Below are 49,766 nucleotides of genomic sequence, written 5' to 3' on the forward strand. Positions count from 1 at the left end.
TGGTTGTAACCCGACTTCTGAACAATACCGTCACCGGCTGCCCAGATAGGCGTGCCAACAGGAGCTGCGTAGTCAGTGCCGCGGTGAGCTCGAACCTTACCGGTTACTGGGTGTCTCCTGGTAGGATTAAAGTTCGATGTTACGCGACGAAAATCAATTGGTGAGCGCAAGAACGCTTTCTTCATTGCTCGACCATTTTCATCGAAGTAGTTGCCGCTCTTATCATCCAATACCGCGGTAAATGAGTCGCCTTGGTTTTTGAATACGGCTGCCATGATCTTACCGCGACCAACCACTTCACCTTCAACCACTTTCTCTTGGTATAAGATTTTGAAGTTGTCGTTCTTACGAATATCTAACGCAAAGTCGATATCCCAACCGAAGATGCCCGCCAGTTCCATAATTTGGTTTGCGGTTAAACCTGCGCTTACGCCAGCGTTCCAGAAGTTAGAGGTGATGTTGGCCTCGGCATAATTGTATTGGTATGCCACTTCTTTTTTGTCGAAACTTGATGAGAAAGAATCGCCAGACTTAGTGATCTTGAAGCTTTCAAACGCACTAAGTTGTCGTTTTAACTGAATAAGGTCGTTGTTTTCATCAAAGCCGAACTGCAAGACATCACCAGGTCTTAGATTAGACAGCTGCTTCTTAATATCATTATTGGTATTGAGTAGCGTGATCAGCAGGCGGTATGAGAGGCCTATACGTTCAAATAAAACAGAGGTGCTTTCGCCAGAGCGAACGGTGTATTTCTCCCAATTGAGCACTGCCGTCGGTGGAGCGTCACTTGAGCTAATAAGCGCAGAGGCGTTGATAGTCAGTGGGTAATGTTTTCCCACAACTAAAGCGCCCGAATCGTCACGCAAACTGTTGACGTCGGGGAGTAAGAAAATCGCGACGAAAATTATGGCACTAAAAAATGCGATAAAAGCCCGGTGCAAAATAGGAAGGCGTGCAAAAATAGACAACATGTTCCGGTTCGTTCTGTAAATATTATGAAAATCGACGACGGAATAGTGTAACTGGTTTCAAAATACATCGCTATTCAAGTAAGATGTCTAATTAATGTATTTTTGCCAAATCTGTGGGAGTGAACAAGAATGGCGAGTATTGAAGCTGCACTAGCCGAGATCAAACGTGGCGTAGAAGAACTGATTCCAGAAGACGAACTGATTGCAAAACTAAAAGAAGGTCGTCCTTTACGCATTAAGCTGGGTGCCGATCCAACAGCTCCAGATATCCACCTAGGCCATACGGTTATCTTTAACAAGCTTCGTGCTTTCCAAGAGCTTGGTCATGAAGTGACATTCCTTATCGGTGATTTCACTGCAATGGTTGGTGACCCATCAGGTAAAAACTCAACACGTCCACCGCTAAGCCGCGAAGACGTATTGAAGAATGCTGAAACTTACAAAGAGCAAGTATTCAAGATTCTAGATCCTGCGAAAACGCAAATTCGTTTCAACTCTGAATGGTTATCTGAGCTTGGCGCTGAAGGCATGATTCGTCTTGCTTCTAACCAAACTGTTGCTCGTATGCTTGAGCGTGATGACTTCAAAAAGCGTTACGCTGGTGGTCAACCAATCGCAATCCACGAATTCATGTACCCACTTCTACAAGGTCACGACTCTGTTGCACTAGAGAGCGACGTTGAGCTTGGCGGTACTGACCAGAAGTTTAACCTTCTAATGGGTCGTGAACTGCAAAAAGCAGCAGGTCAAAAACCACAAGCGGTACTGATGATGCCACTACTTGTTGGTCTAGACGGCGTTAAGAAGATGTCTAAGTCTGCGCATAACTACATCGGTATTAGCGAAGCACCAAGCGAGATGTTTGGTAAGATCATGTCTATCTCTGACGATCTAATGTGGAGCTACTACGAGCTGCTGTCTTTCCGTCCTCTTGAAGAAGTTGCGGAACTGAAAGCTGGCGTTGATGCAGGTAAGAACCCGCGTGACGTTAAAGTGCTTCTTGCTAAAGAGATCATTGCTCGTTTCCACAGTGAAGCTGATGCTGAAGCGGCTGAGCAAGAGTTCATTAACCGTTTTGCTAAGAACCAAGTTCCTGATGAAATGCCAGAATTTGAATTCGAAGCAGGCCTGCCAATTGCGAACGTTCTAAAAGAAGCAGGTCTTGTAAACTCGACTTCTGATGCGATGCGTATGATCAAGCAAGGCGCGGCTAAGCTTGAAGGCGAGAAGATTGAAGACAGCAAATTCGTACCTGAAGCAGGTACTGCCGTTTACCAAGTAGGTAAGCGTAAGTTTGCTCGTATTACTATTAAGTAATAATGCACATCAATGATTGACCCAAAGGCATCCACGGATGCCTTTTTTATTGACTTAAAATTGACGAAACTTTGAAACGCCTATTGCTACACTATGCGCGCTGTCAAATTGACAGTAATTCTGGAGATTTTTATGAACAATACCGACCATCCTCCTAGTTTGAATGGAGAAGAATAACCTGTCTCGGTATTGATCTATTGTCCTGCCGTTCAGGTAGGGTATCTTTGTTTTCCCCCGCATTCTTTTCCACACACTAGATTCTAACAAGTAGACACATCAGTAGCTTTCAGCTCTTGGTGCGCTTAGCTGCACGCTCTTGGTGTATTAGCTATAGGCTATTTGTTTTGATGGTCGTTACCTTTGCCAATCGGGAGATTCGCCATGACGGTAATGAACAACACTTTTTTATCTATTGAAGCTCTGTACTCAGAGCAAGACATCCAAGCTGTATCGAATGCATTTCAACAGTACGGACGTGAACAACAAATTAACCTTTTGAACCGAATGCCGCTTGAAGATGCGGTGCTAGTGCTGGGGCAATGCTCTCTTAGTACGATTCAGACTTTACTTAGTGAGCTAGAAGAGCTGGGCTTTGAGAAGCGTTCTCGACATCTAGCTCACCAACTAGGGCTGATCTACTCAGAGGTAGAACCTCAGCAGGGCTACCTTTCTACTGGCGTCATGAGCCACGTTAGGCAGCGTATCGGTTGGATTATTGCGTTAGCACTATTGGGAATCGTCTCAGGGCTTATCATTGCTCAGTATGAAGACATTCTCAGTCAGTTGGTACTTTTGGCAATCTACATGCCGGTAATTGCTGCTGCTGGTGGTAACACCGGAACACAAGCCGCGACTTTGGTGATTAGAGCCTTAGCCACCGGTGAGTTGAAAAAACGCCAATGGGCTAACGTTCTGTGGAAAGAGTTTAGAGTTGCTATTTGTCTAGCTCTAGCGATTGCTGTAGTGATGATTGGACGTATTTTGCTATTCAGTGAAAACCAATCGACAGGTGGCTATGACATCAACATGATTGCGTTAGCGATTGCGGTCGCGCTGTTTATTCAGGTGACCATATCTACCGTACTCGGCGGAGGGTTACCGATAGTTGCTAGGCTATTTAAGCTTGATCCAGCGGTGTTAGTGAGCCCTGTGCTTGCTTCGATAGTGGATATCTCAGGAATGTGGATCTACTTCACTGTCGTGAACTCATTCCTAGGAATCGCTTAAAAGCTGATAAAAATAGCTAAATACATCTGAGAAACAAAAATGGCGCTGAAGATTGAGAGTCTTCAGCGCCATTTTTATTGTTTAAGTAGAAGTTTACACAGAGCTAAGCATTACTTAGATTTGCTTTGTGTTTGACTGAACTCGACCACATCTTTGTAGAAAGCACGCTCAAACTGGGTGATAGGTGCTTCTACTGGTTTGTTTGGATCTTGTTCTTCAGGGAAGTAATCACGGACAAATTGCACAAACAGAGAGTTTGGTTTTCCCGCTTTATCTAATCCGTATCCCGCCATGTTGTAACTGCCGTATAGAGAACCACTTTTGGCGATAATGTTGCCTTGAATCGGTGCTTTTCTCATGCTTTGACGGTATTTGAGCGTTCCATCAGTGCCAGATGTAGGCATAGCCTCAATCAGGTTGAGCTGTTGATCGTTTTCCCAGATATAACGAAGCACTTGAGCCATGGTCTGTGACCTCATTCGGTTATTTCTAGATAGCCCTGAACCATCGACGAGCTGCGCTTTACTGAGGTCAATATTAGCCTTGGTTAGCAATATCTGCTTTATCGCTTCAGTACCGTTATTGAAACTGCCTGGTTGAACATAAAATGTCGCTCCTAGCGTTTTAGTTAGATTATCTGCGATAAGGTTATCTGACTTCTTGAGCATGATATCGAGCAGTTCAGGAAGCTTTTCTGAGTTGTGACTAGCGACTAACGTGGTTTTGTCTGCTTTAGTTTTTTTACCAATAATCACATCACCTTTTACTTCGATTTTCAGTTCTTTGAGAAGCGATGTAACGACTTGATAGGTGTAAAGCTCAGGATTTTGAATCGCGAACTTGAGTGGCAGTGGCTTTTTACGTTCAACTAAGCAACCAGAGAGCTTGTAAGTGTTATCTGGTGTCGTGATGAGCTCCAAGTCGCATTGTGTTGCCTTCTGCCCAGAGCGAGTTACCGTGGAAGCGGTGGTCGTCACGTCTATCGGATAGTGAGCGGGAATATAAACGCGTGTCGCACCATTATCTTTTGTATAAATAGAGGCTTGTGCGCAGTTGCTGTCTAAGGTCATTGCACTAGAAGGCGCGCTGTAACAAACCCCTAGAATGTCCCAAGGCCAACCCACCGCTCGCTGATAGCCCGTAAAAGTCGAGTTATCTAGGTATAAGTTGCCTTTGATGGTTCTGGATTGAGATTTTGCGTATTGAGCTAAAAGACTTTTAAGCTGTTCTCGTTGCAGCGTTGGGTCGCCACTAAATGAAATGATTGAGTCATTCCCTGAACGAGCAATGCTGGTCGTGTAGTGAAAGTCATTCCCTAACTCCAACTTAGCCGCCAAAGCAGTCACCAGCTTTAAAGTACTAGCGGGTGGATAGAAGCCATCAATGTTGGAATTCATTTTGTTTGAATCGCCTTTCAGGGATTCCAAAATTACACTGGTGCTACTGCCATCAGGCAGTTTATCTAGAGGGGGGTAAGCGAAAGCGTTAACTGAGAAAGCGCTAATGGAAAAACTACATACAAGTAGTGTGGATAGAAGGCGCATAGAAGATTTCTTGGATGGCTGATGTTTTCAGTATACAGATATAAAAAACGCCCGCTAGATAGCGGGCGTTTTGATTCTAGATAACAAGGATACTTGTTAACAGATTAGAATGCGTATTTTAGACCTAGACGTAGAGTGTCTTCTGCGTCTTTAGCACCACTAGTGCTTTCGTCCATGTTGTTTAGCATGTAAGCAACGTAAGCATTTAGGTTTTTGTTAAATGCGTAATCACCAGTGACCTCGAAGAAATCACTTTTATCAATAGTTTGACCAATTACATCTTGCTCAGTTTTTTGGTATGCACCCATTAGAGTGAAGCCGTTACCAAAGCCGTAAGTCGCGGCAAATTCCATACCGTTGAAGTCAGAACTTGTCTTATCGTTTGTTTCACCTGTAGTGTATGTACCTGCTAGGTATAGAGAGTCAAGCGTGTAGTTCACACCAGCGATGATAGCGTTGCCAGAACCTGCACCAACAGTATCACCGTTATCACCAGCAGAGTAACCAAGACCGAAGCCTAGACCCATTGGCAGAGTGTAGATACCAGAAACACCGTAAGCGTCAGTATCTTTCTCTTCACCAGCAACGAAACTTGCTTTTACTGTTAGCGCGTCAAATTCGCCAGTGTAAAGGATGGTGTTGTTGATTTGCTCGTTACCAGCGTTGATGAATTCTTTTTGAGCACCAGTAAATGTCGTTACATCAGACATTTGAGAGATTTGTACTGCTGCTGTATCTTGGCGACCAAATGATACTGCACCGAAATCACCTTGAAGACCAGCAAACATGTAACGCTGTTTGAAGTCTTCATTAGCAGTGTTGTCGCTTGAAGAGTTCACTGTTTGCTCAGCTTCGTAGAAACCGAAGCCGCTTAGTGATTCGTTGATTTCTGTAGTACCGCCAACATTTAGACGGAAACGGCTGTTGTTAGCCATTGTACCTTCAATTTCGTCACCACCGTTACCAATGAAATCACCACGGAATTCCGCGCGACCACCAACGTTTAGTTCTGTGCCATCTTGGCTGTATACGTTTGCTGCATTTGCGCCAGCTGATACTGTTGCCGCTACTGCTAGAGCGATCAGAGTCTTGTTGTTCATGTTATTAATTCCTAATTACTGTCCATAGAAGTTTTATCAAGGATTTGAACCCTTTTGTGTATTGCCTGTATTAATCAGGCTTCATAATCATGATTAGAACAGAAGTCTGAAAAATGCCAGTGCAATCCATGGGTTACTTTTTACCTCTAAAGTTCCATAGTCAGTTAGTAAAATGATATAAAACTAAAAAATGAACACTGTTTTATTATATCTATTGTTGTTTAAGTGCATGTTTTAAATTGATTTTTATAAAAGTGTGATCTGTGTTTATTTTGTTTGTTTTTTGTTTTTTTAGGTATTTAACTCTCTACTTATTGATAGGGGAGTTATTATTCATTTTTGTGATATCTGTAATTTAGACCTAGATAAAGCTTTTATAACGCAAAGTGGAATAAAGGTGATTTAGCCATAAAGTTTGTTTACACTAAGCCAAATCGTTTTGTTTCTATCACCCAATAAATGCGTTGGGTGTATTTATGTTGGCCAAAGAAAGCTTTGGCATAGAGGTAAAAAATGGAAAAGGTTCCAATGACAGTACGTGGCGCTCAGCAGCTACGTGACGAATTAGATCGCCTACTTAAGCTACGCCCTGTTATCTCAGCAGCTATTGGTGAAGCACGTGAACTAGGTGACCTGAAAGAGAATGCTGAATACCACGCTGCTCGTGAAGAGCAGGGTATTTGTGAAGCTCAGATCCGTGATATTGAATATAAGCTATCACTGGCTCAGATCATCGATGTAACGCAAATGGATAATACGGGCAAGATTATCTTTGGTACGACAGTGACGCTGATTGATGTGGATACCGATGATGAGTTCCGCTACCAAATCGTTTCAGAAGACGAAGCAGACATCAAAACGGGTCGTATTTCTGTGAAATCGCCAATTGCTCGCGGCCTTATCGGTAAAATGGAAGGCGACGAAGTCATGATCTCTACCCCTGGTGGTGACAAAGACTTCGAAATTGACAAAGTAGAATATATCTAATTGAATTTTCTTTGTTTCTGATAAGTAAAAAGGTCGCTAAATGCGACCTTTTTCGTTTCTCACGCTACACTAAAAGATAAACGCTGTGGCTTCCTATAAGTGAAGTTAGCTTATATTAAGCTCGCTTATTTACGTGGAATCTCGATTTTACGTGCTTCTGACTGACGGAACAGTACTAGAACTTTACCGATAGTCTGTACTTTCTCAGCTTTAGTCTCACGTACAATTGCATCGATAATCAGTTGCTTAGTCTCACGGTCTTCTGATGCAACTTTAATCTTGATCAGTTCGTGGTGGTCTAGAGCTAATTCGATTTCCGCTAGAACAGCTTCAGTAAGTCCATTTGCGCCCATTAGCACAACAGGTTTTAAACTGTGAGCTAGGCCCTTTAGATGCTGCTTTTGTTTGGTACTTAGGTTCATTACGCGGCCAATTTTCTTTACTATTAGGGTTGAAAAAACCTATTTTAACGCCATCTAAAGCTGAAGACTATAATTTATTCAGCAATTAGTACTTTCCTCCAATTTAGGTATCCAATGAGCAAACAGAAACACTCGGCCAGTTCAGGCCGTTGGTTGAAGGAACACTTCGACGACAAGTACGCAAATGAAGCAAGAAAGAAAGGCTATCGTTCACGTGCTTATTTCAAAATGGAAGAGATTCAAACGAAAGATAAATTGCTGTCTCCTGGGATGACCATTGTGGATTTGGGTGCAGCACCTGGCGGTTGGTCTCAATATGCTGCTAAGATTGTTGGAGACAACGGACAAATCATTGCGTGTGACTTGTTACCAATGGACCCGATTGCTGGTGTTAGCTTTTTACAAGGCGATTTCCGCGAAGAAGCTGTGCTAGATGCCTTGTTGGAACGTATACAACCAAACATGGTTGATGTCGTGATGTCAGATATGGCACCTAATATAGCCGGCAACAATTCTGTGGATCAGCCAAGAGCTATGTATTTAGTTGAATTAGCTTTGGATATGTGTCGACAAGTTCTAGCTACCAATGGTAGTTTTGTTGTAAAAGTATTCCAAGGCGAAGGGTTTGACCAATACGTTAAGGACGTCCGCGAGATGTTTAAAACAGTAAAAGTTAGAAAACCCGACTCTTCTCGAGCTCGATCTCGTGAAGTGTTTATCGTAGCCACTGGTTACAAAGGTTAACGATTCTCTTTCAAGAGTGAGAGTTAACAACATGGCTACAGGTTACAAACTGTAGTACCCTACCTTTAATTACAATTAGTTATCGAGAGGCTTACACCTTGAGTGACATGGCAAAAAATTTAATTCTGTGGCTTGTTATCGCGGTAGTGTTGATGTCGGTATTCCAGAGCTTCGGCCCTGGGGAAAGTAACGGCAGAGCAGTAGATTACACCACGTTTGTACAGGAAGTTGGCCAAGGCCAGATTCAAGACGCACAGTTCAATAACAGCGAAATCACTTTCACACGTCGTGGTGGTGGTTCTAAGTATGTAACTTACATGCCTGTTTATGATCAAAAGCTTCTTGATGACTTAATTAATCAAAACGTAAAAGTTCAGGGTACACCACCTGAAGAGCAGAGCCTGCTTGGCACTATCTTCATCTCATGGTTCCCAATGATCTTACTGATTGGTGTGTGGATTTTCTTCATGCGTCAAATGCAAGGCGGCGGCGGCGGTAAAGGCGCGATGTCTTTCGGTAAGAGTAAAGCTCGAATGATGAGCGAAGAACAAATCAAAACGATGTTTGCTGATGTTGCTGGTTGTGACGAAGCAAAAGAAGACGTGAAAGAGCTTGTGGATTACCTTCGTGACCCAAGCCGCTTCCAAAAGCTAGGTGGTAAGATCCCGACAGGTATCCTGTTGGTTGGTCCTCCTGGTACCGGTAAAACATTGCTTGCAAAAGCGATTGCCGGTGAAGCGAAAGTACCGTTCTTTACTATCTCTGGTTCTGACTTCGTTGAAATGTTTGTTGGTGTTGGTGCATCTCGTGTGCGTGACATGTTCGAACAAGCGAAGAAAGCAGCACCTTGTATCATCTTTATCGATGAAATCGATGCTGTAGGTCGTCAACGTGGCGCGGGTGTTGGTGGTGGTCACGATGAACGTGAACAAACACTGAACCAAATGCTGGTTGAGATGGATGGTTTCGAAGGTAACGAAGGTATTATCGTTATCGCTGCGACTAACCGTCCAGACGTACTAGACCCTGCATTACTTCGTCCTGGTCGTTTTGACCGTCAAGTTGTGGTTGGTCTACCGGATGTACGTGGTCGTGAACAGATTCTTAAAGTACACATGCGTAAAGTGCCACTATCAGGTGATGTTGAACCATCACTGATTGCTCGTGGTACTCCAGGCTTCTCTGGTGCAGATCTTGCGAACCTTGTGAACGAAGCGGCGCTATTTGCTGCTCGTGGTAACAAGCGCAATGTATCTATGGTTGAGTTTGAACTTGCGAAAGACAAAATTATGATGGGTGCAGAGCGCCGTTCAATGGTTATGTCTGAAGAAGTAAAAGAGTCAACGGCTTACCACGAAGCGGGTCACGCAATTGTTGGTCGTTTGGTGCCGGAGCACGATCCAGTGTACAAGGTGTCAATCATTCCACGTGGTCGTGCGCTTGGTGTAACTATGTATCTACCTGAGCAAGACCGCGTAAGCATGTCTCGCCAACATCTAGAATCAATGATCTCTAGCTTGTACGGTGGTCGTCTTGCTGAAGAACTTATCTACGGTAAAGACAAAGTTTCGACTGGTGCGTCTAACGATATCGAACGTGCAACTGATATTGCTCGTAAGATGGTAACGCAGTGGGGCTTCTCTGAAAAACTGGGTCCTCTTCTATATGCTGAAGAAGAAGGCGAAGTTTTCCTAGGTCGCGGTATGAGCCAAGCGAAACATGTTTCTGACGATACGACTAAGCTGATCGATGAAGAAATTCGTATTCTAATCGACCGCAACTATGCTCGTGCGAAGCAAATTCTTGAAGAGAACATGGATATCATGCACTCGATGAAAGACGCGCTAATGAAGTTTGAAACGATTGATGCAGGTCAGATTGATGACTTGATGGAACGTAAAGACGACATTCGTGAGCCAGCTGGTTGGGGTGATCAGGCGAAAGCAGAACCTGCAAAGGAAGAAGCTAAACCTGAAGCGAAATCAGAAGAAGCAACAGCCGAACCAAAAGCTGAAGAGTCGAAAGTTGAAGAAGTTAAATCTGAAACAGATGATGCTCAAAACAAAGATTCTTAATTGCTAAGCTTTAAATTAAAACCCTGAGTACGCTCAGGGTTTTTCTGTTTCTAGCCCAAGATGTTTTTACCTTTAAGACCCGCCTTCCATGATATTAAAAGCACATAATAAAACGCTCGTTTTAGACCGCCCACATGTGATGGGTATCCTCAATGTTACGCCTGACTCTTTCTCTGATGGCGGAAAATTCAATTCATTAGATAATGCTTTACTGCAAGCAGAGCGAATGATTCAAGCTGGTGTTAGCATTATTGACATTGGTGGTGAATCAACTCGCCCGGGAGCGCCTGACGTTCCTTTAGAAGAAGAGCTCGCTCGCGTTATTCCTGCCATTAAAGCAATTCGCGCCAAGTTCGATGTGTGGATCTCTATTGATACCAGTAAAGCTGAAGTGATGCGCCAAGCCGTTGAAGCAGGGGCTGATTTGATCAATGATGTGCGCGCACTGCAAGAGCCCGGAGCTTTAGAGGCGGCGGCCGATGCTAATGTGCCAGTTTGCCTGATGCACATGAAAGGTCAGCCAAGAACTATGCAAGCCAACCCAAATTACGATGATGTTCTAACGGATGTTGAAGCGTTCTTAAAAGAAAGGGTGGAGGCCTGTGAGGCTGTTGGTATATCAAAAGAGCAGCTGATTCTGGATCCTGGCTTTGGTTTTGGTAAAACTATTGAGCATAATTACCACCTATTAGCGCACCTTGAAAAATTTCACAGTCTTGGATTGCCAGTCTTAGCGGGGATGTCGAGAAAGTCGATGATCTTTAAGCTACTAGACAAAGCCCCAGCAGATTGCATGGTAGCTAGCGTCACTTGCGCTACTATCGCTGCAATCAAAGGCGCACAAATTATTCGCGTTCACGATGTTGAAGATACATTGGAAGCGATGAAGATAATCGAAGTGATGAATAACAATCACTAATCATAATTAAGGGAAATCAATATGTCTGATAAGAGACGTTACTTCGGCACAGATGGTGTACGTGGCAAAGTTGGCCAGTACCCGATTACACCTGATTTTGTTCTGAAGCTTGGCTGGGCTGCGGGTCGTGTTCTTGCGAAGCAAGGCACAAAGAAAGTCATTATTGGTAAAGATACTCGTATCTCTGGCTACATGCTTGAGTCTGCGCTAGAAGCTGGCCTTGCTGCTGCAGGTCTTCAGGCTACGTTTACTGGCCCAATGCCAACACCTGCTGTTGCTTACCTAACTCAAACCTTCCGCGCTGAAGCGGGTATTGTTATCTCTGCATCGCACAACCCATACTACGATAACGGTATCAAGTTCTTCTCTTCTGAGGGAACAAAACTGCCGGACGATATCGAGTTGGCGATTGAAGCAGAATTGGATAAAGACATCGAATGTGTTGATTCCTTCGAGCTTGGTAAAGCAGTACGCTTGAACGATGCCGCTGGTCGTTACATCGAGTTCTGTAAAAGTACGTTCCCGCATAACATGACACTAGCTGGCATGAAGATCGTTATCGATTGTGCACATGGTGCGACTTACCACATTGCGCCTGCTGTATTTAAAGAGCTTGGTGCTGAGGTTGTTGCGATTGGTGTTGAGCCAAACGGTACTAACATTAACCACGAAGTCGGTGCGACGGATGTACGTGCTCTGCAAGCAAAAGTGGTTGAAGAGAAAGCGGCATTAGGCCTTGGCTTTGATGGTGATGGTGACCGTATCATCATGGTTGACGAGCTAGGCAACAAAGTGGATGGTGACCAAATTGCTTACATCATTGCTCGTGATGCACTACGTCGCGGTGAGTTGAAAGGCGGCGTTGTTGGTACACTAATGACCAACCTTGGTATGGAAAACGGCCTTAAGCAGTTAGGTATTCCGTTTGTTCGTGCTGCTGTTGGTGACCGTTACGTGATGGAGCAGCTTCTTGCTAAAGGCTGGAAGATCGGTGCTGAAAACTCGGGGCACGTTATCCTACTAGATAAAGTGACGACGGGTGATGCTATCGTTGCTGCTCTACAAGTGTTGGCTTCAGTTGTTGATAGTGAAATGACACTGAATGAGCTGTCTCAGGGCATGATGTTATACCCTCAAGTTCTAGAAAACGTTCGTTTCAGCGGAGATTCAAACCCATTGGAAGCCGAAGCGGTAAAAGCAGCGGTTGTTGAAGTAGAAGCTGAGCTTGGCGAGAAAGGTCGTGTGCTATTACGTAAGTCTGGTACCGAGCCACTACTGCGTGTCATGGTTGAAGGCGAAGATGCAGAGCTTGTTCAAGCGTCTGCGCTTAAGATTGCAGATGCAGTAAAAGCAAACTGCTAATTTAACCTTTTACTTAGCCGGCGCAACGAATAGCGCCTGTGATTAGAAGTGATTGAGTTATATCACGGTCAAAAGAGACGTAAATGAGTTTTGTGTCGCTTTTGACCTTTTTTTGACCATTCACTTGGTAAAGGCTTATTTTTTAGCAAATTCTCCTTGTCAGCCATCGTCGCATTCGCTAGTATTGCTCGGCCTTCAGTTAGGAGGTCGCTAGCCTTGTTCTTAAAAATAGTTTTTTGAACGGCGCTGGCTCAACAATTAGGAACATAGGTGGAAAAATGTTTACAGTTCTACTTGTGATTTACCTGTTGGCAGCGCTTGGTGTAATTGGCCTAGTGTTGATTCAACAAGGTAAAGGCGCAGATATGGGAGCCTCTTTCGGTGCTGGCGCTTCAAACACTGTGTTTGGTGCTGGTGGCTCAGGAAATTTCCTTACCCGAATGACTGCAATTTTTGCAACTACATTTTTTATCCTTAGCTTAGTGCTTGGTAATATGTCTACACATAAAACTGAGTCACAATGGATTGACCCGACCCAAGGTCAGGTAATTCAACAAGCTGATGATGCAGTGAGTGAAGTTCCGGCGCAAGGCGACGAAATTCCACAATAATCTGTAAAGATTTGATGCCGAGATGGTGAAATTGGTAGACACGCTAGCATGAGGTGCTAGTGCCTTAGGGTGTGAGGGTTCGAGTCCCTCTCTCGGCACCATGTTTACAAACTTGTAAAACATCTTGTTGGGCGTATAATGCTCGCAAGTCGGACGCGGGATGGAGCAGTTTGGTAGCTCGTCGGGCTCATAACCCGAAGGTCGTCGGTTCAAATCCGGCTCCCGCAACCACATTTCAATGCTATTATATAGCTTGTATTGGTAGCAAGTTTGCACAGTGTGAACCTCACTGTGAGTTAAGTGCGATATCGAATGTGATGGCACTTAACATATAAGGGTCCAGCAACAAAAACCCCGGCTTATACGGGGTTTTTTGTTATCTAAGCATTTGTAAATGTATTTAGATAATGTTTGCTTGGAATTTAAATTGGGCTTTGAGCCCTTTTTTTGTTTCTGGAGTGGTTAAATGACTGGTTTAGAAAGACAACTTACTGAAATGCTTGACGCTCCAGTAGCAGCATCAGGTTATGAGTTAGTTGGATTAGAATTTATTCGTGCTGGTGAGCACTCAACGCTACGTATTTACATCGATTCACCAAACGGTATCAATGTAGATGATTGCGCTGAAGTTAGTCACCAAGTAAGTGCCGTAATGGACGTTGAAGATCCAATTTCAGTGGCTTATAACCTTGAAGTGTCTTCACCAGGTTTAGAGAGACCACTGTTCAAAGCAGAGCATTACCAACAATTTATTGGTCACGAGGTAAGCATCGTTTTGAAAATGGCTGTCGGCAACCGTCGTAAATGGAAAGGTGATATCCAATCTATCGAAGGCGAGACAGTGAAAGTATTGGTTGAAGGACAAGAAGAAGAATTCGTCCTGAGCAATATTGCGAAAGCTAACCTGATCCCTAAATTTTAGTTCTCCTAGAGAGAAGAGCTTAAGAGGCTAGATTAATGAACAAAGAAATTTTGGCGGTAGTAGAAGCTGTTTCAAATGAGAAAGCAGTTCCTCGTGAGCGTATTTTTGAAGCGCTTGAAATCGCGCTTGCAACGGCAACAAAAAAGAAAAGCGAACTAGAAATTGAAGTTCGCGTTGAAATTGACCGTAAAACGGGTGATTTCGAAACTTTCCGTCGTTGGGAAGCTGTTGAGGAAGTTGAATTCCCAACAAAAGAAATCTCTATTGAAGCTGCAAAGTACGATGACCCAGAGATCGAACTTGGCGGTTTCATTGAAGATGATATCGAATCAGTAACGTTTGACCGTATTACGACTCAAACGGCTAAGCAAGTTATCGTACAGAAAGTACGTGAAGCTGAACGCGCTCAAATCGTTGAGCAGTTCATCGATAACGAAGGCGAGCTAGTAACTGGCGCAGTTAAGAAAGTTAACCGTGACACTATTATCCTAGACCTAGGTAACAACGCTGAAGCGGTAATCCTTCGTGATGACCAACTTCCTCGTGAAAACTTCCGTCCAGGTGACCGTGTTCGTGGTCTTCTTTACGCAGTTAAACCAGAAGCTCGTGGTTTCCAGCTTTTTGTTACTCGTTCGAAGCCAGAAATGCTAGCTGAACTATTCCGTGTTGAAGTGCCTGAGATTGGTGAAGAGCTAATTGAACTTAAAGGTGCTGCACGTGACGCTGGTTCTCGTGCTAAAATCGCTGTGAAAACAAACGACAAACGTATTGACCCAGTTGGTGCGTGTGTTGGTATGCGTGGCGCACGTGTACAAGCTGTTTCTAACGATCTTGGTGGTGAGCGTATTGATATCGTTCTTTGGGATGATAACCCGGCTCAATTCGTAATCAACGCAATGGCTCCTGCTGATGTTGCTTCAATCATCGTTGATGAAGACGCACACTCTATGGATATCGCTGTTGAAGCGGATAACCTAGCACAAGCGATTGGCCGTAGCGGTCAAAACGTACGTCTAGCTTCTCAACTTACTGGTTGGGAACTGAACGTAATGACTGTTGCTGATCTTGAGAAGAAGCACCAAGAAGAAGCAGTTGCTTCTATTGAAAACTTCATGAAGCACCTAGACATTGAAGAAGACTTTGCTCAAATGCTTGTTGAAGAAGGCTTCTCTACGCTTGAAGAAGTAGCATACGTTCCTGTGAACGAGCTTCTTGAAGTAGATGGTCTAGACGAAGGTATCGTTGAAGAACTACGTAACCGCGCAAAAGACGCACTGACTACTCTAGCGCTAGCGAAAGAAGAAACTTTCGACGGTGTTGAGCCTGCTGAAGACTTACTTGCACTTGAAGGTCTTGAGCGTGAAATGGCTTACAAGCTAGCAGCAAAAGGCGTTGCGACATTGGAAGACCTAGCTGACCAAGGCGTTGATGAACTAGAAGGCATCGAAGACCTAACTGCAGAGCGTGCAGGCGAGCTAATTATGGCTGCGCGTAACATCTGTTGGTTCGGCGACGAAGAATAATTCAGCAAGGAGAGAAAGCGGTATGACACAATTAACAGTTAAAGCACTGAGTGAAGAGATTGGTACGCCAGTTGACCGCTTAATTGAACAACTTGCTGATGCAGGCATGAAGAAAGCAGGGTCGGATCAAGTGACTGATTCAGAGAAGCAAACATTGCTAACGCACCTTAAAAAGGAGCACGGCGATACTTCAGGCGAAACAGAACCGACTCGTTTAACTCTTCAACGCAAGACCCGCAGCACGCTAAGTGTTGCCGCTGGAGGCGGTAAGAGTAAGGATGTTCAAGTAGAGGTACGTAAAAAGCGTACTTACGTGAAGCGCAGCACTATTGAAGATGAAGCGAAACGTGAAGCTGAGGAAGTAGCTAATCGTGAAGCGGAAGAGAAAGCACAACGCGATGCTGAAGAGCAAGCGAAACGTGATGCTGCAGAGAAAGCACAGCGCGAAGCCGAAGAAAAAGTAACACGTGAAGCGGATGCAAAACGTGAAGCTGAAGAGAAGGCTCAACGCGCACAAGCTGAAAAGGCTAAAAAAGACATGAATTCAAAAAATGCAGACGCTAACGCACAAGCGAAAAAAGAAGCGGATGAACTTAAAGCTCGTCAAGAGCTAGAAGCAACTCGTAAAGCAGAAGCTGAAGCAGCTAAGCTTGTTGAAGAAGCTCGTAAGTTAGCAGAAGAGAACCAAGAACGTTGGTCTGAAGAAGAGAAGAAGAAGAAAGAGCAAGAGAAATCTGCGGATTACCATGTGACTACTTCTACTTACGCTCGTGAAGCTGAAGATGCGGCAGATAAGAAAGATGAGAAAGCACCTCGTCGTCGCAAGAAGAAAGCAGCTCCTGCTAACCAACCTGCAAACAACCGTGGTGGTCGTAACCAACGTGGTCGTGGCGGTAAAGGTAAGCTTGCTAAACCAACTTCAATGCAGCAAGGCTTCGATAAGTCAGCGACTGTTGCTAAATCTGACGTTGCTATCGGCGAAACTATCGTTGTTTCTGAACTGGCTAGCAAAATGTCAGTTAAAGCAACTGAAGTTATCAAAGTAATGATGAAGATGGGCGCTATGGCGACTATCAACCAAGTGATCGACCAAGAAACAGCACAACTTGTTGCTGAAGAAATGGGTCACAAGGTAATCCTACGTAAAGAAAACGAACTTGAAGAAGCAGTACTAGCTGACCGTGATAGCGATGCTATCGCTGAAGGTCGTGCTCCTGTTGTTACTATCATGGGTCACGTTGACCACGGTAAAACTTCAACACTTGATTACATTCGTAAAGCACACGTTGCTTCTGGCGAAGCTGGCGGTATCACGCAGCACATTGGTGCTTACCACGTAGATACTGACAACGGCATGATCACTTTCCTTGATACTCCTGGACACGCGGCGTTTACAGCTATGCGTGCTCGTGGTGCTCAAGCGACAGATATCGTTGTACTTGTTGTTGCAGCAGACGATGGCGTAATGCCACAAACAATCGAAGCAATCCAGCACGCGAAAGCGGCAGGCGTTCCTCTGATTGTTGCTGTGAACAAGATCGATAAAGAGGGTGCAAACCCAGACAACGTTAAGAATGAGCTAGCTCAATACGACGTTATCCCTGAAGAATGGGGCGGTGAGAACATCTTCGTTCACATCTCTGCAAAACAGGGTACAAACATCGATGGTCTTCTAGAAGCAATCCTTCTTCAGTCTGAAGTTCTTGAGCTTACAGCGGTTAAAGAAGGCATGGCGTCTGGTGTTGTTGTTGAATCTCGTCTTGATAAAGGTCGCGGTCCAGTTGCAACAGTACTAGTACAGTCTGGTACTCTAAATAAAGGCGACATCGTTCTTTGTGGTCAAGAGTACGGCCGTGTTCGTGCAATGCGCGATGAGAACGGCAGAGACATCGAAACTGCAGGTCCATCTATCCCTGTAGAAATTCTAGGTCTTTCTGGTGTACCTGCATCAGGTGACGAAGCGACTGTTGTACGTGATGAGCGTAAAGCACGTGAAGTTGCGAACTACCGTCAAGGTAAATTCCGTGATGTTAAACTAGCTCGCCAACAAAAAGCGAAACTAGAGAACATGTTCGCGAACATGACGGCTGGCGAAGTTGCTGAGCTTAACGTTGTACTTAAAGCTGACGTTCAAGGTTCTGTAGAAGCGATTGCTGACTCTCTACTGAAACTGTCTACTGACGAAGTTAAAGTGAACATCGTAGGTTCTGGTGTTGGTGGTATTACTGAAACTGATGCAACTCTTGCTGCAGCTTCTAACGCTATCATCCTTGGTTTCAACGTTCGTGCTGACGCAACTGCGCGTAACACGGTTCAGAACGAAAACCTAGATCTACGTTACTACTCAATCATTTACCAACTGATTGACGAAGTTAAACAGGCGATGGGCGGTATGCTTGCTCCTGAATTCCGTCAAGAGATCATTGGTCTTGCACAAGTTCGTGACGTATTTAAGTCGCCTAAACTTGGCGCAATCGCTGGTTGTATCGTTACTGAAGGTACGATTAAGCGTAGCAACCCAATCCGTGTACTTCGTGAAAACGTTGTTATCTACGAAGGTGAACTAGAGTCACTTCGTCGCTTTAAAGATGACGTTCAAGAAGTTAAGAACGGTTACGAGTGTGGTGTCGGCGTTAAGAACTACAACGACGTTCGCGTTGGTGACCAGATCGAAGTATTCGAAATCGTTGAGGTTAAACGTACTCTAGACTAATCAGTCTGTACGACTCGACATATTGACTAAGGTTACTAACATTACTAGTAAAGGTAATAAGTAATCGGTTGTTGAATACACCATGGGGGGCTGGTAATTACCAAGCCCCCCATCTTTCTAAGTGAGAAAAGAAAATGTCAAAAGAATTTAGCCGCACGCAACGTGTGTCTCAGCAGCTTCAAAAAGAGCTTGCGCTTATCCTACAACGTGAAGTTCGTGACTCACGTATTGGTATGGTAACTATCTCAGACGTAGAAGTGTCTCGTGACCTTGCTTACGCAAAAGTGTTCGTGACTTTCCTGTGTGTTGGTGAGCAAACTCCTGAATCATGCCTTAAAGCTCTTAAAGAGCATGAAGTGCCAGTTCGTATGGCTCTTGGTAAGCGTATTCGCCACCGTCTAACGCCTGAAGTTCGTTTTACTTACGACAACACACTAGTAGAAGGCATGCGTATGTCTAACCTAGTAAGTGAAGTTCTGAACGATGATAAGCGTAAGCAAGAAGAAGCAGGCCGCACTGACGAAACTCAGTCTAAGGGCGAAGAGTAATGGCTCGCCGTCGTAAAGGTCGCCCTATCAACGGGGTAATTCTATTAGATAAGCCGACTGGCATTTCGTCTAATGATGCACTGCAAAAAGTAAAGCGTATTTACTTTGCAGAGAAGGCAGGGCACACCGGTGCTCTGGATCCTCTTGCGACTGGCATGCTGCCAATTTGTCTTGGTGAAGCAACGAAGTTCTCTCAGTTTCTTCTAGATTCTGATAAGCGCTACGTTGTTATCGCTAAGCTTGGTGAGCGTACCAATACCTCTGACTCTGATGGTGAAGTGGTAGAGACACGTGATGTTAACGTGACTCAAGAACAGCTTGAGCGTTGTATTGCGAGCTTCAAGGGTGAAACCGATCAGATACCATCAATGTTTTCGGCATTGAAGTATCAAGGTAAGCCTTTGTACGAATACGCACGTGCAGGTATCGAGGTTCCTCGTGAGTCTCGTAAGATCACCGTGTACTCTATTGAACTGCTTCGCTTTGAAGGTGATGAAGTTGAAATGGAAGTGCATTGTTCGAAAGGCACATACATCCGCACAATTACCGACGATCTTGGTGAGATGCTAGGTTGTGGTGCTCACGTGACCATGCTTCGTCGTACAGGTGTCGCAAAGTACCCATACGAGCGTATGGTGACTTTGGAGCAGTTAAATGAGATCCTAGAGCAAGCACAGGCGCAAGAAATTGCCCCGAAAGAGCTGCTTGATCCTCTGTTGATGCCAATGGACACTGCCGTTGAAGACTTACCAGAAGTAAACCTGAACGCGGAACTGACTGACTTAGTTCAGCACGGTATGCCAGTTCAGGTTGCTGGTGCGCCAACTGAAGGCACGGTTCGTATGACAAGTGGCGAAGAGAAGCTGTTTGTCGGCGTAGCTCAGATTGCTGAAGATGGCCGAGTTGCACCGAAGCGTTTGGTTGTTTTCAGAGATGAAGAACCACAAGCGTAGCGCTTACATCGAATCAGATCTTAGAGCTGAGTCGTGAAAAGCGAGCAAATAAGACAGAAAGCGAACGCCTAATTTAGGTGGTTCGCTTTTTTCGTTTTTAATGGGTTCGATTGTTATTGCACCAACTGACAAACTTCCCTATAATCCTCGGCTCGCGTAGCGGCTGAATCAGAGATTGGCTGCTACAAATATAAACTTACTCTTATCAGGAGAGAATTATGTCTCTGAATGCAGAAACTAAAGCAGCAATCGTTGCAGAATACGCACAATCTGAAGGCGACACAGGTTCACCAGAAGTACAAGTAGCACTACTTACTGCTTCTATCAACCACCTACAAGGTCACTTCAAAGCGCACAAACACGATCACCACAGCCGTCGTGGTCTACTACGTATGGTTTCTAGCCGTCGTAAGCTTCTTGATTACTTGAAAGGCAAAAACCTTGCTCGTTACCAAGACCTAATCAAGCGTCTAGGCCTACGTCGCTAATAGCGATGTCTGCAAAGACAGTTTGAAGAAAAGGAGCATTTATGCTCCTTTTTTTGTGCCTGTAAGAAAATGCTAGGCTGGATGCTCAGAATATCATCTGGCTTTTTCTGATAGGAAATATATCTCCTAATAAAAATAGTTTATACTACGCCCGCCTATAGCGTTTTCAGCGTTTGGCAATCAACCTCTCAAGAGATTACAGTCACAGATGTCGGCCAATAGGTCGCGACTATTCAAAGGCGGATTTGGTCTTAATTCGGCGTATGAACACATACAAAGAGTCACCATCCTAAGTCCCTTTTCACTAGTCGCGATTGGTAATGTCTTGAGTCATTATTCACTTAATCTAAAGTCTGACTTTAGAGCTAAGGATATACAATGTTTGAAAAACCAGTTGTAAAATCGTTCCAGTACGGTAACCACACCGTTACTCTAGAAACGGGCGTAATTGCACGTCAAGCTACTGCTGCTGTAATGGCGACTATGGACGATACATCAGTATTCGTTTCTGTTGTTGCTAAGAAAGAAGCAGTTGCAGGTCAAGACTTCTTCCCACTAACAGTAAACTACCAAGAGCGTACATACGCTGCGGGTAAAATCCCTGGTGGTTTCTTCAAGCGTGAAGGTCGTCCATCTGAAGGCGAAACACTAACAGCTCGTCTGATTGACCGTCCAATTCGTCCACTTTTCCCAAGTGCGTTTAAAAACGAAGTTCAAGTTATCGCTACGGTTGTTTCTATCAACCCTGACGTAAACCCAGACATGATCACTATGATCGCAACGTCTGCTGCGCTTGCTATCTCTGGTGCTCCATTCAATGGTCCTATCGGTGCTGCACGTGTTGGTCACATCGACGGCGAACTTGTTCTTAACCCATCAAATACTGAGCTTGAAAACTCTAAACTAGACCTAGTTGTGTCTGGTACAGAAGGCGCAGTACTTATGGTTGAATCTGAAGCAGATAACCTATCTGAAGAAGAAATGCTTTCAGCTGTTGTTTACGGTCACGACCAACAACAAGTTGTAATCAAAGCAATCAACGAGTTTGCTGCTGAAGTTGCAACTCCATCTTGGAACTGGGAAGCGCCAGCAGTTAACACTGAGCTTAAAGCTCAAGTTGCTGAACTTGCTGAAACTCGTCTATCTGACGCGTACCAGATCACTGAGAAAATGGCTCGTTACGAGCAAGTTGGCGCAATCAAGAACGACGTTGTTGAAGCTCTAATTGCACAAGACGAAAACCTAGATGAGCGCGAAATCCGCGGCATGCTTGGTTCTCTAGAGAAAAACGTAGTACGTAGCCGCATCATCGCTGGCAACCCACGTATCGATGGCCGTGAAAAAGACATGGTTCGTGCGCTAGACGTACGTACTGGTGTTCTTCCACGTACACACGGTTCTTCTCTATTCACTCGTGGTGAAACTCAAGCACTTGTTACTGCAACGCTTGGCACACAACGTGATGCTCAAATCATCGACAGCCTAATGGGTGAGAAGAAAGACAACTTCCTTCTACACTACAACTTCCCTCCATACTGTGTAGGTGAAACTGGTTTCGTTGGTTCTCCTAAGCGTCGTGAAATTGGTCACGGTAAGCTTGCTAAACGTGGTATCCAAGCAGTAATGCCTTCTGTTGAAGAATTCCCATACACAGTTCGTGTTGTATCGGAAATCACAGAATCTAACGGTTCTTCTTCAATGGCTTCTGTATGTGGTACATCTCTAGCTCTTATGGATGCTGGTGTTCCAATCAAAGCTTCTGTTGCGGGTATCGCAATGGGTCTTGTTAAAGAAGGCGACGATTTCGTTGTTCTTTCTGACATCCTTGGCGACGAAGATCACCTAGGTGACATGGACTTTAAAGTAGCAGGTACTAACGCTGGTATCACTGCACTTCAAATGGACATCAAGATCGAAGGTATCACTAAAGAGATCATGCAAATTGCACTTAACCAAGCGCAAGGTGCACGTAAGCACATCCTTTCTGTAATGGATGAAGCTATCTCTGGTGCTCGTGAAGATATCTCTGAATTCGCTCCACGTATCCACACAATGAAAATCAGCTCTGATAAGATCAAAGATGTTATCGGTAAAGGCGGCGCAGTTATCCGTGCTCTTTGTGAAGAAACGGGTACTACAATCGAAATCGAAGACGATGGCACAATCAAGATTGCTGCTACTGAAGGCGCAGCTGCTAAAGAAGCTATCCGTCGTATCGAAGAGATCACAGCTGAAGTTGAAGTTGGCCGCATTTACCAAGGTAAAGTTGCTCGTCTAGCTGACTTCGGTGCATTCGTTACTATCCTTCCAGGTAAAGATGGTCTAGTACACATCTCTCAAATCGCTGACAAGCGCGTTGAGAAAGTGTCTGACTACCTAACTGAAGGTCAAGAAGTTCCTGTTAAGGTTCTTGAAATTGACCGTCAAGGCCGTGTACGTCTAAGCATGAAAGAAGCAGTTGAAACGCCAGCTGAAGGCGAAGCACCTGCTGCTGAGTAATTCTCAGTGTGTCGATGGTGATATCGCTTTTTAGTGATTTCTAACCTATCGTCAACAAAGCATGTTATAAAGGGGAGCATATCGCTCCCCTTTTTTATTGCGGTCATAACAGGAGTAATTATTTGTGAAATGGTTTCAAACCGCGAGTATGTGTTTACTGCTTGTACTAACAGGTTGTGCGACAACATCAGATAACACCTCACGTTGGGTTTATTCACCGATGGCTGTGCCACTGCAACCAAGCGTTCAGCAAGAAGTTCAAATTGCACGTCTTAGTCAGTTATTACAGCGCCCAGATTTGAACGATGAAGTTCGAGCTAAGATGCTGTTTGAACGTGGTAACTACTATGACAGTGTTGGCCTGCGTGATCTCGCACGTCTCGACTTCAACCAATCTCTTTCATTGAACCCTGCTCAACCTGATATTTTCAATCTTTTGGGTGTTTACTTTACGCAGGTAGGGGAGTTTGATGCGGCTTATGAATCTTTTGATTCTACGTTAGAGCTTGATCCTGCAAACTCTTACGCAGAAAGAAACCGCTCTATCGCGCTTTACTATGGCGAGCGTTACGACTTAGCCAATGAAGAGATGATGAAGCACTACGCCGATGATCCTAGCGATCCGTTTCGTGCTCTTTGGTTGTACATCATTCAGCATGAGCTGACGCCAGAGCAAGCTAAGCTTGATTTACAAAAACGTTACGAGAGCCGTGATGAGCAGTGGGGCTGGGTATTAGTCGCGATTATGCTTGATGACATTACTGAAGAGCAGGCTTTCAAGGCGATCTTAACCGGTACTCGTGACAACACGCTACTTGCGCAGCGTCTAACAGAGACGTACTTCTACCTTGCTAAGCGTTACCATATGAATGGTGACTACGCGAATGCTATCTCTTTGTACAAGTTAGCGGTTTCTTTTAACGTGTATGAATACGTAGAACATCGTTACTCTTTCTTAGAGTTAAGCCGTATCTTCACCACGCTTAAAGCTGAGCACTTAGCGCAAGTTAAGCTGGCTGAGGCCGAAGAAGAAGCTAACGCTAAGTAAGCAACACATTTTGATTCCGAAAAGCCGCTGCCTGTCAGCGGTTTTTTTATGCGCCTTTTTTATGATCTTCATCTCGTTTTGATTGCTTTTTATTTAAACAACATTAAAATAGTTAGCCTTGCTAACTAAATGCTATTCTTTGATTAGGTGAGTATGCTGAACCAGAATTTAGAAAAGATTGAGCGCTTCGCCTCTAAGATATGGCGCACTCAGGTAAATGAAGATCCTATTTGCCAATTGAGCTTCAATGAGTACGACTATTTGAAGGTCATCCAAGCCTCTCCTGAACCGATCCGATTGACTGATCTGGCGATTGAAATGCAAGTAACCAAACCTTCAGCAACCACTATGGTTCAAAGGCTAGAGAGAAAGGGGCTTGTGGAGCGTAAAGCTTCGCTCGAAGATGCGAGGTCTAAGTTGGTCGTACTGACCAGTAAAGCTGAAGTCGGCTTGGAAGAAGAAAGTAAGATCTATCAGGTTATGGCACAGATACTGGAAAGTCGTTTGTCTGAGCAAGAATCTCAGCAGCTAAACCTATTATTAAATAAAGCTTTGAAGTAACTAATTTAGATATTTAGTTAGCCTTGTTAACTAATTTTTCGAGTCATATCTTGTTGATATACGACTCACAAATGAAAGTAGAGTAAGAAATGAGTAACTCAATTAGTCGCCAGTTTTGGCGATACACAATCCCTACCGTGGCGGCCATGTTGGTTAATGGCCTGTACCAAGTTGTGGATGGCATCTTCATTGGCCGCTATGTGGGGGCTGATGGACTTGCAGGTATCAATGTTGCGTGGCCTGTGATTGGTTCGATTCTCGGTATTGGTATGTTGGTGGGTGTGGGTACAGGTGCGCTTGTCTCGATTCGCCAAGGTGAAAAAGATACTCAAGGCGCTAAACAGATCTTAGCAACGGGCTTAACCTTGTTGTTAGCGATAACGCCTATTGTTTCTGCATTGCTGTTCTTGTTTGCTGATAACTTCTTGCTTTGGCAGGGCGCTGAAGGGCGAGTGTATGAGCTTGGTCTGCAGTACTTACACATTCTGATTGGTGCTAGTGTCTTCACGTTAGGTTCGATCGCGATGCCGTTTCTACTGCGTAACGATGACAGCCCTAATCTAGCGACGATACTGATGATCGTTGGTGCGGTAATTAACATCGTACTCGATTACCTGTTTATCGCGCTGTATGGCTGGGAGTTGATGGGCGCAGCATTAGCAACAGCGATTGCCCAGTTTGTGGTAACGGGTCTTGGCTTGGCTTACTTCTTCTCACGTCGAGCAAACCTACGTTTACGTTGGAATGAGTTGAGATTGAAGCTCAATGTGATCCCACAAATCTTTGCGATTGGTACATCAAGCTTCTTTATGTACGCTTATGGTTCGATGATGGTGGCGCTGCACAATGCGTTGTTCTCTCAATATGGCGACCAGTTGATGATTGGCGCTTACGCTATTTTGGGCTACATCGTGACAGTTTATTACCTCACTGCGGAAGGTATCGCCAACGGCATGCAGCCATTGGTGAGCTACAACCATGGTGCGCGTAACCAAGCGAACATCCGTAAGTTACTTAAGATAGCGATGATGAGTTCGGTATTGATTGGTGTGGCGTTCGTGCTGCTTCTGAACGCATTCCCACGTGAGTTTGTGTCAGTATTTAACTCAGACGAACCTCAGCTAGTTGAGTACACCGTGCTGGGTATTCGACTTCACATGTTTGCACTGGCGCTGGATGGCTTCTTGGTAGTAGCGGGTGCTTACTATCAAGCAGTGAACAAGGGCAGCAAGGCGATGTTTGTGACGATAGGTAACATGCTTATCCAACTGCCGTTCTTGTACATTATGCCTAAGTTGTATGGTGTGCCGGGGATCTGGATTGCGTACCCACTGTCTAACATCGCGCTAAGTGTGGTGGTGATGGTAATGCTCTACAAAGACTTAAAGAAGCTCGATGCCTCACCGATGGAAACAGCGACGGCATAGGTCGTGTTTCTTAAGTCGAATTAAAAAGGTCTAGCGAATGCTAGACCTTTTTTGTACCTGTTACTGGTTAGTTCAATGCGAGGAACTAGATGTTCTTAACGTCTAAACCTGCAAGCTGATGCCAGTAACCATTACATTGGCGGCTTTCAATCTTCATCGGTTTTTGACCCTGCTCGTTTGCTCTGAAGTTATTGATTTCAGAGAAGGTATCGATACCGAGTGGGCTCAAACGAACCACATCAACCAGGTCGTGCATGTTTGGCAAATCATTGACTAGGTTGTAGCAGTAGCCTGATTGCGTCTGGATACCATTAAGGTTGAAAACTGATTGCCCTTCTTGGCTTTCTACTTGTAGCCCTGTTGGGTACTTGATACAGCAGGTTTCGCAATCGTCTTTAGCTTTGTTTTCTGCGCGAGCGGTAAAGCAGCGTGCTGAGTAAGCAAGCGGCAGGTAGCCGTGGCTAAACACTTCTACTTCGAACTTATTACGGATGTTCAGTTCTTCACACTGGGTCATTACGTTGCTTAGCCATTCGCGAGAAAGCTCAACCGGCATACACCAACGCGTCATGCCTTGTTTCAAGAACAGGTTCAGCGTGCGTGCGTTGTAGGTGTTCACTGCAGGGCCAACTACGAAAGGTACTTTGCTTTCACTAGCCAGTTGAATGGCAGACACATCATTGGCTTCGATAGCAAAGTCACCGTTATCGATGTACTTCTTCATGATGTTGACTTCGCTTGGTGCTTCTAGCAATGCCATGGTGGAAAGTACGACTTGCTTACCTGAAGCAGACAGTTCTTTAGCAATGTCCATCCAGTGCTTTGCTTTCATCTCACGACGCTTTGAACACACCGCTTCACCTAGGTAGATGATATCGGCAGAGCTTGATTTCGCTTGCTCATAGAAGCTTTCAACGTCTTGTTTTGGCCAAAAATAAAGTAGAGGGCCTAATGCGTATTTCATTGAGTTCTCCATTTGGCTCTATTGCCATTTACGGTGATAAGCGCCAAGCGTGGTTTGTGTACCTTCAGATACATTCGCCAGTGTCGCATTCCAAGCTTGTTCCACTTGGTATTGTTCTGGGTTCGCTAAGTAGCGATCGATAGCTGCGCGCCAAGTGCGAGTGACTTGTTCAACATAAGCAGGGCTACGTTGGCGACCTTCAATCTTCACTGAGGCAACGTTTGCCGCGAAAAGCTCAGGCAGCATGGATAGCGTGTTGAGGCTGGTTGGTTCTTCAAGTGCGTGATAGCGCTTACGTTCACCATCGATCTCGGCTTCAAAGCGGCCTTTACACAGCGTTGGGTAACCTGCGTTTTCACCTGCTTCGTACTTATCAATAAGGATTTCGTTCAAGCGAGATTCGAGGCCAGTTTCTGTTTCTTGCCAGCGAACGTATTTTGCCGGAGAACAAGCACCAACAGTATTTGGTGATTCGCCTGTCATGTATGAAGAGAGGTAGCAACGGCCTTCTGCCATGATACACAAGCTACCAAAAGCGAATACTTCAAGGTCAACGTCAGAAGTGATGTTACGAGAAAGCTGTTTGACCTGATGAATCGACAACACACGCGGCAGTACGACACGCTTAACGTTGAAGTTTTTATGGTAGAAGTCGATAGCCGCCGCATTGGTCGCAGATGCTTGCACTGATAGGTGCAGCTCTAGATCTGGATACTTATTTGCTGCGTACTCAAGCACCGCGATGTCTGCGATGATCAGCGCATCAACACCCAGAGCTGCGGCGTTGTCTACGGCATTGGTCCAACGGTCGAAGCCATTTGGGTGAGCAAACGTATTTAGGGCAACATGAATTTTCTTGTTGTGGTCATGCACATACTGCACAGCACGATCGAGCTTTTTACCCGCAAAGTTTAGGCCTGCAAAGTGTCGGGCATTGGTATCGTCTTTGAATCCGATATAGACAGCATCCGCACCACAATCAATAGCGGTTTTCAAAGCAGGTAAGTTACCCGCTGGGCATAAGAGTTCCATTTGCTCACTACCAGTAGAATTAAGTTGAAGCGAGCATTTTATGAAGAATTGTGAATGACGGAATTGATGTAAGGCAGGTTTAGATGGATAAATCTGCTTTTACTCCGTTTGAGGTACTGACGAGTGACCGTTTTAGATGTTGGCTTGGTTTAAATATGAGGTACTTGAATTGGTTAGCTAGTTCTTATGACGGCGGTTTTGGGCAAACAACTCTTCGACATCTTGTTTCGGTTGCGGGCGATAGAAGTGGAAACCTTGAATCGAACTACAGTTGAGGTTCGATAACAGAGTCGCTTGCTCACTGGTTTCGACACCTTCAGCAACCACGGTCAAATCGAGAGATTTACCTAGGTTGATGATGTTTTCAATTACGGTAATTTGCTTTGGTAGGGTATCGATATCAGAGATGAAAGCACGGTCAATCTTAAGCTCATCAATTGGGAAGCGAGCAAGGTAAGACAGTGAAGAGTAACCAGTACCGAAATCATCAATGGAGAGAGCAAAGCCGAGTTTCTTGATGGCGTTAAGCATTTGAAGTGTGTGTTCACTATCACTCATTACCGCGCTTTCCGTTAGCTCGAACGTAATCGCACTTGGATCAAGCTCGGTCGAACGCAGCAATTTTTCCATGTAATCAATCAGCTTTGGATTACCAAACTGTTCTGGAGATAGGTTGATCGCGACACGACCTGGAAGGATACCTTGCATCTTCCAGCGCTTAACCGTAGCAAATACTTCACGCATTACCACTCGGCCAAGTTGTTCAATAAGGCCAGCTCGTTCTGCCACAGGGATAAATGCGGCAGGACTAATATACCCTTCGACAGGGTGCTTCCAACGTACCAGAGCTTCAGCGCCGTTGATGGTGAAATCACGGGCATTCACTTTCGGTTGATACCAAACCTCAAGTCCATTTTGTTGCAGTGCTTTTTGGAGCTCTATCTCAAGCCACAGTCGCATGCGCGCTTCTTTGTTCATCTGTTCGTTGAACTTGATCAGACGGTTGCGCCCACGATCTTTCGCTTCATACATTGCTGTGTCTGCATTTTGCAGCAAGATACGAGCATCAGTACCATCTTGAGGAAAGCTCACGCTACCAATCGAGCAGGCTAAGCGCTTACTAAAGTGGTGAAGATCGAAGGGTTGATTGATCAGAGATATGATCTTTTCAGCGAGCATTTCAGGTGTTCGTTGATGTTCAGGTTCTGGCAGGATAATACCAAACTCATCCCCGCCTAAATGCCCAATCACTGCCTTACGAGGCAGTAGGCGTTTAAGGCGAGAAGCGACCTCTTTTATCACCTTGTCACCGATGTGATGACCAAGTGAGTCATTGATATTCTTAAAGTTATCAATATCTAAGTAGAGCATCACCACCGGCGTATCGTTGTGAATGAACTGCTCAAGACGCTTAGTAAACCCAACTCGGTTGTAGAGTTTGGTCAGTGCATCTATGTAGGCATCTTCACTGTTTGCCGGTGTGTATTGTTTTGCGGTTTCTTGTGCGTCTTGAATAAGCACCAGCTGAGTGTTGCTTCCAAGAACGGTGGTGGAGTCGATGTTGAGCTGAACCTTACGTTCAAAGCCGCATCGGGCACCTGTTAAGCAAACCAAACCAGACTCAGAAATAATAGAGCTGAGGTTATTATTAAAGACTGTTTTGGTTTGTTCATCGATAAATAGGCGCCCCAACTCTTCGCCAATTAACTCTGTGGTTGAGTTAAAGCCAAGCAAGCGCGCTGCCGCTGGGTTAGATGACAAGATGTAGTCACTTTCAACGAGCAGTAATCCGTCAGGGAGTAGTTGAGATAGTTTGTGGAATTTGGCTTCGGATTCTTCTAAAGAACGGACAAGTACTTGGTTTTCTGATGTGTCGAAGGCGTGAAAGACGATGTAGTCGGTTTTGTTGCCATTGGTAAGTGGAGATAGGCTGAAATGAAGGCTGGTATCGAGGTCAGTTTCGTTGAGGGTGACTTCGGCCTCAATCGTTTCGCCACTGAATGCACGCTCATAGTAAGGCTTAAGATGTTGGTAGAACTGTTCGCCCAATGTTTGGCGGTCATTCATGCCTGCAAGCTCTGTTTGACTCAAGCCAGCAATATCGCAGTAACGCTCATTAACCATAAAATAGTTATGTTGAGCATCAAGTACTGCAAAAAAGAACGGACTATTTGCAGTTAGCTGGGTAAACCAATGTTGTAGTTGCTGGGGAGGCATCAAAGTACTACCAATTCTCCAAGAGCTTGAATATTCACTATCGATAAATATTTATTACTTTTTGTGTGGCTATCGATATTTACCTGTGAGTGCAGCGATCCGCTGTAATTCTCATTACCTGAGTTACTATAACTGTGATTTTCAGGATATTAAAGGTCGAGTATCAAACAGAAGTTAATTTGATACATAACAGTAACTGAGATCTCAACATCATCTATGATGCATTCCATATTATTGACAAAGTTACGGATAAGTCACGTGATAAACAAGATTCGCACTCAACTAGTTCAAAATGCCGCATCAATTTTGCGATCTCCAGTCCAGTTATTGCCTAAAACAGTACAAAAAAGAGCCTTATTGGAGGCGCTTAAGAACGTCTTTAAGGAAGCTTTAGAGGACGGTGACTTTGAGTTTTTAGAAGACAAATGGTTGAAAGTCTCAATAAAAGACATGGGGTTAAGTTGGTGTATTAGCTACAAAAATGAGCAACTGGTTGTAGCTGATAAAGAGGAGGCTGAAGATGTTAGCTTTAGCGGCAACCTTAACGATCTTGTGTTGATTGCGGGGCGTAAAGAAGATCCAGATACGCTTTTCTTCCAACGTAGACTGTCTATTGAAGGCGATACCGAGCTCGGTTTAGAAGTCAAAAACTTGATGGATAGCGTAGATTTGGACTTATTGCCGACTCCTATGAAAACTTTGTTAAATCAATTAGCTGATTTTGTGCAGAAGGGAGTACAATCCCCAGATACACAAAGTGAGGTAATGAATGCTTATTCGAACTGAAGCACCGGCAGATATACTTGTCATTGATCGTTTATTGAAATCTGTTTTTGAAACAGATGCAGAAGCTAACTTGGTTATGAGCTTGCGTGAGAATAGCCATTTAACGCTATCGCTGGTGGCTTGTTCTGATGAAGGCGAAGTGGTTGGTCACCTGATGTTTAGCCCTATCACTCTTGATGGCGACGATCATAACTGGCAAGGGCTTGCGCCTCTCGCTGTGAAAGAAGAGTTCCGCAACCAAGGCATTGCCAAATCTCTAGTTGAAGATGCGTTTTCCACTTTGGTTGATTTTGGTTACCCAGCTTGCGTTGTGTTGGGTGACCCTGCTTATTACAGCCGCTTTGGTTTCAAGGCAGCGAGCGAGTTTGGCCTGAGTTGTGTTTGGGATGTGCCTGAAGGCGCTTTCCAAGCGATTGAATTGGTAGACGGTGCGTTTGCTGGACATGCTGGTGAGATTGCTTACAGCCCAGAGTTCAACGACTTATAAGCTGATTTATCACGCAATAAGATACAAACTGATTTAGTCTAAATAAAGGAGCTTGATGCTCCTTTATTTTTTGTTAGTATCAGCCCAGTTCTAATAAGCTTCGGCTCTAATCAACTTAAGGTTACTACCGCTAGATATGTCACAAACACACGCGCAATACCTACAAGAGATGGGCATTAGCCAATGGGAGCTAAGTCATCCAGAGCGTTTAGCGGGTTATGAATCTGAATTGACTCCGCTCTCGAACGATTGCAAGTTACTGTTGGTTTCGCCTGAAAAACCTCAGGAAGATCTCGCCGTGATGTTTGAGCGAGTACTTAAAAGTATCAAGCTCGACTTATCTCAGGCTTTACACCTTCAGCCACAACACTTGTCTACTGTGGATTTAGGTTCGGTTGAGTGGGTATGGTTTGCTGGTTGCGAGTCGCCTCAAGAGCTGAAGGCTAAAACACTTCAATCGCCATTACTGTCTGACATTAACGGTAACAACCAACACCGCCGCGACTTATGGCAACAAATTTGTGCTTATGACTAATCAATTTTTACCGACTTCACAACAACACCTAGACGCCATTTGGCAGATAGAACAGGCCGCGCATTCTCATCCATGGTCTGAAAATATGATCCGAGATCTTGAGAGTCGAGGTGCTTGTCATCATGTGCTTGAAGTCGATGGGCAAGTGGTTGGATACTTCTTCGCGCAAAACATCGTTGGTGAAGTCACGCTGCTTAATATTGCGGTAGACCCAAGCCAGCAAGGCAAAGGGTATGGGAAAGCGTTAACGGAACACTTCCTTGATATGTGTGAGCAAGCTGACGCGGAAAGTGCTTGGCTAGAAGTTCGCGAAAGTAATGTGAATGCGTTTAATCTTTACGAAAAGGCCGGTTTCAATGAAGTTGATCGCCGTCGTAATTATTATCCAACCAAGCAAGGCAACGAAGACGCCATCATTATGAGCTATCTTTTTCTGTCTTTTAGCTAAGCAGAGAGTACGCGAAAAATAGGGTGTAAACTGACCCTTTAGAAAGTGACACGCTTTCTGTATAATCCGCACACAGAATTCAAGGGCAAGTATTATCTACTTGCCCTTTTTACGCTTTAGATCAGCAAAGGGCGACTATGTCTTTCCAACAAGAAGTGAGCAAACGTAGAACGTTTGCGATTATCTCTCACCCGGATGCGGGTAAAACCACGATTACTGAAAAAGTTCTTTTATTCGGAAACGCGATTCAAAAAGCGGGTACCGTAAAAGGCCGTGGCTCTAACCAGCACGCTAAATCTGACTGGATGGAGATGGAAAAAGAACGTGGTATCTCGGTAACTACGTCGGTAATGCAATTCCCATACAATGATTGCCTAGTAAACCTACTAGATACTCCAGGACACGAAGATTTCTCGGAAGATACGTACCGTACGCTAACAGCGGTTGACTCTTGTTTGATGGTTATCGATGCTGCGAAAGGTGTCGAGGATCGTACTCGTAAACTAATGGAAGTAACACGTCTGCGTGATACGCCAATCGTAACGTTTATGAACAAACTTGACCGTGACGTTCGTGACCCAATGGAAGTGCTTGATGAAGTAGAGAGCGAGCTAGGTATGGCTTGTGCTCCAATTTCATGGCCAATTGGTTGTGGTAAAGAGTTTAAAGGTGTTTACCACATTCACCGTGATGAAACGATCTTGTACGAATCTGGCCACGGTCATGAGATCCAAGAAGTTCGCATCATCAAAGGTCTAGATAACCCAGAGCTAGATGAAGCAGTAGGTGCTGATCTTGCGGAAAGCGTACGTGAAGAGCTAGAGCTTGTTATCGGTGCTTGTCCTGAGTTTGATCATGAACTGTTCCTTGCGGGTGAACTAACGCCGGTTTACTTCGGTACTGCATTAGGTAACTTTGGTGTTGACCATATGCTTGATGGTCTAACGAAATGGGCTCCAGCACCTCAAACGCGTCAAGCGAACGAGCGTGATGTTGAAGCGACAGAAGAGAAGTTTTCTGGTTTCGTCTTTAAGATCCAAGCAAACATGGACCCTAAACACCGTGACCGTATCGCATTCATGCGTATCGTTTCGGGTACTTACAACCAAGGTATGAAGATGAACCATGTTCGTACTGGTAAGAGTGTAAGCATCTCTGATGCGGTAACCTTCATGGCGGGTGACCGTGCTCGTGCTGAAAAAGCATACGCGGGTGATATTATCGGTTTACATAACCACGGCACTATCCAGATTGGTGATACCTTTACTCAAGGCGAAAGCTTGAAGTTCGCTGGTATTCCTAACTTCGCACCTGAGCTATTCCGTCGTATCCGTCTACGCGATCCACTTAAGCAGAAGCAACTTCTAAAAGGCTTAGTTCAGCTTTCAGAAGAGGGCGCAGTACAAGTATTCCGTCCTATGCAGAACAACGACCTGATCGTTGGTGCGGTTGGTGTACTTCAGTTCGACGTGGTTGTAGCGCGCTTGAAAGCGGAATACAACGTAGAAGCTATCTACGAAGGTGTTAACGTTGCAACAGCTCGTTGGGTTGAATGTGATGACGCTAAGAAACTAGAAGAATTCAAACGTAAGAACCAATCTAACCTAGCGCTAGATGGCGGTGACAACCTGTCTTACATCGCACCAACTATGGTGAACTTGAACCTAGCTTCTGAACGTTTCCCTGAAGTTCAATTCCGAGCGACGCGCGAGCACTAATTTCTCCGCGATCTATTCGAGTTAAACAAAAACGTCTATTGTTCTGCAATAGGCGTTTTTTAATGCGTTTTATTTGAGGTTTAAAGGCTGAGGTTAGAAGCAGTTATGTTGGGTTGGATAAAAGCTTGGGTTAGGAAATACGATAAGTGGTGTGAAGAGTTTGGCTTAACGCCTGAGAACAAGCGCAGTTGTGTTGCTTATCGTCGTGATCCTCAAGGGAAACAAACGGAGAGCAGGGAAGATGACGCAGCAAATAAGTGACTTTCCGCTGTTTGATACTCATTGCCATGCGGATTTTGAAGCGTTTGAGCAAGGTTTTACACCTGAACAAACTATTGATGGCTATCTTAAAGAAGCGAAACAAGCGCAAGTCGAGAAGTTAATCATCCCTTCTATTGGTCAAAGTAACTGGAGGAGGCTTGATGAAATCGCTCAATCTCACTCCAATGTTTACTATGCATTAGGCTTCCATCCTTACTTTTTAGAGCAGGCCAATGACGAACAATTTTCGGAACTTAGCCAATTACTCTCTTCAAAAAACAGCCAATGTGTCGCGATAGGTGAGTGCGGGCTCGACTTTTTTGTGGGCGTTGAACGAGAGAAGCAAGAGCGCTTTTTCATCCAACAAATGGAACTTGCCAAGGCGTTTGAGTTGCCTTTAATCATCCATGAGAGGAAGTCTTACAACCGACTTATCGAGCTAATAAAGCAGCATAAGTTCACCTTAGGTGGTGTGATTCACGGTTTTTCTGGGAGTGAACAGCAAGCTTTGGCGTGGATCAGGCTCGGTTTCTATATTGGCGTCGGTGGAACGATAACTTATCCAAGAGCGCAAAAAACACGCACAACCATCGCAAAATTGCCCCTTGAATGTCTGGTATTGGAAACGGATGCTCCGGACATGCCCATGTATGGAAACCAAGGAAATGTTAATCATTCCAAACATTTAGTTACGATCTTAAATGAACTTTTTTTGCTTAGAAAAGAGCCAAAGCAATCGATTGCAGCGCAAATTTGGCAAAATAGCCATCGCGCATTCGGTATATGTGAATAAAATCGAAGGTTTTTGTTTATCGTTTGCGTAAATTGCACTGAGCTTGTGATTTAGCTCACATTTGCGTGTGAATGGTACATGAATCTTCTACGAAAGTGTGAGGACGGCATTACTTTATTAGTGGTCGCATGAGTATAATTGCCTCCGCTTTATAGCCCCATTTTGTAACACGCCAATAAATAACTAATAAGGAAGTCATAAACTATGAGCCTGTTTATGAGCCTAGTCGGAATGGTTGCACTGATCGCAATCGCAGTACTACTATCTGACAACCGCAAAGCTATTAATCTAAGAACAGTGGGTGGCGCTTTCGCTATCCAATTCGCACTTGGTGCATTCGTACTTTACATCCCTTGGGGTCGTGATCTACTTGCAGGTTTCTCTGCTGGTGTAGCAAACGTGATCGACTACGGTAAAGACGGTACTGGTTTCCTATTCGGCAGCCTAGTTAACTTCTCAGTTGACGGTATCGGTTTCATCTTTGCTTTCCAAGTACTACCAACTCTGATTTTCTTCTCTGCACTTATCTCTGTACTTTACTACATTGGTGTTATGCAAATTGTAATCAAAGTTCTTGGTGGTGGTCTTCAGAAAGCTCTAGGTACTTCTCGCGCCGAGTCTATGTCTGCAGCAGCAAACATCTTCGTTGGTCAAACTGAAGCACCTCTAGTTGTTCGTCCATTTGTTCCTAAAATGACTAACTCTGAACTATTCGCAGTAATGTGTGGTGGTTTGGCTTCTGTAGCTGGTGGTGTACTAGCAGGTTACGCATCTATGGGTGTACCTCTAGAGTACCTAGTTGCAGCGTCATTCATGGCAGCACCTGGTGGTCTACTATTCGCTAAAATCATTAAGCCTGAAACAGATACGCCAGACGACAACATCGCTGACGAAATGGACGGTGGCGATGACAAACCAGCTAACGTTATCGACGCAGCAGCAGGTGGCGCATCAGTTGGTCTACAACTAGCACTAAACGTTGGTGCAATGCTACTAGCATTCATCGGTCTAATTGCTCTAATCAACGGTATCCTAGGTGGCATCGGTGGTTGGTTCGGTATGGAAAACCTAACTCTAGAACTTCTTCTAGGTTGGATCTTCGCACCGCTAGCATTCATCATTGGTGTTCCATGGGAAGAAGCAACTATCGCTGGTTCTTTCATTGGTCAGAAGACAGTTGTTAACGAATTCGTTGCATACCTAAACTTCGTACCATACGTTGGTGAAAACGCTCAAGTTGTTGCAGCAACTGGTCAAGTGATGTCTGAGAAGACTCAAGCTATCATCGCATTCGCACTATGTGGTTTCGCAAACCTTTCTTCAATTGCGATTCTTCTAGGTGGTCTAGGTGGTATTGCACCAAGCCGTCGCCACGACATCGCACGTATGGGTGTTAAAGCGGTAATTGCTGGTACTCTATCTAACCTGATGGCAGCAACAATTGCTGGCTTCTTCCTATCTTTCTAATCAAGTAGATTTAGATATATAGACGCCATAATAATATCGCCCCGTAGCAAGAAATTGCTGCGGGGCTTTTTTTTTTTTAGGTCTAATGATTCTTTGAGATGAGCATAAGCATCAGCTTGAAGTCGATAATGGGTCTAGAATGTTTTTTTGAGATACAAACCGTTTGCGTTCTAAGGAGCACTACAATTTATTGATGGATACCTATAATGTATAAGCTAAAGGGATAGGATGTCTCTGTTGGCAAGAAAGTAACCTCGAAATCAACTCGAACGTTATTCTTCTGGGATTAAGCCAAAATTAGCGATACGCTATAGATGTTAGACACAACATGACTGATTTGTTGTGCCATAGACCAAACTGGTACTGTGCGGTGACAAGGATTGCAATTGGTAGCGAAAGTTATCAAGTCTTCAGGGAACCAAGTCCGTTCATTTGTGGCTACTGAGCATTACTAAAATATCCATCTATACTGGATGGAGGGCGAAGTAGTTAACTATTTGAATATATTGATCGGAGATAGAAATGAGCGATTTAAAAGCAGCAGCTCTACGTGCACTTAAACTTATGGACCTAACTACGCTAAATGATGACGATACTACTGAAAAAGTAGTGGCGCTTTGTCATGACGCGAAGACTGCAGTAGGCAACACCGCTGCAATCTGTATTTACCCTCGCTTTATCCCAGCAGCTAAGAAAGCGTTGCGTGAGCAAGGTACTCCAGAAGTACGCATTGCGACTGTAACTAACTTCCCTCATGGTAATGACGACATCGAAATTGCTGTTGCAGAAACAAAAGCAGCGGTAGCGTACGGCGCAGACGAAGTTGACGTAGTATTCCCATACCGTGCTCTTATTGCTGGCAACGAAGAAGTTGGCTTTGAGCTAGTTAAACAGTGTAAAGCAGCTTGTGGTGACATCACGCTTAAAGTGATCATCGAAACAGGTGAACTGAAAGAAGAAGCACTGATCAAGAAAGCTTCTCAAATCTGTATCGAAGCAGGTGCAGACTTCATCAAAACTTCAACAGGTAAAGTGCCAGTAAACGCGACTCCAGAGTTCGCGCGCATGATGCTTGAAGTTATTCGTGACATGGGCGTTGCTAAAACAGTTGGTTTCAAACCTGCTGGTGGCGTACGTACTGCTGAAGATGCAGCACTATACCTAGCAATGGCTGATGAGCTACTAGGCGCTGAGTGGGCAGACAACATGCACTACCGTTTTGGTGCTTCAAGCCTACTAACTAACCTTCTTAATACATTAGAAGTGACAGACCAAACTGCTGATCCAGCAGCATACTAATATCCCAATCGGGTGTAACAAGATTTAGTCTGTTTGATGGAGTGGCGTTAAGTCACTCCACATTACCTCTTTCCCTACAAACCATACTCACTAGAGTTTGGGAGGAACTAATGTATCTACCTCAAGAAATTATTCGCAGAAAACGTGATGGCGAAGTCCTAACAGCTGAAGAAATTAACTTCTTCATTCAAGGTGTAGCTAAAAACACGGTTTCTGAAGGCCAAATTGCAGCATTCGCAATGGCTATCTTCTTTAATGAAATGACAATGCCAGAGCGTATCGCACTAACGTGTGCAATGCGTGACTCAGGCATGGTGATTGACTGGAGCCACATGAATTTTGATGGCCCAATCGTTGATAAACACTCTACTGGTGGTGTTGGTGACGTTACTTCTCTGATGCTTGGCCCTATGGTGGCAGCATGTGGTGGTTTCGTTCCAATGATCTCTGGTCGTGGTTTAGGCCATACTGGCGGTACGCTAGACAAGCTAGAATCTATTCCGGGTTACAACATTACACCAACCAACGAAGTGTTCGGTGAAGTAACGAAAGATGCTGGCGTGGCTATCATCGGTCAAACAGGCGATCTAGCTCCTGCTGACAAGCGTGTTTACGCAACTCGTGATATCACAGCAACAGTCGATAACATCTCGCTGATCACGGCTTCAATCCTATCTAAGAAACTGGCTGCTGGCCTTGATTCTCTAGTGATGGATGTAAAAGTAGGTTCAGGCGCATTCATGCCGACTTACGAAGCATCTGAAGAGCTAGCGAAATCTATCGTTGCAGTAGCAAACGGTGCGGGTACGAAAACAACAGCAATCCTAACAGACATGAACCAAGTACTGGCTTCTTCTGCGGGTAACGCAGTAGAAGTTCGTGAAGCGGTTCAGTTCCTAACGGGTGAATACCGTAACCCACGCTTGTTAGAGATCACGCTAGCATCGTGTGCTGAAATGTTGGTGCTGGGTAACCTAGCTAAAGATTCAGACGAAGCGCGCGACAAACTGATGGCAGTACTGGATAACGGTAAAGCAGCAGAGTGCTTCGGTAAGATGGTAGCGGGCCTTGGTGGTCCAGTTGATTTCGTAACGAACTACGATAACTACCTAGAAAAAGCAGACATTATTAAGCCAGTGTACGCGCTAGAAAGCGGTGTGGTATCAGCAATGGATACTCGTGCAATTGGTATGGCTGTGGTTGGTATGGGCGGTGGTCGTCGCGTAGCAACTGACAGCATTGATTACGCAGTCGGTTTTGATCACTTTATTCGTCTTGGCGAAGTGGCAAGTGAAGATAAACCATTAGCAATGATTCATGCTCGCAACGAACAACAGTGGCAAGAAGCTGCAACAGCATTACAAAATGCAATCACTGTGGGCGGAGAATATACAGCAACGCCAGACGTTTACCGTCAGATTCGTTCTGAAGACGTGTAAATAACAGATATCGGTATGCCTCGCGTATACCGATAAACAGAGTTCTGGTGCAAAGAGCAATAAGTTGGTGAAGAAAATGAAAAGAGCATTTATTTTAGTTTTAGATTCATTCGGTATCGGTGAAACAGCGGATGCAGACAAATTTGGTGATGTAGGTTCTGACACAATGGGCCACATCGCAGATCATTGTGACCAAGGTCTTGCAGACAATGCAGATCGTAAAGGTTCACTGACACTGCCAAACCTGTCTAAGCTAGGTCTAGCGATGGCTCACAAAGAGTCTACAGGTCGTTTTGCTCCTGGTATGGATGCAGACGCTGAGATCATTGGCGCTTACGGTCACGCTGCTGAGCTGTCTTCTGGTAAAGACACGCCATCAGGTCACTGGGAAATCGCAGGTGTTCCTGTACTGTTTGACTGGGGCTACTTCACCGACAAAGAGAACAGCTTTCCAAAAGAACTGACTGACCGCATCCTTGAGCGTGCAGGCCTGTCTGGTTTCTTAGGTAACTGCCACTCATCTGGCACGGAAATCCTAGATAACCTAGGTGAAGAGCACATGAAGACTGGCTTGCCTATCTTCTACACTTCTGCAGACTCTGTTTTCCAGATCGCTTGTCACGAAGAGACATTCGGCCTGCAAAACCTATTAGACCTGTGTCAGATTGCTCGTGAAGAGCTAGAAGATTACAACATTGGTCGTGTTATCGCTCGTCCGTTCATTGGCCCAGGTAAAGGTCAATTCGAACGTACTGGTAACCGTCGTGACCTTTCTGTTGAGCCACCTGCAGCCACCATTCTTCAGAAGTTGGTTGATGAGAAGGGCGGTAACGTTCACTCAATTGGCAAGATATCTGATATCTACGCGGGTTGTGGCATCACGCAGAAAACCAAAGCAACAGGTATCCCTGCGCTATTTGAAGCAACCAAAGAAGCGATCAATGAAGCAGGCGACAACACTATCGTGTTCACTAACTTCGTTGATTTCGACTCAGCTTACGGCCACCGCCGTGATGTTGCTGGTTACGCTGCGGCACTTGAGTACTTCGATGGTCGCATCAATGAAATCATCGATATGATGAAAGAAGACGATGTACTTATCCTAACCGCTGACCACGGTTGTGATCCGACATGGCCAGGTACAGACCATACTCGTGAGCACATCCCTGTGATTGTTTACGGTCAGAAGGTTCCAGCCGGTTCTTTAGGCCGTCGCGATACGTTCGCTGATATCGGTCAAAGCTTAGCGTCATACTTTGGTACATCGCCAATGGGACACGGTACAAGCTTTCTATAATAGTTAACGAAGAGAGAGGGAAACCTCTCTCTTCTTTTTTTGTTTTGAGATTAAGGATATTTTCAATGGCTACTCCACATATTAATGCTGAAATGGGTGATTTCGCTGACGTAGTTTTAATGCCAGGCGACCCGCTACGTGCTAAATACATCGCTGAAACCTTCTTAGAAGAAGTGGTTCAAGTGTGCGACGTTCGCAACATGTTTGGTTACACCGGTACTTACAAAGGTCGTAAGGTTTCGGTAATGGGACACGGTATGGGTATTCCATCTTGTTCTATTTACGCGACTGAGCTGATCAAAGACTTTGGTGTGAAGAAGATCATTCGTGTGGGCAGTTGTGGTGCAGTGAGCGAAGATATTAAAGTGCGTGATGTGGTGATCGGCATGGGCGCATGTACTGACTCTAAAGTGAACCGTATTCGCTTTAAAGATCATGACTTTGCGGCTATTGCGGATTACAAAATGGTGCGCGCGGCAGAAGATGCAGCCAAAGCTCTCGGTGTCGGCGTAAAAGTCGGTAACCTGTTCTCGGCTGAGCTGTTCTACACGCCAGATCCAGAGATGTTCGAAGTAATGGACAAATACGGCATTGTTGGCGTAGAGATGGAAGCAGCTGGCATCTATGGTGTATGTGCTGAATACGGCGCAAAAGCTCTAACGATCTGTACTGTTTCTGACCACATCAAGACTGGTGAGCAAACGACATCAGATGAACGTCAAACGACTTTCAACGACATGATGGTTATCGCACTAGATTCAGTGTTGCTTGGTGACCAAGAATAATATTGGTTTGTCTTAACTTGATAAATTAACCGATAACAAAAAGCCCCGTTGCTGCCTGAGCGTCGGGGCTTTTTATTGGATTGCGATATTTATTCTCAGTCTAGTGTCTTTATTCTCAGTCTAGTGTCTTTATTGTCAGCCTAGTGTGTCTATGAGCTTACATTCTTCAACAGTAAGTTCTCACCAGACTTAGTCGGTCTTCTGCGAATCAGCATGATGAACAACACGCCACTCACAAACCCCATTAACACCATACCGATCATGTAGCGATCACTTTTACGGTAGTGGTGATCAGAAATCGCCGTCATCTTCCCGGTTTCAAAAGTCACTCGAATAAAGCCGATGATCGTCTTCTCTGGTGAATAAATAGGTTCAACTAATTGTTGTCTGCCGATACTTGCTGTTGAAAGTGGCGTATCTAAGCCAAGAACCTCACGTACCGAGAGGGCTTTTTCACTCGAAGCCAGTCGAATCCCCTCTGCATCATAGATGGTGGTATCGAACACCAGTCGGTCTTGAGATAGCTGGTTAGTCAGATCAAGCAATCGCTCTTGGTCTTGTTGCGTGATCATCTTGCTGGCTGAAAGTGATGCCTGAGAGATAAGCAGCTTGGTAAGAGTTTCCAACTGTTTTGCTTGGATCTTCTCGTTACCTTTACTGATCACGACCGTATTTTTAATCGTTACAACGAACATGGTAGCCAACAAAATGAGGGCTAGCATTCGTAAAGCGTTACGTATTGAGAACAATGATTCATTCATGTTTCACGAAGCCTGAAATAAACAAATGTTATGATTAAGACATATTGAGACTTGCGTTTTCAAATTGCAATAGGTTAACGTTTAGCATAGTTAATTAGGAATCATACACATGGACGCTCAGAAATATCTGCCGATAAAAAGGCATACCACATTATTAACTCGACTCCCCGAGACTCGTTTCGCTTCTCAACTCGCTAAATCCAAGGCCAATTGGATTGTGTTTGGTGAGTACTTATCTCCACAATCTTTCGATGACATCGACTTTTTCACTGGCACTTACAACACCATTCTCGATACGTGGAAGGTTGGGCATTATGAAGTGGCTTTGATGTCAGGCAATCTAACGCCAGCACACGAAGAAATCCTCCAAGCGCTAAAGCTTGATTATGCTTGCCTTAGCGAGGTCCCAGACTTATCTAAGCCAGGTTTGATCGTGATGGATATGGATTCCACAGCGATTCAAATTGAATGCATCGATGAGATTGCCAAGCTAGCCGGAGTGGGAGAGCTAGTCTCTGAAATCACAGAAAGAGCAATGCAAGGCGAGCTCGACTTTGAACAGAGCCTACGCCAACGAGTAGGAGCACTGAAAGGTGCGGATGAGTCGATATTAGAGCAAGTGCGTCAGTCTTTGCCATTCATGCCAGACTTGGTCGGGCTGGTGAATACTCTAAATAAGCTTGGCTGGAAAACAGCGATTGCATCAGGTGGTTTTACTTACTTCTCTGACTACCTGAAAGATACCCTTGATCTTGACCACGCTCAGTCAAACACGCTTGAGATCGTCGATGGTAAGTTAACGGGGGAAGTCTTAGGTGATGTTGTTTCGGCGCAGACCAAAGCGGATATCTTGGTAGAGTTGGCTGAAGAGTACGAATTGGAACTGCATAATACCGTTGCCGTTGGTGATGGAGCTAATGACTTGGTGATGATGGGCTCTGCAGGTTTAGGCATTGCCTACCACGCGAAACCAAAAGTAGAGCAGCAAGCTCAAACCGCTGTACGTTACGCAGGTTTAGGCGGGGTGCTGTGCATCTTGTCGGGTGTATTGGCTAAGCAGCAGAAGATCAGCTGGCAAGCAAAACCTTAGGAGTTCTACCTAAGTGCTATTAGCTATGTATCTTATTTAGCAATAGTGGCTCAGACACAAAAAAAGCAGGCTATCAGCCTGCTTTTTCTATTTTCATGCTTAAGTTAAGGCGCCACTCGAAGTTAGCGTGTTAGCTCCAATCGAATCAGCACTTCATCGGTAATATCTTCTATCTCGCCATAACCGATAAACGCAGTCACTTCATTCTCTAGTTTCTTAGCTTGATGCATACTGATGCGTGAAAGCTCTTCTAAATCAGACTGGAATAAACTCGTTAGCGGATTAAAGATAGGTGCCGTGGTGACTCGCAATACATACACGTCACCTAAGTGCTGCGCTTTTTTAATGAATAAGATGCGTTCTTTTGCTGAGGCGAAGTCTTTAACCAATTTGGTGTGTACCGATTGGATCTTGTCGCCAAACTTCACTGCGGCAATGTACACGTCATGATGTTTAGGCTCAGCACCTTCAATTCTTTTCAGTGGTTCAGCCAACAGCGAGTTGGTGTGACCCTTAAAGATTGGCTCCAGTGAGAACTTTTGGTTGTGACCAAGTTTAGCGAGTAACGTTAGATGCTTATTCAGTGGAAAATTCACACCAATGATCTTACAGCGCAGCGTTGAACTTGGCTTATCAATGAATATTGGGTTACTGACCATCTTGCTCAACAAAATGTTGTGCAGTGATTCGAGTAGTGAATGCGTTGGCAGTATCTCTTGCTTCTTAATTAGCTTACTTTGGTTTTGATCGATAAGCCCATTAAGGAAAGCGATAGTACGCATTGTCTTGGCGTTCTCGGCAATAACCAACTGCACGTTGCGGCCATTCGGACTCACACGAATCACTTGGTAAGGCACGGTGCTTAGTGGCAGGTTCTTGTCATAGAGCTGCAGTTCATTGAAGTTCACTAATACCGGATCATTAATCTTGAGTACCATTGGGTGTTCAAGGCTAATGCTCAGTCCACGCTTCGAGATATCTAAGGTGTGTCCGTTCGCCGCTGCGCCATCTTGTGATGTGAGTTGCAACGGTGACTTAAATTGGTATCTCGGCTCTTTACGACGAGTCTGAGAGTCAAAGTAGATGCTTTGAATATTACCGACGACAGTACGCGGGTGACGGAAGCGGTTCAATTCACTGCTTGGAATGCGTGGCTTTTCACTCAGAAGATAATCAGCTGCACTTTCGTGATCGCCAATCTCTTGCAAGATTCCGCAATGCGTCAGTTGAGCTGAGCTTTGAGCTAGCGTATCCGAGTGTTTAGCTAATGCTTGTCGTTCTGTGTCTGACAGTTCGAAAACCGAGAACTTGAACGCCTTCCAACTTTTACGTTTACCACCGATGTGCCAGAACAGCTGTCTTTGTTCACGAGAGGCTTCAGGTAGCATCATTGAATAGAACAAGGTCTTGTTTTGGTGTTCATGGGTAAAAGAGTAGATAACGTTACTGGTTCCCTTCACTCCTGGTTTCGCCAGCAGGTTCATACGTTGCTCGTTGAACAGGGTGCCCAGCGCTTGTTGATTACGCTCGTCGTGCCAATATTGCCATAAAGGATGGTTATTATCCGTCAGTAGGGCAAGCTTGAGTTCGCTGCCGCTGAAAAACAGGGGAAGGTTACAAGTGTGCTTTAGATAGGTGTGTTCGATTCCTCGAGTACGAGTTCGAATGACCCTATCTTGATTCTCATGGCTGGTTTTCTTACTGGTGCTATTTAAAGACTCATCGAGTAAGCGAGCCACAATATTGTTGTCGCTTACCTTGATGGTTCTTAGAAATTTGACCGCGTTGTTTTCATAAGATTCGTCGATACCCAAAACACGAAATTCAACCGCTTGGTTAACATCGTTTTCTTGGGACTTTTCGATAAGCTCTGAGAACTTAACGCTGATGATCTCGCCGAGGTTGTATCGAAAGGCGCTCGGCACCTTGAATTTTGCACCCGACGGGGAGATATCAACCGTTACACCATGTAGGCTTTGCCCTTTCGATGTGGTGATCTCGACCTGCGAGCTAATCTTGAGTCTGTTCTCTTGGCGCTTTAAGTCGTAACCTAGGTTAATAGCTTCCGCTTCATACGGGCTATTGGCGCTAGTAATGTCGTGGTTACCTTGAGAAGACGTTTTAACTACGCTCAGAGGCTGAGTTCGCGGAGTCATGACTAACTCCCATGCACCTTCTGTGTAACCTTTAAACTTTTTCGTACCGCGTTGATATGCGTTTAACGCGATGTCATCGAGCCAGTGCTTACGGCCGTCTAACGTGAACTGACGACATTCATTATCAATGCGCCCACGTAAATCAATGCTCTTTGTACAAGGAGCCATGATACGATTCAGTTCCATTTTAACCAGCAGTTTTAGAGACGGAGATTCGCCTTCTGTCATTTGAGAAAGAAGGAATTCGAAATCTTCGGCGTGGTAGGCCGGGATAAGACGTTCTGCTACAGATAGAATTTCAGATTGCTGCATACTTTTCTTGTTAGAATGGACGGTGCATTTATGTTATCGACTAGTTTAAATCGATCTTTAAGTATAAGTGGTATGACTGCAACGTTTATTTTCACCCGTACGGTCAAATAAGTCACAAATTGACAACATCATTGTGTAACTGAGTAAATTATTGAGGTTTTATGGCTAAGGCAAAACGAGCTTATGTGTGTAATGACTGTGGTGCTGACTTTCCACGTTGGCAGGGGCAGTGCAACGCATGTGGTGCTTGGAACACGATTACAGAAGTTAGGTTAGCCGCTTCACCTCAAGTAGCGCGCAATGAAAGATTATCTGGTTATGCAGGTGCAGTAACAGAATCGAGCGTTCAGACATTATCTGAAATTAATCTACAAGAAGTGCCACGCTTTAGTAGTGGCTTCAAAGAGCTCGACCGCGTACTTGGTGGTGGTGTTGTCCCTGGTGCTGCGATCCTGATTGGTGGTAACCCAGGCGCGGGTAAATCAACATTACTATTGCAGACCATGTGTCAGCTCTCTTCTCAACTGCCGACTCTTTATGTAACAGGTGAGGAATCCTTACAGCAGGTTGCAATGCGCGCCTCTCGACTTGGATTACCAAAAGAGCACCTAAAGATGCTCTCTGAAACCAACGTAGATAAGATTTGTCAGGTTGCCGAAAAAGAACAGCCAAAGATCATGGTTATCGACTCCATCCAAGTTATGCACGTTGCTGATGTTCAATCTTCACCGGGCAGTGTTGCTCAGGTTCGTGAATCGGCAACTGCATTAACGCGCTACGCAAAACAGAATAACGTTGCTGTGTTCTTAGTTGGACACGTAACTAAAGACGGCACCTTAGCCGGGCCAAAAGTACTTGAGCACATTATTGACTGTTCTGTTCTATTGGATGGCGGAACCGATAGCCGCTTTAGAACACTGCGCAGCCACAAAAACCGTTTTGGTGCGGTCAATGAGCTTGGCGTGTTTGCCATGACAGGCCAAGGACTAAAAGAAGTCAGCAACCCATCGGCGATCTTCTTGTCTCGTGGTGAAGAAGAAACCTCGGGCAGTTCGGTGATGGTGGTTTGGGAAGGGACTCGTCCGTTGCTTGTTGAAATTCAAGCGCTGGTGGATTATTCCCAGCTGGCTAACCCGCGTCGTGTCGCTGTCGGCCTAGAGCAAAACAGGCTTTCGTTGTTATTAGCGGTGCTGCATAAACACGGCGGCTTACAAATGGCTGATCAAGATGTGTTTGTGAATGTCGTCGGTGGTGTTAAAGTAACCGAAACCAGTGCTGATCTTGCGTTGGTGATGGCTCTACTTTCAAGTTTCAGAGATCGCGCATTGCCAAAAGATGTGGTGGTATTTGGAGAAGTGGGCCTAGCGGGTGAGATTCGACCGGTACCAAGTGGGCAAGAGCGTCTTAATGAGGCATTTAAACACGGCTTCAAGAAAGCGATTGTACCGGCGGCTAACATGCCTAAAGGTGGTATTCCTGGAATGCAGATCCATGGCGTGAAAAAATTATCAGAAGCAATTAATGCTTTTGATGAGTTGTAATTGAGCTCACTTCAGCTACTCTATACAGCAGAAATTCAGTCTAACTTAAACGCCAATTGCGCTTAAGATTAGCACTAAACTAAACAATCATTTAGATTGTTTCTACAGATTGCCTTTTTCTATATGTTAGAAAAAGGCAAAGTTTTTTAGTCCCAAATGCATGCAAAGCTATCAGTCTTCACAGATTGTGATATACTCTGCGCGCATTTTATATCCTATTAACAGAGTAAGACAATGGCAGATTTATCGAAATACAGAAACATTGGTATTTTCGCGCACGTTGATGCGGGTAAAACAACTACCACTGAGCGTATCCTTAAGCTAACTGGTCAAATCCACAAGACTGGTGAAGTACATGATGGCGAATCAACTACTGACTTCATGGAACAGGAAGCTGAGCGCGGTATTACTATCCAATCAGCAGCTGTAAGCTGTTTCTGGAACGGTCACCGTCTAAACGTTATCGATACTCCTGGACACGTTGACTTCACAGTTGAAGTATACCGTTCTCTTAAAGTACTTGATGGCGGTATCGGTGTATTCTGTGGTTCTGGTGGTGTTGAACCTCAATCAGAAACTAACTGGCGCTACGCTAACGAATCAGAAGTATCTCGTCTGATCTTCGTTAACAAACTAGACCGTATGGGTGCAGATTTCTACAACGTTGTTGACCAAGTTAAAAACGTTCTAGGTGCTACTCCTCTAGTTATGGTTCTACCAATCGGCCGCGAAGATGAATTCGTGGGTGTTGTAGACCTTCTAAGCCGTAAAGCATACGTTTGGGATGACACTGGTCTTCCTGAAAACTACGAAATTCTAGATGTTCCTGCGGACATGGTAGATGACGTTGAGCAATACCGTGAAGAGCTAATCGAAACTGCTGTAGAGCAAGACGATGACCTAATGGAAGCTTACATGGAAGGTGAAGAGCCTTCTATCGAAGACATCAAGCGTTGTATCCGTAAAGGTACTCGTGACCTAGCGTTCTTCCCAACTTTCTGTGGTTCTGCATTCAAGAACAAGGGCGTACAAATCGTTCTTGACGCTGTTGTAGATTACCTACCTTCTCCAACTGAAGTTGATCCTCAACCTCTAATGGACGAGAACGGCGAAGAAACTGGCGAACACGCTATCGTTTCTACAGATGAAACTTTCAAAGCGCTTGCATTCAAAATCATGGATGACCGTTTTGGTGCTCTAACTTTCGTTCGTATTTACTCTGGTAAACTGAACAAAGGTGACACGATTCTTAACTCATTCACTGGCAAAACAGAACGTGTTGGCCGTATGGTTGAGATGCAAGCTGATGACCGTAACGAACTAACTAGCGCACAAGCTGGTGACATCATTGCGATCGTTGGTATGAAGAACGTGCAAACTGGTCACACTCTATGTGATCCTAAGCACCAAGTAACGCTTGAGCCAATGGTATTCCCAACTCCAGTAATCTCAATCGCTGTATCTCCAAAAGATAAAGGCGGTTCTGAGAAAATGGGTATCGCGATCGGTAAAATGGTTGCAGAAGATCCATCTTTCCAAGTTGAGACTGACGAAGAGACTGGCGAAACTATCCTGAAAGGTATGGGTGAACTTCACCTAGACATCAAGGTAGATATCCTTAAGCGTACATACGGCGTTGACCTAACTGTAGGTGCTCCTCAAGTTGCTTACCGTGAAACTATCACTCAAGCAATTGAAGATAGCTACACGCACAAGAAGCAATCTGGTGGTTCTGGTCAATTCGGTAAGATCGATTACCGTATCAAACCAGGCGAAGCAGGTTCTGGCTTCAAGTTCAACTCTGTAGTTGTGGGCGGTAACGTTCCTAAAGAATTCTGGCCTGCAGTTGAGAAAGGCTTCGCATCTATGATGGAAAACGGCGTACTAGCTGGCTTCCCAACTCTAGACGTTGAAGTTGAACTTTTCGATGGTGGTTTCCACGCAGTCGATTCATCTGCAATCGCATTTGAAATCGCAGCGAAAGGCGCATTCCGTCAATCTATGCCTAAAGCTGGCGCGCAACTTCTTGAGCCTATCATGAACGTTGACGTGTTCACTCCAGACGATCACGTTGGTGATGTTATCGGTGACCTTAACCGTCGTCGTGGCATGATCAAAGATCAACAAGCTGGCGTTACTGGTGTTCGTATTAAAGCTGACGTACCTCTTTCTGAGATGTTCGGCTACATCGGTCACCTACGTACTATCACTTCTGGTCGTGGCCAATTCTCTATGGAATTCGCACAATACGCACCATGTCCAACTAACGTTGCTGACGAAGTGATTGCAAAAGTTAAAGCAGAAAAAGAAGCTGGTAAGTAATTAGCCCTTTTCTCAATTAGCTAAAAAAGCCCCGCAAGTGAAAGCTTGCGGGGCTTTTTATTGCTTGTAACATACTGCGAGATGCGAGATGCGAG

At 44.8% G+C, this 49,766-nt stretch carries 42 protein-coding genes and 2 tRNA genes (1 of these 44 cut by a window edge); 35 read left to right on the forward strand and 9 right to left on the reverse strand.

Annotated elements, in window-relative coordinates; genetic code table 11:
- On the reverse strand, positions 1-971 hold the 5' portion of the coding sequence (locus AB4484_RS09985) for a peptidoglycan DD-metalloendopeptidase family protein (RefSeq protein WP_372077852.1). The gene continues 319 nt to the left of window position 1, outside the view; only the first 971 of its 1,290 coding nucleotides appear in the window; the start codon lies at positions 969-971; the stop codon falls past the left edge of the window.
- A gap of 129 nt (positions 972-1,100) precedes the next feature.
- Between AB4484_RS09985 and tyrS the strand changes: the two genes are divergently transcribed.
- A complete protein-coding gene (gene tyrS, locus AB4484_RS09990) occupies positions 1,101-2,288 on the forward strand; it encodes a tyrosine--tRNA ligase (RefSeq protein WP_372077854.1) in 1,188 nt (395 codons plus the stop codon).
- A 381-nt stretch (positions 2,289-2,669) separates the two neighbouring features.
- Positions 2,670-3,515, forward strand: coding sequence for a magnesium transporter (locus AB4484_RS09995; RefSeq protein ID WP_061038662.1), 846 nt, complete (start codon positions 2,670-2,672; stop codon positions 3,513-3,515).
- A 110-nt stretch (positions 3,516-3,625) separates the two neighbouring features.
- Here the strand turns inward: AB4484_RS09995 and dacB are convergent, their stop codons facing one another.
- Positions 3,626-5,059, reverse strand: a complete 1,434-nt coding sequence (dacB, locus tag AB4484_RS10000; RefSeq protein ID WP_372077858.1) for a serine-type D-Ala-D-Ala carboxypeptidase — start codon at positions 5,057-5,059, stop codon at positions 3,626-3,628.
- A gap of 104 nt (positions 5,060-5,163) precedes the next feature.
- Complete coding sequence (locus AB4484_RS10005) at positions 5,164-6,159, reverse strand: porin (protein ID WP_372077860.1); 996 nt, start codon at positions 6,157-6,159, stop codon at positions 5,164-5,166.
- A 513-nt stretch (positions 6,160-6,672) separates the two neighbouring features.
- Here AB4484_RS10005 and greA point away from each other — a divergent pair.
- The gene (gene greA, locus AB4484_RS10010) at positions 6,673-7,146 is read left to right on the forward strand and encodes a transcription elongation factor GreA (protein WP_017059397.1); all 474 of its coding nucleotides are present in this window, start codon (positions 6,673-6,675) and stop codon (positions 7,144-7,146) included.
- Between the two features lie 125 nt (positions 7,147-7,271).
- On the opposite strand, the gene yhbY is transcribed toward greA, so the two are convergent.
- Positions 7,272-7,568 (reverse strand): ribosome assembly RNA-binding protein YhbY, encoded by a 297-nt coding sequence (gene yhbY / locus AB4484_RS10015; RefSeq protein WP_004738252.1) that lies wholly within the window; start codon positions 7,566-7,568, stop codon positions 7,272-7,274.
- Positions 7,569-7,682: 114 nt separating this feature from the next.
- On the opposite strand from yhbY, the gene rlmE reads away from it, so the two are divergent.
- From rlmE to AB4484_RS10100, 17 genes are all read left to right on the forward strand, one after another.
- Positions 7,683-8,312 carry a 23S rRNA (uridine(2552)-2'-O)-methyltransferase RlmE gene (gene rlmE, locus AB4484_RS10020; RefSeq protein ID WP_017059396.1) on the forward strand — a complete coding sequence of 210 codons (630 nt, stop codon included), beginning with the start codon at positions 7,683-7,685 and terminating at the stop codon, positions 8,310-8,312.
- A 107-nt stretch (positions 8,313-8,419) separates the two neighbouring features.
- Positions 8,420-10,387: an ATP-dependent zinc metalloprotease FtsH gene (gene ftsH / locus AB4484_RS10025; RefSeq protein ID WP_048612308.1), complete on the forward strand. Its 1,968-nt coding sequence runs from the start codon at positions 8,420-8,422 to the stop codon at positions 10,385-10,387.
- 88 nt (positions 10,388-10,475) lie between these two features.
- Positions 10,476-11,306, forward strand: a complete 831-nt coding sequence (folP, locus tag AB4484_RS10030) for a dihydropteroate synthase (RefSeq protein WP_372077864.1) — start codon at positions 10,476-10,478, stop codon at positions 11,304-11,306.
- A 21-nt stretch (positions 11,307-11,327) separates the two neighbouring features.
- Complete coding sequence (glmM, locus tag AB4484_RS10035; protein ID WP_372077867.1) at positions 11,328-12,668, forward strand: phosphoglucosamine mutase; 1,341 nt, start codon at positions 11,328-11,330, stop codon at positions 12,666-12,668.
- 278 nt (positions 12,669-12,946) lie between these two features.
- Positions 12,947-13,279, forward strand: a complete 333-nt coding sequence (secG, locus tag AB4484_RS10040; protein WP_017059392.1) for a preprotein translocase subunit SecG — start codon at positions 12,947-12,949, stop codon at positions 13,277-13,279.
- Between the two features lie 16 nt (positions 13,280-13,295).
- Positions 13,296-13,380, forward strand: a tRNA-Leu gene (locus AB4484_RS10045).
- Between the two features lie 53 nt (positions 13,381-13,433).
- A tRNA-Met gene (locus AB4484_RS10050) sits at positions 13,434-13,510 on the forward strand.
- Positions 13,511-13,745: 235 nt separating this feature from the next.
- Positions 13,746-14,201 carry a ribosome maturation factor RimP gene (gene rimP / locus AB4484_RS10055; RefSeq protein WP_004738265.1) on the forward strand — a complete coding sequence of 152 codons (456 nt, stop codon included), beginning with the start codon at positions 13,746-13,748 and terminating at the stop codon, positions 14,199-14,201.
- A gap of 35 nt (positions 14,202-14,236) precedes the next feature.
- Entirely contained in the window at positions 14,237-15,724 is a 1,488-nt protein-coding gene (gene nusA / locus AB4484_RS10060) for a transcription termination factor NusA (protein WP_017059230.1), read from the forward strand.
- A gap of 22 nt (positions 15,725-15,746) precedes the next feature.
- Positions 15,747-18,437 carry a translation initiation factor IF-2 gene (gene infB, locus AB4484_RS10065; RefSeq protein WP_048605664.1) on the forward strand — a complete coding sequence of 897 codons (2,691 nt, stop codon included), beginning with the start codon at positions 15,747-15,749 and terminating at the stop codon, positions 18,435-18,437.
- A gap of 134 nt (positions 18,438-18,571) precedes the next feature.
- Positions 18,572-18,985 (forward strand): 30S ribosome-binding factor RbfA, encoded by a 414-nt coding sequence (rbfA, locus tag AB4484_RS10070; protein WP_017065964.1) that lies wholly within the window; start codon positions 18,572-18,574, stop codon positions 18,983-18,985.
- Positions 18,985-19,938: a tRNA pseudouridine(55) synthase TruB gene (gene truB, locus AB4484_RS10075; RefSeq protein ID WP_017059233.1), complete on the forward strand. Its 954-nt coding sequence runs from the start codon at positions 18,985-18,987 to the stop codon at positions 19,936-19,938. Before rbfA ends, truB begins: the two co-directional genes overlap by 1 nt.
- Before the next feature lie 218 nt (positions 19,939-20,156).
- On the forward strand, positions 20,157-20,426 hold the full coding sequence (gene rpsO, locus AB4484_RS10080) for a 30S ribosomal protein S15 (protein ID WP_010436144.1): 270 nt from the start codon (positions 20,157-20,159) through the stop codon (positions 20,424-20,426).
- A gap of 378 nt (positions 20,427-20,804) precedes the next feature.
- Positions 20,805-22,925, forward strand: a complete 2,121-nt coding sequence (pnp, locus tag AB4484_RS10085; RefSeq protein WP_019819855.1) for a polyribonucleotide nucleotidyltransferase — start codon at positions 20,805-20,807, stop codon at positions 22,923-22,925.
- 124 nt (positions 22,926-23,049) lie between these two features.
- The gene (gene nlpI / locus AB4484_RS10090) at positions 23,050-23,973 is read left to right on the forward strand and encodes a lipoprotein NlpI (RefSeq protein WP_372077871.1); all 924 of its coding nucleotides are present in this window, start codon (positions 23,050-23,052) and stop codon (positions 23,971-23,973) included.
- Between the two features lie 153 nt (positions 23,974-24,126).
- Complete coding sequence (locus tag AB4484_RS10095; protein WP_017056675.1) at positions 24,127-24,534, forward strand: MarR family winged helix-turn-helix transcriptional regulator; 408 nt, start codon at positions 24,127-24,129, stop codon at positions 24,532-24,534.
- An 89-nt stretch (positions 24,535-24,623) separates the two neighbouring features.
- The gene (locus AB4484_RS10100; RefSeq protein WP_372077874.1) at positions 24,624-25,961 is read left to right on the forward strand and encodes an MATE family efflux transporter; all 1,338 of its coding nucleotides are present in this window, start codon (positions 24,624-24,626) and stop codon (positions 25,959-25,961) included.
- A gap of 85 nt (positions 25,962-26,046) precedes the next feature.
- Here AB4484_RS10100 and AB4484_RS10105 read toward each other — a convergent pair whose 3' ends face one another.
- From AB4484_RS10105 to AB4484_RS10115, 3 genes are all read right to left on the reverse strand, one after another.
- Positions 26,047-26,925, reverse strand: coding sequence for a U32 family peptidase (locus tag AB4484_RS10105; protein ID WP_017059237.1), 879 nt, complete (start codon positions 26,923-26,925; stop codon positions 26,047-26,049).
- Between the two features lie 18 nt (positions 26,926-26,943).
- Positions 26,944-27,957, reverse strand: a complete 1,014-nt coding sequence (locus tag AB4484_RS10110) for a peptidase U32 family protein (protein WP_017068227.1) — start codon at positions 27,955-27,957, stop codon at positions 26,944-26,946.
- A gap of 177 nt (positions 27,958-28,134) precedes the next feature.
- Positions 28,135-30,174, reverse strand: a complete 2,040-nt coding sequence (locus AB4484_RS10115) for a bifunctional diguanylate cyclase/phosphodiesterase (RefSeq protein ID WP_017068226.1) — start codon at positions 30,172-30,174, stop codon at positions 28,135-28,137.
- A gap of 216 nt (positions 30,175-30,390) precedes the next feature.
- Here AB4484_RS10115 and AB4484_RS10120 point away from each other — a divergent pair, with 216 nt between their 5' ends.
- The 12 genes from AB4484_RS10120 to deoD all read left to right on the forward strand — a co-directional run bounded on the left by AB4484_RS10120 (position 30,391) and on the right by deoD (position 41,489).
- The gene (locus AB4484_RS10120; RefSeq protein WP_372077877.1) at positions 30,391-30,960 is read left to right on the forward strand and encodes an SCP2 domain-containing protein; all 570 of its coding nucleotides are present in this window, start codon (positions 30,391-30,393) and stop codon (positions 30,958-30,960) included.
- A complete protein-coding gene (locus AB4484_RS10125; protein WP_050633588.1) occupies positions 30,944-31,447 on the forward strand; it encodes a GNAT family N-acetyltransferase in 504 nt (167 codons plus the stop codon). Before AB4484_RS10120 ends, AB4484_RS10125 begins: the two co-directional genes overlap by 17 nt.
- 136 nt (positions 31,448-31,583) lie before the next feature.
- The gene (locus AB4484_RS10130; RefSeq protein WP_050633587.1) at positions 31,584-31,982 is read left to right on the forward strand and encodes a DNA polymerase III subunit psi; all 399 of its coding nucleotides are present in this window, start codon (positions 31,584-31,586) and stop codon (positions 31,980-31,982) included.
- Positions 31,975-32,430 carry a ribosomal protein S18-alanine N-acetyltransferase gene (gene rimI, locus AB4484_RS10135; protein ID WP_372077881.1) on the forward strand — a complete coding sequence of 152 codons (456 nt, stop codon included), beginning with the start codon at positions 31,975-31,977 and terminating at the stop codon, positions 32,428-32,430. Before AB4484_RS10130 ends, rimI begins: the two co-directional genes overlap by 8 nt.
- A 137-nt stretch (positions 32,431-32,567) precedes the next feature.
- Positions 32,568-34,148, forward strand: a complete 1,581-nt coding sequence (prfC, locus tag AB4484_RS10140; RefSeq protein ID WP_017059244.1) for a peptide chain release factor 3 — start codon at positions 32,568-32,570, stop codon at positions 34,146-34,148.
- Positions 34,149-34,253: 105 nt separating this feature from the next.
- A complete protein-coding gene (locus AB4484_RS10145) occupies positions 34,254-34,409 on the forward strand; it encodes a DUF5363 family protein (protein WP_372077883.1) in 156 nt (51 codons plus the stop codon).
- Entirely contained in the window at positions 34,390-35,202 is an 813-nt protein-coding gene (locus tag AB4484_RS10150; RefSeq protein ID WP_372077885.1) for a TatD family hydrolase, read from the forward strand. The genes AB4484_RS10145 and AB4484_RS10150 overlap by 20 nt, the downstream gene beginning before the upstream one ends.
- Positions 35,203-35,406: 204 nt before the next feature.
- On the forward strand, positions 35,407-36,669 hold the full coding sequence (locus AB4484_RS10155) for a NupC/NupG family nucleoside CNT transporter (RefSeq protein WP_017058833.1): 1,263 nt from the start codon (positions 35,407-35,409) through the stop codon (positions 36,667-36,669).
- Positions 36,670-37,191: 522 nt separating this feature from the next.
- Positions 37,192-37,968 carry a deoxyribose-phosphate aldolase gene (deoC, locus tag AB4484_RS10160; RefSeq protein WP_048605645.1) on the forward strand — a complete coding sequence of 259 codons (777 nt, stop codon included), beginning with the start codon at positions 37,192-37,194 and terminating at the stop codon, positions 37,966-37,968.
- A gap of 110 nt (positions 37,969-38,078) precedes the next feature.
- Positions 38,079-39,407, forward strand: a complete 1,329-nt coding sequence (deoA, locus tag AB4484_RS10165; protein ID WP_372077887.1) for a thymidine phosphorylase — start codon at positions 38,079-38,081, stop codon at positions 39,405-39,407.
- A 76-nt stretch (positions 39,408-39,483) separates the two neighbouring features.
- Complete coding sequence (locus AB4484_RS10170) at positions 39,484-40,704, forward strand: phosphopentomutase (protein ID WP_017068223.1); 1,221 nt, start codon at positions 39,484-39,486, stop codon at positions 40,702-40,704.
- Positions 40,705-40,769: 65 nt separating this feature from the next.
- A complete protein-coding gene (gene deoD, locus AB4484_RS10175) occupies positions 40,770-41,489 on the forward strand; it encodes a purine-nucleoside phosphorylase (RefSeq protein WP_017063285.1) in 720 nt (239 codons plus the stop codon).
- A 149-nt stretch (positions 41,490-41,638) separates the two neighbouring features.
- Here the strand turns inward: deoD and AB4484_RS10180 are convergent, their stop codons facing one another.
- Complete coding sequence (locus tag AB4484_RS10180) at positions 41,639-42,250, reverse strand: YtjB family periplasmic protein (RefSeq protein WP_076655999.1); 612 nt, start codon at positions 42,248-42,250, stop codon at positions 41,639-41,641.
- A 109-nt stretch (positions 42,251-42,359) separates the two neighbouring features.
- On the opposite strand from AB4484_RS10180, the gene serB reads away from it, so the two are divergent.
- Positions 42,360-43,340, forward strand: coding sequence for a phosphoserine phosphatase (gene serB / locus AB4484_RS10185; RefSeq protein WP_048615575.1), 981 nt, complete (start codon positions 42,360-42,362; stop codon positions 43,338-43,340).
- 122 nt (positions 43,341-43,462) lie between these two features.
- On the opposite strand, the gene AB4484_RS10190 is transcribed toward serB, so the two are convergent.
- Positions 43,463-45,808 carry a PilZ domain-containing protein gene (locus AB4484_RS10190; protein ID WP_372077889.1) on the reverse strand — a complete coding sequence of 782 codons (2,346 nt, stop codon included), beginning with the start codon at positions 45,806-45,808 and terminating at the stop codon, positions 43,463-43,465.
- Between the two features lie 161 nt (positions 45,809-45,969).
- Between AB4484_RS10190 and radA the strand changes: the two genes are divergently transcribed.
- Both radA and fusA read left to right on the forward strand, forming a co-directional pair.
- Positions 45,970-47,349 (forward strand): DNA repair protein RadA, encoded by a 1,380-nt coding sequence (gene radA, locus AB4484_RS10195; protein ID WP_017058826.1) that lies wholly within the window; start codon positions 45,970-45,972, stop codon positions 47,347-47,349.
- A gap of 234 nt (positions 47,350-47,583) precedes the next feature.
- A complete protein-coding gene (gene fusA / locus AB4484_RS10200) occupies positions 47,584-49,671 on the forward strand; it encodes an elongation factor G (protein WP_048612295.1) in 2,088 nt (695 codons plus the stop codon).
- The last annotated feature ends 95 nt before the right edge of the window (positions 49,672-49,766 follow it).

This window comes from Vibrio sp. 10N.261.46.A3 (assembly GCF_041472995.1).
GTDB lineage: Bacteria > Pseudomonadota > Gammaproteobacteria > Enterobacterales > Vibrionaceae > Vibrio > Vibrio coralliirubri.

Coding starts and splice junctions, on each gene's coding strand:
- AB4484_RS10095 (WP_017056675.1), top strand. CDS start 24,127: ATGCTGAACCAGAATTTAGAAAAGATTGAGCGCTTCGCCTCTAAGATA.
- serB (WP_048615575.1), top strand. CDS start 42,360: ATGGACGCTCAGAAATATCTGCCGATAAAAAGGCATACCACATTATTA.
- AB4484_RS10120 (WP_372077877.1), top strand. CDS start 30,391: ATGATGCATTCCATATTATTGACAAAGTTACGGATAAGTCACGTGATA.
- AB4484_RS09995 (WP_061038662.1), top strand. CDS start 2,670: ATGACGGTAATGAACAACACTTTTTTATCTATTGAAGCTCTGTACTCA.
- AB4484_RS10145 (WP_372077883.1), top strand. CDS start 34,254: ATGTTGGGTTGGATAAAAGCTTGGGTTAGGAAATACGATAAGTGGTGT.
- deoD (WP_017063285.1), top strand. CDS start 40,770: ATGGCTACTCCACATATTAATGCTGAAATGGGTGATTTCGCTGACGTA.
- AB4484_RS10105 (WP_017059237.1), bottom strand. CDS start 26,925: ATGAAATACGCATTAGGCCCTCTACTTTATTTTTGGCCAAAACAAGAC.
- AB4484_RS10110 (WP_017068227.1), bottom strand. CDS start 27,957: ATGGAACTCTTATGCCCAGCGGGTAACTTACCTGCTTTGAAAACCGCT.
- AB4484_RS10100 (WP_372077874.1), top strand. CDS start 24,624: ATGAGTAACTCAATTAGTCGCCAGTTTTGGCGATACACAATCCCTACC.
- yhbY (WP_004738252.1), bottom strand. CDS start 7,568: ATGAACCTAAGTACCAAACAAAAGCAGCATCTAAAGGGCCTAGCTCAC.
- AB4484_RS10125 (WP_050633588.1), top strand. CDS start 30,944: ATGCTTATTCGAACTGAAGCACCGGCAGATATACTTGTCATTGATCGT.
- AB4484_RS10155 (WP_017058833.1), top strand. CDS start 35,407: ATGAGCCTGTTTATGAGCCTAGTCGGAATGGTTGCACTGATCGCAATC.
- truB (WP_017059233.1), top strand. CDS start 18,985: ATGGCTCGCCGTCGTAAAGGTCGCCCTATCAACGGGGTAATTCTATTA.
- AB4484_RS10005 (WP_372077860.1), bottom strand. CDS start 6,159: ATGAACAACAAGACTCTGATCGCTCTAGCAGTAGCGGCAACAGTATCA.
- glmM (WP_372077867.1), top strand. CDS start 11,328: ATGTCTGATAAGAGACGTTACTTCGGCACAGATGGTGTACGTGGCAAA.
- radA (WP_017058826.1), top strand. CDS start 45,970: ATGGCTAAGGCAAAACGAGCTTATGTGTGTAATGACTGTGGTGCTGAC.
- tyrS (WP_372077854.1), top strand. CDS start 1,101: ATGGCGAGTATTGAAGCTGCACTAGCCGAGATCAAACGTGGCGTAGAA.
- AB4484_RS10170 (WP_017068223.1), top strand. CDS start 39,484: ATGAAAAGAGCATTTATTTTAGTTTTAGATTCATTCGGTATCGGTGAA.
- secG (WP_017059392.1), top strand. CDS start 12,947: ATGTTTACAGTTCTACTTGTGATTTACCTGTTGGCAGCGCTTGGTGTA.
- ftsH (WP_048612308.1), top strand. CDS start 8,420: ATGGCAAAAAATTTAATTCTGTGGCTTGTTATCGCGGTAGTGTTGATG.
- infB (WP_048605664.1), top strand. CDS start 15,747: ATGACACAATTAACAGTTAAAGCACTGAGTGAAGAGATTGGTACGCCA.
- rlmE (WP_017059396.1), top strand. CDS start 7,683: ATGAGCAAACAGAAACACTCGGCCAGTTCAGGCCGTTGGTTGAAGGAA.
- deoC (WP_048605645.1), top strand. CDS start 37,192: ATGAGCGATTTAAAAGCAGCAGCTCTACGTGCACTTAAACTTATGGAC.
- prfC (WP_017059244.1), top strand. CDS start 32,568: ATGTCTTTCCAACAAGAAGTGAGCAAACGTAGAACGTTTGCGATTATC.
- AB4484_RS10180 (WP_076655999.1), bottom strand. CDS start 42,250: ATGAATGAATCATTGTTCTCAATACGTAACGCTTTACGAATGCTAGCC.
- rbfA (WP_017065964.1), top strand. CDS start 18,572: ATGTCAAAAGAATTTAGCCGCACGCAACGTGTGTCTCAGCAGCTTCAA.
- deoA (WP_372077887.1), top strand. CDS start 38,079: ATGTATCTACCTCAAGAAATTATTCGCAGAAAACGTGATGGCGAAGTC.
- folP (WP_372077864.1), top strand. CDS start 10,476: ATGATATTAAAAGCACATAATAAAACGCTCGTTTTAGACCGCCCACAT.
- dacB (WP_372077858.1), bottom strand. CDS start 5,059: ATGCGCCTTCTATCCACACTACTTGTATGTAGTTTTTCCATTAGCGCT.
- AB4484_RS10130 (WP_050633587.1), top strand. CDS start 31,584: ATGTCACAAACACACGCGCAATACCTACAAGAGATGGGCATTAGCCAA.
- AB4484_RS10190 (WP_372077889.1), bottom strand. CDS start 45,808: ATGCAGCAATCTGAAATTCTATCTGTAGCAGAACGTCTTATCCCGGCC.
- nusA (WP_017059230.1), top strand. CDS start 14,237: ATGAACAAAGAAATTTTGGCGGTAGTAGAAGCTGTTTCAAATGAGAAA.
- greA (WP_017059397.1), top strand. CDS start 6,673: ATGGAAAAGGTTCCAATGACAGTACGTGGCGCTCAGCAGCTACGTGAC.
- AB4484_RS10150 (WP_372077885.1), top strand. CDS start 34,390: ATGACGCAGCAAATAAGTGACTTTCCGCTGTTTGATACTCATTGCCAT.
- pnp (WP_019819855.1), top strand. CDS start 20,805: ATGTTTGAAAAACCAGTTGTAAAATCGTTCCAGTACGGTAACCACACC.
- rpsO (WP_010436144.1), top strand. CDS start 20,157: ATGTCTCTGAATGCAGAAACTAAAGCAGCAATCGTTGCAGAATACGCA.
- rimI (WP_372077881.1), top strand. CDS start 31,975: ATGACTAATCAATTTTTACCGACTTCACAACAACACCTAGACGCCATT.
- rimP (WP_004738265.1), top strand. CDS start 13,746: ATGACTGGTTTAGAAAGACAACTTACTGAAATGCTTGACGCTCCAGTA.
- AB4484_RS10115 (WP_017068226.1), bottom strand. CDS start 30,174: ATGCCTCCCCAGCAACTACAACATTGGTTTACCCAGCTAACTGCAAAT.
- fusA (WP_048612295.1), top strand. CDS start 47,584: ATGGCAGATTTATCGAAATACAGAAACATTGGTATTTTCGCGCACGTT.